Below are 57,671 nucleotides of genomic sequence, written 5' to 3' on the forward strand. Positions count from 1 at the left end.
CTGCAAAGTTGCAAAATCAAGTCCGTTTCATCTCAAGAAACCACGTAATTGACTATATTTCAATAATTTCAAAGAACTATTTATCAACTTTTACGGGACAGTAGTGTATATGTTTATTAGGTTATACCTAATATGTATTTCTATTACGTTAATTTATCACTATATCAAATTGGTCAAATGGTTTATTTCTCCATGCAAATTGGCTTGTTGTGGGTGATAATGCAAATAGTGGGGAAAATGTACGTACTGAAATCGTTTTTCCGTCTGGTTTAAATTCAAGGATACGTAGCCAGCAATCTCCTCCATTCCCGTGCCATTGACCGTCAGCAGTTTGTGCATTGAACATCATTTGAATGATTGATTTTCCATTTTGATTGTTATCCATGCGTAGACTAACTTGTTCGTCATAGTCTGTAATATGGCATTCATGTCCACATATAACCAATCTGATGTTAGTTGAAGGATAAACAAGTTTCTGCCAGACTGCTTCTGGATAATTCGCCGGGCGCATAGGATAATAATCTTCACTGATGAACCGTTCGCCTTTGTAATCTAAAAATGAGTGTGTCAATAAAATGACTTTATGTTTTTCATATTGCGGGCTATTTACGATTTTTTTTGCCCATGCAATAGCTTCGTCTCGTGGTGAAAACTCCAATGAAATGATCAATAATTTTCCCCACGTATCTGTTGTGAGCTCATACGCAGCATTTTCTAATGTAGGAATTCCCTTGTAATTGTTTCCTATGGCTACAAGTGTTTTTTTCCAACAACTGTTTCTTTCAGCGGGAAAATATTCGTGAAAGTATGTACGACGGACTTCTGATGATTTGTAACCATAATCGTGATTACCGGTACAAAGGATATAAGGAATCTTATTGTCTAACCGGCAGAAAGCGTTTGAAACGGCTTGCCATTGTTCTTGGCTGGTTTGATCGCCATTTACATAATCCGGCACTGCGATATCATTTTGTTCCACTAAATCGCCGGTACATAGTACGCCTTGAATATTTAGCGTATCCAGGTTATTGGCGATCCAGGCAGTTTGCAATTCAAACAAAGGTTGGTTTGCGGCAAACTTGATATAACTTTGTGGGTCTGGTATTACAATCATGGAAAAAGATTTTTTATCCTCCAATTTGGCATTGACCGGGTATATCTGTGAAAAAGCTGTGTATGCATGTATAATAATGGTACATGTTAGCAGAAATCTTCTGTATTTTATGATAGAATGCTTAAATGACATAAGATATTATTTGTAAATCCAACGGTTTAAATGATTATTCTCGGTTTGAATTACGATTTTATAAAATTTGGAAGGCGGAATTTGTTGATGTTTTATATTGTATTGTTCTTGTTTAGCTGGTACAGTTGCTATTTTAATCCAATTATCTTTCCCGCCATTTTTGTATTGATTGTCGGTAGCTATGTAAATATTTACTTGTGCTTTGGCATTTAAACATTTCCAAGACAAAATAATATCGTTATCATGTGGTAATGTTTTCATTTGTGAAATGTCTATAGGGCCAATAAATGGAATTCCGTCTTGTTCCCATAAAACGTCTCGAGGTACTTCAAAGTCCATAAAACGGCAAATGGAGGGTGTTATATCAGTAATAGAAAGTACTCCCTTGCGGAAATGCTCGTTTACTTGCTGATTGGTAGCAATCCAAGTGGTCCTCTCTCGTTCAGATTGTCCTCCATGGCCATATCCACTTTCAGTTCTTCCATGGTCTGTAGTAACTACTACCATCCATTCTTCATCGAAGTATTTTTCTCTGTATTGGACTGCCTGCCAAATTCTTTCGATTTGTAAGTCTGCTTTTTGTGTGTATTCATCGAAGAATGAACCATTTCCTTCTATATGTCCGGCATCATCCGTATACCACAGATACACCCAGCTTAAATCTGGGGCATCGTTTCGTATTCCTTGGGCAGCTTGTTTACTGACATGTTCGTCAATATCGAAAATGTGTAGTTCTTTGTCTTTTTGAGGAAAGCGTAATGTATCTAAATCAAAACCATCACATACATAATCAATTTTTAAATGTCCAGTTTCTTTCTTTCCTTCTCCCAACAGTTTAAAAGTTGTCAGGACTGCAGAATGATCAGATGCCCAAATGTCATCAATCTCAGGCGCAGTCTGTATTATCTTTGAATGAATTGCCTTAATATTTTTCGCCTTGTAATAAATGAAATCAATACGGCTGAAATCTAGTTGCCCATATATACCGGCAAAAGTTCCTTCTGGCCGTTTTAGTTCGTCGGGGTGTGTTTCTCGAAAGCTATCTTTATATCCTCTCTCTAGTAGAAATCTGGATGTTGGGAATGCTACAGGACCATAGCCTCCATGTAAATGTGCTGTTCTTGAGGTCCAATCTAAATGGCTACAAGAATTAAAGTCACCGCCTAAGATTACAGGTATGTCTTGTTCTTTTAAAATGGGAGCTAAATCTTCATCGAGCATGCGTCGGGTATCAGCCATAGGACGGATGGAATCTTCTGCAATCCATACTTTGGGGTTATGACTATTGTCTGGGAAACTGCCAGTATAGTCTGGGTTATATGAGTAACGTACCCAACAGTCGTCTACCAATAAAGAACGATTTTTAGTGAGGTGTACTATAGCTGGATTAGAACAAAAAGTATTACCAGTCTTTTGCTTTTCTAGAGGGTATCGACTGAATAATGCTAAATTGTCTTGAGATGACGGGGTTTGTAAGTGATATTGTAGGGATTTTGCAATCTCTTCTTGAAAACCGTATCCTTCTTGCATAGTTACAATGTCAGCTTTTGTAACTTTGATTAATTCGATAATACGTCTATGACCTTGGATAGGAACATGACGGCCACCGTGCCAGATATTCCATTGTAATATTCTAAATACGTCGGGATTATTTGATGAATTTTTTGTAATATGCTGGAATATATATGGCTCTTTTTTTGTAGGAATAATGTTCTTACCAGATAATAAAATAGAAGGTATTGTAACGCGTATTCGGTTATTTAATCGGGCATTATTTTTGATGTCTGCTGTTACCAATATATAATTAGCACCATCCTTTAGTTTTATCTGTTTCTCCGTGGATAGGTTTATATCAATTTGTTTTTTGGGGGTAGATGTATACAATAAATCTCGTTGTGAACTTCGAGCAGTCTGTCCGGCATAATATACATGGATGGAGGATAAATCAGACAGTCGGTCCGTGTCTGATAGGTCTAATGAAATTTTTTCTAATAGAAGAGGTTCTTCCTTCCCTTGTACTATAATACGTAGTTTCATCAATTGATGTCCTAAGCTTCCACGATCTGCATCCCATTCATTTTCAATGCTAATTGCATTGAAAAGTTGTTGCTTGAAGATATTGTTTGCAAATTTATCATTGTTGTTTGGAATCGTGTATGCCAGTTCTTCTTTTCCTGCATAATCTATCCTCCCATTTCTCAAGTGATAAGAATGGTAACCACTTCCTGTCCAATTTAAGGCTGTATCGTCTATTCCTGCATCAAAGTTATAATACGCCACTAAATTATTGAAAGCAGTATGCGACGGAGTTAAAGGTTTATTCATCCATTGTTGCAATGTGTTTTCTGATAAAGCAGCACTCCATATGCGTACTTCGTCTATTTCACCACCGAAAACTTCGTCTTTCGATTCACAAACTCCGATAGCCCCTGGAATAATGGTGACAACTGTATCCTTTTGGGCTTCTAATTTCCCGTCTAGATATAAGGATGTATACATTCCGTCGCAAGTTAGAGCTACATGATGCCATTGACCATCTAACCATGTCGTTACTCCGATTGCAGCTCGTGTGCTGTATAATTTCCCATGTTTGACCACTAATGGGAAATTGTCGGCTTGTCGGTAAGTGCTATATTCACCCCCTCCAAAAATGACTTCTGTCTCCTTCCATGAGGTATCATCGCCTTTGATCCAGGCTTCCAATGTCCATGGTGCATTTAGAAAACCGATACCAGTTCGTACATTATTGTCTTTACCGTCTAAATGAAGTGCTAAATTTTGGCTGTTTATAGTGAGAATTCCCAATAAGGAAATACACAAAGCTAAATATATTTTGTTTTTCATATTGTTTTGCAGTAGTGAGTGGTAAAAGATTTCATTGGAAAATAAAGGATGTGTCTAAATGTAGAATGTTGATTCTAAAAAATTGACACATCCTCGTAAAATTAGTGGGTGATGGGAATAGTCTTTATTTTAGAAGCCACATTATATTGTTGACATCATCTACACCATTCCACTGACGTTGTAAGGCTATTTTCAGCTGTTCCTTATTGTAATTGTTTTCAGAATCGGGATATAACCAACGCATGGGAATTTTATCATTTTGCGTATTCAAGTTCGTATCCGGATTGATGGGAAAGGCTGGATAACCTGTACGACGAAAATCATAATAGGCGTCATAAGACATGTGGAAATATCCTGCTAGATAAGTCTGCATCCATATTTGATGTAGGCGGTCAGTTATCGTTCCAGCTTCATTATAAGCTGTTTTCTCACCATGTAGATACATATCTATATCTGCATCTGTAATTTCAACTCCATTGTTATATTGTGAGGGAACGGTTGTTCGTACAAAATCAAAAGAGGCTCTGACTCCTTCATCATAATATTGTTTTGCTGATCCCTGAATCCATCCTCTTTCCGCTGCTTCAGCTAATAGGAAATTCATGTCTGCATAGCCTAAGCGGATGCTAGGTACCCCTGTGTAAGATAGACGGTATACGTCGTTGGGGCGAGAATGCATCCGAGCTGAAATCTTAGCCATTTCTATGTCATACTTTCCTGCAACATCTACACTTCTGTAGGCATCCCAATCACTAGGTTGGAGTAAAGTTTCTCCTTCTGGCAGATATGTTGGATCAGTCAGAGCCTGTGCAGGGGCTAAGTAATAAAAGAGACGTTTGTCTTTATATTCTTTCATTGGGTCGACAATCATGTTTGTCGCTGCGAATGTTTCTATACTTCGAGTGTATTCTTTGTGATAAGGATTTCTATTTGTCTCTAAATCCGAATATACAACTTGCAGATTGTCGTCATTACCAGAAAATAGGACACCTCCGTTTACTATTTGTGCAAATTGTTCTTTTATATTTAATTCAGGAGTATCGTCTGCTCGTTTCTGTAGCGACATTAAAACCTTTAAACGCAGAACATTAGTGGCTTTTCTCCATTTTAAAGGATCTCCATTGTAGAAGGGATCTCCATCAAATGCTTTGGTTGCTTTGCTAAAATGTTCTTCTGCCAAAGCTAAATCTGATAAGATGCCTTTGAAGACGTCTTTTTGTTCATCATACTTAGGATAAACATATTCTTCTATATTAAGTGCTTCTGAGTAAGGTATGTCTCCTGTATCCATTGTTGCACGCCAAAAATACCATCCTTTCATAAAGTAATATAATCCAGTATAACCATCTTTGTCTGCTTCGGTTGAGAGTTCTACCATTTTTTGTGCACTGGTTAATTTAAGTACACCTGAAAAATCTGCCTTACCAAAACGATTATATTGTTCATCATCCATTTGTTCTCCCCAAAACATCCGTTTGACTAAAAATTCATTTTTCCAATAATAGGAAGATTTAACCATATCCAATATAATGTCGGTAGCCAACATCGATGATTGTACTTTAGTTGTTGAATCAGGATTCGTATTTAAATCGTCAAATGAGGAAGTACATCCAGCTATCCATAGTGTTCCTGATAAAATGCAGGTAGAAACTATGTTGTTTAATGAAATTTTCATATGTCTGAGTTATTAGAAGTTTGCTTTGATATTAAAACCAATGTAACGTTGGGAAGGAGAGTTTAAGTTTTCATAACCAGAGCTGTCTCCTCCTTTGTCTGGATCTGCATATTTATATTCTTTAGCCCATAAGAACAGATTTTGGCCGGTCACACTGACTGAAGCAGATTTTAGTTTCATGTAGCTACACCATGATTGTGGTAAATCGTACGTAATGGATAGATTGCGTAATTTGAAAAATGTTTCATCTAGTACGTTCTGGGCACTAGGACGATTGTTAGAATCATGATATTTGCTGATATAGGTTTCATAAGATACGACGATATCGTTGGGGGCAAATACACGGGTATCTTCAATGACGTTGCCGTCTGGATCGTAAGTTACACTTCCTTCGATAACCTTGACTCCTTGGCCAATATATGTTTTGTTGCCGTTAACGACTTCTTCGTATCTCCATTTAGTATCAGTATCTTTACCGGCTCCAGTGTTCATTAGCATTTGGTGAGTCCGAGAGTATGAAATACCTCCTACACGTCCGTCAATTGTACAAGATAATGTTATGTTTTTATATTTAAGCGTATTGGTAATACCCCAAACTAAATCAGGTGTTAATTTTCCTACTTTTGTTGTAAAATCTTGACGTATGGGAAGACCTGCTCCGTTATGTACAATGTTGCCTTCAGGGTCTCTCTCCCAATCATAGATGGCAAACCAGTCCCATGTGGCACCTTTTTTTACCCAAGGTTTCTTGGTTGAGTATTCAGGATCGATACTTTGGTAGGTGTATTGATCGTGTGCCCAGTTTGTTAAGATATCCCAGGTGAAATTTCTTGTTTTTATGGGGGTGCCTCCAACGCTAATTTCAAAACCTGAACGTAAACGAGTTTCTTTGAAATTGGTTTGTATAGCACTATAACCAGTCATAGGACTAACTCCACCGCTGATGATAAAGTCTGATTCAGCCTTTCTGTAATAAGCAAAATCTGCATATAACCTGTTCTTGAAAAAGTTGGTTGCAAATCCTGTTTCCCATACTTCGGCTTTTTTAGGACGAACTTGTCCTCCTATCAGGGTGCTGGGGTACGAAGCTGAGGTCATACCACTCCACACGTTGGTCTCAACAGAATATACATTATTATTTGCATAGATTGCAGCATCAGATTTGGTTACAGTCCAAGATCCACGAACTTTTAAGAAATCCCACCATGAGGGTAGATTGATGATTTCTGAAAGTACAATGCTGCCTGATACAGATGGATAGAAGTAAGAGCGCTCGTCAGAACGGAGAGTGGAAGACCAATCATTACGCCCTGTTACATCTATGAAATAGGTGCTATCCCATGATAAAGAAAGTTTTCCATACAGACTATTTACACGTTTTTGCTGTAGAGAACTACGACTATCAACCGGATCAACCGATGCTTTCAAGGAATAATATCCAGGTATTGATAGGCCACCGGCTGTAGTACTTCTCATTTGGTCATATCTATAGTAATAAATGTTACCTCCCAATAAACCATCAATTGTGAATTTACCCCATGATTTATTAGCTAATAACATGGCATCAGTATTCAAACTGAGTTCCGTGGTACGACTTAGGCCATAAAATCCATTTTTATCCCACGCATGGTTGGCACTTTTTGCATTTCTCCATTCATTGCGCTGTGTAGACATGTCTAATCCTCCACGTATCATGGCTTTTAGCCAAGGAGTTATTTCATAACTACCTGTGACGGCTGCATTCATTAAATCTGTATCATAAGCATCAACTACTTCTTGCGATTTAAACCATGGGTTGTCATACCAACTATTGTCGTACCAGTTTTGTTGAACGTCTTCTTTGCCTTCTACCCAATAATTCCTAAAATCTCTAATGTCATACTCTGAGCTACCCCAGATTACTAAATCATAAATATAGCTTCCACTATAACCGGAACCATTGTTGTTTGATGCTTTATGTTTGTTGTAGGTTGCTGATGCTTCAAGTTTAAATTTTTTCCAAGACATTTCGCCACCTACTGTGAAATTGGCTTTATTCAAATCTTGATTTGGATATTGTCCTCGATTATAGATTTGTGTCATTGATGCACGGAAGGAACCATATTTCCCTTTTTGTGAAACGCTCACATTGTTGTTGGTTACAAAACTGAATTGAAGGAAATTCTTATAATTATCTTTCCCTTTTGAAACAAGTTCTTGTTCTTCCCATTCATAAGTATAAGGATTGTATAAAATGGCGGTACGTCCAATATCTAATTTATCGCCCCATACATAGTCAATTCCATATTTCCCACTTTGTCCTCGGCTGTAAGAAGATTGTGTTTCAGGGAAAGCTAAGTAGCCAGAGAAGAACATAGTATTACTATTTATACTTATGTTCAATCCTTCAGCATCGGTTCCTTTTTTAGTCGTAATCATGATAGCACCAGAGGAACCTCTGGCACCATATAGTGCCGAAGCTGTTGCTCCTTTTAAAACATCAATGGATTCGATATCATCTGGAGCAATATCGTCTAAGCCGATATTATCGTATGGAATACCATCAACGATGACAATCGGAGTTTCACCTCGCAGTAATATTTTGGCATTTTCATTGAATTCCGTACTGTTCTGAATATTCAAACCTGCAATTTTTCCAGTTAATGAAGAGGCTATGTCGACCCCTTTGGTAGTAGTCAATTTGTCTCCATTTACTTTCTGTACTGCATATCCCAAGGCTTTTTCTTCGCGTTTGATACCTAATGCGGTAACTACGACTTCGTCTAGCATCTCATTATCTTCTTTCAATGTGATAGTTAGTGTTTTGCCAGGGATAGCTTTAATAGTTTCTGTTTTATACCCAACAAATGAGACTTCTATAGATGCGTTAGCTTTTACTCCAATAGAAAATAGTCCGTTGATATCAGTAATAGCTCCATTGTTCGTTCCTGTTTCTTTTACAGTGGCTCCAATAATCGGCTCTCCTTTTATATCAATAACTTTTCCTTTTACGGTATTGTTTTGCTGTTGTGTACGTTGGATTGATGTTTCTATTTCTGTTGATAGGATAATCTTTTTGTCAAGCACGGTGTAGTGTACTCCTGTTCCTTCAAATACTTCATTCAGAATAGTGAATATATCACTGTTTTGTGCAGTTATGGATACACGGCGGTCTAAATCGACATGTGAGTTGTTGTAGAAGAAATCAAAATCTGATGCATTCTCTATTTGTTGGAGAATGTTGGCTACGGTTTCTTCTTCTACATTCAAGGATAGCCGGGCGTTTTGTGCGTAGCTTTCTACGGCTTGCAACATGCTAATGGAGCAGAAGAGATAAAAAATAAACAGTTTCATAACTAAAGGAATTTTTTTCGTGAAGGTCCATAACGACCTTCCGATTTCCATGTTTTGGAAATTTCGGTTGTTTTTCATAACTTTGTAGGGCATTTAGTGAAAAAATAAAGTTCGTGTCTCATGGACTTTTCCATACGGAAAAATGTTGGCGCATTTTTCCGTATGTTTTTTGTTGTTACGGGGCTCTGTCTTTCATGGTCATGGTCTTTTTGTTAATGTATTAGTTTTTTAGTCACAAATGGAAATCTATATTAATAAATCTCTATCCTCATCTTCTCTTGGTGTACATCCGGATCATTTAAATATCGCCAGCGGATACGGGAAGAAATCTCAAAATATTTCAGGATTTTCTCCAGTCGTTGGGTTGTGAAGGTTCCTGTAAAACGGTTGGCGTTCAGTTTCGTGTTTTTCACTATAAAATCTACATTGAAGCGCTTGCCTAGCATGTGGAGAGCTTCGGGCAGAGGTGTGTTTTCGAAAATGATTTTTCCTTCGGTCCAAGACAGCTCGGAAAGGCCGGAAGTGAGGTGGCGTGACAGACGTTGGTTGGTTGTATCGTATATCAGCTTCTGACCGGGATCTAACATGGTCCGTTTAGTGATGGTACCTTCTTTATAAAGGAAACCTACTTTGCCTTCGGTCAGCGTGGTTGTAATGTTGGGATCGTCGGGATAGGCTTCTATATTGAAGTGGGTGCCATATACTTCGACGGCTGATTGGCTGGGAGTGTGAACTACAAAGCGATGTTGGGTATTGGGGGCTACTTCAAAATAGGCTTCACCAACCAAATAAACCGAACGCGTATCACCTGTAAAACTGGATGGGTAAGTCAATGTAGAACCTGAGTTTAGACATACGTAAGTGCCATCGGGTAAGTGCAGACGGGTAGTCATGCCGGGATTCGTACGTATTTCCAATGTCTCGGCTACAGGAGAGACGGATTGCATACGGCTTTGTTGCCAAATCAAAAGCCCAATCAAAGGAAGGATGAGGATAGCGGCAGCACGCTGTCCCCATTCCCACCAACTGATTGATTTCTTTTGTGCAATCTTTCTACCTTTTACCTTCTTCAATGCCTTTTCTGTATCAATCTCTTTGCTGACTTGATGTACATCTACGGCCAGCAGTAGGGAATAGATACGGCGAGCCATACGACGGTTCTCTTCGGACGAAGCAATCCAGGCTTTGACTTCATCGTACGCCGTTCCTTCGAGTTTGCCTTCGTAATACTCGATCAATCGTTGCTCTATGTTGGTCTGTTGTTCGTTCATAGATGACTCGTTTGTAAAAGAGACAGGTGGGAACAGAGAGTTCCTAAACTCTTTTTCTGATTTTATTATTCATTAACATTTGGCGAGCTTTGGATTTTCTTGCTTTTCCTTATTGAAGCGAAAAATATACTTCTGAGATAACAGTCTTTTTCATTAGAAAAACTATTTTTGCACATTGAATTGAATGAGAGCAAAGCTATGACATGGAAACGCTGCATGTAGATAATCTTTTGTTGAGCAGGCTTCGAAATGGGGAGGCAAAAGCTTTTGATGCGCTTTTTCGGAAATATTATCCATTGTTGTGCGCATATGGGAAGCGGTTTGTCAGTACCGAAAATGCGGAAGAAATTGCTCAGGATGCTTTGTTGTGGCTTTGGGAGCACCGGGAAGAAGAAATCGTCCAGACTTCTTTAGCGAAATATTTGTTGAAAGTGGTTTATCGTAAAGCGTTGAATCGGATCGAGCAGGAACAAGTAAAACTGCAAGCGGACACACGTTTTTATCAGGATATAATAGAAAATGTCTTGGAAGAAAGTGATTTGTGTACGATAAACAGCTTGAGCAGGAAATTGAATGAAGCCATATCCCATCTGCCGGAAACGTATCGAGAGGCGTTCGTTATGCACCGTTTTAAGGATATGACCTATAAAGAAATTGCAGAACGTTTGGATGTATCGGTTAAAACGGTGGATTATCGAATCCAACAGGCTTTGAAGCAGCTTGCTGTAGAATTGAAAGATTATTTGCCTCTACTAATCTTCCTTTTACGCTAAATGCGATTTTATAGTTTGGGAGGATATCACTATATTTGTACAACGAAACTCACACATGATTACGAGCACTATGAAACTACGATTGTCGATTGTTTTCTTTCTTTTATATATCATTGTTCTGACTGCTTTTTCACAGTCGGACGAACGTTTTTTCAGTAAATACAATTATCATTATATAACAGAGAGTGAGGGAGTTCCTCATAGTTTTATAGATGATATTCTCTGTGATTCAGAAGGATTTATATGGATGGCTACTCATAATGGTATCGGTAGATATGACGGTTACCAGGTCATGAGCATTAATACACAGACGCAGCCGTTAAAGTTGAAAAATGATTTTTTGCATGTACTTTGTGAGGATAATTTTCGTCGGTTGTGGATCGGATCTGAGGGAGGACTTGAAGCCATTGATTTGAACACCTATGCCGTTATTGATTTTTATTCTTTATCGAATGATACATTGCAACCATTGGCAGATGGATATATTCATTCTCTTTATAAGGATAAAGCTGGGAATTTATGGGTCTCTTGTAGTAATAGTTTGTGGTGTATAGAGTGGGATGAAACAGGAGGTATCGGTAATTACTATTGTTTGAAAGAATCTTGCTCTTCCCCCGTTAAAGCCGTGATGGATGTTGGAGATCGTATTTGTGCAGGATTGGATAATCAGGTATATGTACTTGAAAAGAAACCTGGACATCTGTTGGAGAAAAAGCCTTTATCGAATGATTTGGTACCTTTTAGCGAAGACTGGAGAATTTCTTGTATGCTTGAGGAGGGTGGTTTCTTGTGGATTGGAACAAATAGGGGTTTATTTAAATATAATGAGTCGACCCATCAAATGCAGCGATATCGTTATTCAACTCATCGTCCAGGCATGTTGAGTCAGGCATATATAACGGATATCAAAATGACGGAGCAGGGGCATATTGTTGTATCCACATTGAATGGAATAAATGTTTATCATCGTGAAACGGATACTTTCTCTTTTATTCGGCAGAACCGGACTCAAGGAAATGGAACTATTAATTGTAATGCGATAGATTGCATTTATACGTCGGGTGAAACGATTTGGCTGGGTACAGAAACGGGAGGGATTAATCTGCTTTCTCCCAAACGTCTTCAGACGGAATTATGGTGTCCGGATCAGGACGCGTCTGCCGTTGGAGAAAATTTCCCGGTTAATGCTATACGTGAAGATCGAGACGGAAATTTATGGATTTGTATGTTGGAGAAAGGTCTGGCTCGTTGGAACCCGGAAACTGGAACATGCGAGCGTTATGTGTTTGCACCGAACGATCCAAGCTCACTCACTAATAATACAATAAATGGTCTTTTGATTGATTCGGATCATCATTTGTGGGCATACACATGGGGAGTCGGGATCAATGAGTTGGATTTGAATGTGGCAGGAAATCGACGTTTCCGACGTTATACTCGTGAGGAATTTGCGACTTTGAAGGGGGATTTTATCAGTAGTGCATGTGAAGATGTTATCAATGAAGGGATATGGTTTGGCTCTACACGTGGTGTGTTGTTTTATGATAAACATTCGAAAACGTTTGAACGGGTCCTTTTTGATGGTATCGACAATGAGTTTGAGATGATACCGACACTTTGTGTCGATAAAAAGAAACGTTTATGGATAGGGACGACTCGTGGGTTGTTGATGTTGGATTTATTTGTGTATGCCAAGTCACATAAAAACGTTAGATATACCTACTTCAAATATAAATTGGACGAGCCGAAATCAATGAGGTTGGAGAAAATCAATAGTATTTTAGAGGATAAGGATGGAACCTTGTGGCTAGGCGGTAATGGAAGTGGGTTGTATAAGGTTTCGGAGGATGAAAGAGGGCATTTCGAGTTTACGAATTATACGGTTCGGAATGGATTGCCAGACAATACTATTATTGGTATGACGCAGGACGGACAAGGTAATCTGTGGATTATGACTCACGAGGGAATTTGTAAGTTGGACAGAATGACGATGTCGTTTACGAATTATACAGCAGGTGACGGTTTGCCGTTTACACAATATTCTTGGAATGGTATTCATTATTCGTCCAAATATGACCGGATCTATGTTGCGACTAATATGGGGGTATTGATTATCAGACCTGAAGAACTCGCCTCATTTTATGCAGATCGTGTCGTTAAATTGACTTCTTTAACGGTGGCTGGTAATCTGATTTATCCTTCAAGTGGTGACTATCTGGATCGTAGTATTACACAAACTTCATTGATTACCTTGCATGAGAGAGAAAGTCGTTTTTCAATAGGGGTGACAACGGGGGATTATGCATGTAGCAATCGCATTCGTTTTTCGTATCGGATGAAGGGGTATGAAAGGGAGTGGAATGAAACAAGGCCGGGAGATTGTGTCATCAGATATACAGCTGTGCCTCCTGGCGATTATGTTCTGCAGGTTTGTGCTACCAATGAGATGGGGCAGTGGTCGGAGCATGTGACTGAGGTCGAAGTACACATTATTCCTTATTTTTATAAAACGATCTGGTTTTATTTAATCCTGTTACTGGCATTGGGGGCATTGATTTGGGCATTTTATCATAGAAAGATGAAGCGTTATCGTCAGCAACGGGCTGAATTGGAGCAGAAGGTGGAAGAACGTACCCAGGAATTGGCTGTGCAAAATAAACAACTGGAAGTGATGGCTGAACAGGTAAAAGAGGCTACGGAAGAGAAAATAACGTTCTTTACGAACATTACTCATGAGTTCAGGACACCTGTGACATTGATTCATGGCCCCATTGAACATGCTTTAAAAGTCGTTGAAGATGAGGAGGTGAAAGCTCAATTGCAGATAGCAGAACGCAATTCAGGTTATTTGCTTTCATTGGTGAATGAGCTGATGGACTTTCGGAAGTTGGATATGAACAAAGTGATTTTAGATCGGAAGGCTTGTAATTTTGTTGACTTCGTTTCAGAATTGTTGTTACCGTTTAAGGTGTTTGCGCGGGAGCGTGGCATTGAGATTTGTCTATATACTCATATCGATCATCCTTGTGTAATGATAGATGTGGCTTATATGCGTAAGGCTTTGGTCAATTTGGTAGCGAATGCCATTAAGTTCACACCGGATAATGGACGTATTGATGTGTTTGTTGCTGCCATTCCGAAAGGTGGAGAAAAGGGGCCACAACTTTATATTAATGTCTGTGATACAGGATATGGGATAGTTGAAGCGGATCTGGATAAAATCTTTGATCGTTTCTTTCAGTCTAAGACTGGCGATAAACATCCGATTTTCGGGCAAAGTGGTACAGGCATAGGACTCTTTTTATGTAAGCGTATCATTGAACTACATGGTGGCGTCATTTTTGCTCGTAATAATCAGGGACGTGGAGCGTCTTTTCGGATATTGCTTCCTTTGTTACAGGCTGAGCATGAGATTTCTTCTACTAATGTTGATACTGTTATTGGGTCACAAACAACACAGGAAGACTTGGTTGGGGAAGATACTCATAAAGAAACGATTCTTGTTGTAGAAGACAATCAGGATATGCGTGCCTATGTTTGTTCTTTGTTGTCGAAGGATTATCGTTTTCTTGAGGCGGAGAATGGGGAAGAAGCACTTCGGATTGTACAAAAGCATTCGGTCGATTTGATTGTAAGCGATCTGATGATGCCTGTTATGGATGGCATGGAACTTTCACGGCGTATAAAGGATAATTTGCTTACATCGCATATTCCATTTTTGATGCTTACGGCTATTTCTTCAGATGTACAAGAGAAGAAAAGTTTTGAGATTGGAGTTGACGAATATATTTGTAAGCCTTTTGATGAAGAGGTCTTTTTGTTGCGCATTCGAAACATTCTTAATCTTAGGAATAGTTACAAGAAAAAATTTTCAGCCAGTGGTAATGTAAGCGAATTGCATATAAAGGAAGAATCCAGAGATCAGCAGTTTGTTAATAAAGCTATTGAGTTAATGGGAAAGAATTATGCGGATTCAGAGTATAATTTGGAATGTTTTGTACGTGATATGGGATACAGCAAAACTTTGGTAAATAGTAAAATGCATGCACTGGTGGGACAGCCTATCGGACAATTTATGAAGAATTATCGATTGAATGTAGCTCGGCGAATGATTCAAGAAGGAAAAGGCGATATTAATGTTTCCGAAGTTGCTTATGCTGTAGGATTTAATGATCCTAAGTATTTCACTAAATGTTTTAAAGAGTTTTTCGGTTATTTGCCCAGTAGCGGATTTAAGAAGGACTAAGGAGGCCATTTGTCTTTTCAGGTTGCAGACTGGACTATATTCTTCCTAAACTTTTCTATTTTCCACTTATAGCTAGATGAAAGTCTCTATATTTGTTGCATAAATAGAAATAGTATCATGAAGAACAAAATCAGTTTACTTATCCTGTTAATATCCGTGTGGAGTGTTCAATTGTTTGCAAATCCTATTGATGGGTTGCTTGAAAGGATAGATAAGGGAGCGTCGCACAAGTTTGTCATTGAATTGAAGAAAGGTGACAAAGATTTTTTTGAATTAGACCAGAAGGGTAAGAAGGTTGTGGTACGTGGTAATACTTATGTTAATATTGCTACGGGACTCAACTGGTATCTGAAATATTATGCTGGCATTCATCTTACCTGGAACGGTATGCAGGCTAAGTTGCCTGATGTGCTGCCACCTGTTGAAGAAAAACTGCGCAAGGAGACGGATTTGAGTTTGCGTTACGATTTCAATTATTGTACCTATTCTTATTCCATGGCTTTCTGGGATTGGGAACGCTGGGAGAAAGAAATCGACTGGATGGCTCTGCATGGTATCAACTTGCCTTTAGCGGCTGTCGGTATGGAGTGCGTGTGGCGTAACATGCTTCTGAAGTTGGGTTATAGCAGCGATGAGGTGAATCGCTTCATTGCCGGTCCGGCTTTTCTGGCTTGGTGGGCCATGAATAATTTGGAAGGTTGGGGAGGCCCCAATCCCGATAGTTGGTACACCCAACAGGAGGCCTTGCAAAAGAAAATCCTGAAACGAATGAAAGAATACGGCATTAAGCCTGTTTTCCCTGGTTATAGCGGTATGGTACCTCACGATGCCGATGAAAAGATGGGGCTTGATATTGAGAAACCGGAATTGTGGAATGGATTCGTTCGCCCAGCTTTCCTACAACCTACCGATCCTCGTTATAGCGAAATAGCTTCTCTTTATTATAGTGAGCAGCAGAAACTTTTCGGCAAGGCTGACTATTATTCCATGGACCCTTTCCATGAATTGGAGAACGCTCACGAAGTGGATTTCGATGCGGCAGGAAAGGCTGTAATGGCCGAAATGAAGAAAGTGAATCCAAAGGCTGTTTGGGTGGTACAGGGATGGACGGAAAATCCTCGTCCGGAAATGATTAAGAACCTGAACAATGGTGATTTGCTTATCTTGGACCTCTTCAGTGAATGTCGTCCGATGTGGGGTATTCCTTCCATCTGGAAACGTGACAACGGATATGAACAGCACGACTGGTTGTTCTGCATGCTCGAGAACTTTGGTGGCAATGTAGGCCTGCACGGGCGTATGGATCAGTTGCTCAATAACTTCTATCTGACTAAGAATAATCCGTTGGCAGCCCATCTGAAGGGTATTGGCTTGACGATGGAAGGTTCGGAAAATAATCCAGTGATGTTTGAACTGATGTGTGAGTTGCCTTGGCGACCCCAGAAGTTTACCAAAGAAGAATGGCTGAAGGATTATGTCTATGCTCGTTATGGTGTACGCGATGCCAAGATTGAGCAGGCTTGGATGATTTTGGCTAATTCGATCTATAACTGTCCTTTCGGTAACAATCAACAGGGACCTCATGAGTCCATCTTCTGCGGACGTCCCACGCTGAACAACTTCCAGGCCAGCAGTTGGTCGAAGATGCAAAATTATTATGACCCCACCGTGACGGCCGAAGCAGCTGCCCTGATGGTGGAAGTGGCCGACAAGTATCGTGGCAATAATAATTTTGAATATGACTTGGTCGATATGGTACGTCAGGCCATATCCGATGAGGCTCGTATTGTCTATAACCGTACGGTGGCCGATTTCAAGAGCTTCGACAAGCGAAGTTTTGCCCGCGACTCCAAACGTTTTCTCGACCTGTTGCTGATGCAGGACAGCTTATTGGGTACGCGTAGTGAATTCCGTGTAGGCCGCTGGATTCAGCAGGCCCGCAAATTGGGTACTACACCCGAAGAGAAAGACCTTTATGAATGGAATGCTCGTGTGCAGATTACTACTTGGGGCAACCGTACCTGTGCCGACGATGGTGGCTTGCGCGATTATGCCCATAAGGAGTGGAACGGTATCCTGCGTGACTTCTACTATATGCGTTGGGCTGCCTATTGGAAGACTTTGCAGGACCAACTGGATGGCAAACCTGAAGTGAAATTGGATTATTATGCCATGGAGGAACCTTGGACATTGGCTAAAAATCCCTACACAGCCGAGGCCGAAGGAGATTGCATTGAGTTGGCCAAGAAAGCCATCAAACTGGTACAGAATGATTAATATGTAAAGGGAATAGTCATGACGGAGGTTTTACCGAAGAAAAGATTGCTGTCACTCGATGTGCTACGAGGGATTACCGTGGCTGGAATGATTGTGGTGAATAATGCGGGAGGACGCCTGTCGTACGACTCGTTGCGCCATTCGGCATGGAATGGTATGACACCCTGTGACTTGGTATTTCCTTTCTTCCTGTTCATCATGGGAATATCGACCTACATTGCTCTCCGTAAATTCCGTTTTGAGCCGTCGGGGGCTGTCGTGTGGAAGATACTGAAGCGCACTTTACTCATCCTGTTGATTGGTATTGCCATCCATTGGTTCGACCATATCTGTGAGGGCGATTTTCTGCCTTTTGCCTATTTGAGATTGACAGGCGTATTACAGCGTATTGCCCTTTGCTATTGTGCCGCTTCTTTTTTGGCTTTGTATGTCCCCCATAAATGGATGGGGTGGATAGCGGGAATACTGTTGGTAGGATATGGTATCTTTTTGTTGATGGCTAATGGGTATGTGCCTGACGAAACCAACTTGCTTTCCGTGATTGACCGTGCTGTGTTGGGCGTCGGCCATCTGTATCAGAAGAGCCCTATTGACCCTGAAGGGCTGTTCAGTACTCTGCCCTCCATAGCTCATACCTTGATAGGCTTTTGTTGTGGGCGTTTAATCATGGAGGCCGATACACTAGAAAAGAAAATTGTCAGACTTTTTGTAGTGGGTTTCTTGATGATGTCTGTCGGTTTCCTGTTGACCGAGGCTTTTCCGCTTAACAAGCGTATCTGGTCGCCTACATTTGCCTTGACTACTTGCGGCTTGGCGGCTATGTTCCAGGCTATGTTAATGTACTTTATTGACTATAAAGATAAACGGCGTTGGTGTCGTTTTTTTGAATTGTTCGGTGTTAACCCATTGTTTTTGTATGTGCTGAGTGAAGTCCTTGCTATTGTGATTGGCGTTACAGGTGTCAAGCCGCCAGTTTATGATATGATACATTCGTTGGTGGCCAATCCTTATTTGGCTTCTGCTGTCTATTCGTTGTTGTTCATGTTGCTGATGGCAGCAGCGGGTTATCCGTTGTATAAGAAGAAAATATATATAAAGTTATGAGAATGTCTGTGATTGCAGCAATAGGGTTGTTCGTGTTCTGTCTGTGCTTCCATGCTGGTTGTACTGATGTTCCTGTTGGAACATCGTATCTGTCATACGTGGATACACGAGTGGGAACAGCTGCCAGTACAACAAGGACAGCTGGTATGTTCGGCAAGAATACCGAAGAATACGGACAGACTTTACCTGCTGTTCTCGAGCCTAACGGCATGAATTTTTGGATACCTCAGACCCGCGATTCCGAAAAGAAGTGTATCGCTCCCTATTATTATCGTGACAGTCTTTTTCAGGGGTTTCGCAATTCTCATTGGATTGTGGGTGGTTGTACGCAGGACTATGGTTCTATGACGTTGATGCCGTTATATGGCACTTTGCGTTGTCAGGCTGAGGCTCGTGCTACACGTTTTTCCCATGCTGATGAAGTGGCTACGCCTGCCTATTATGCTGTCACTTTGCCTGATGAAGATATTCAAGCTGAATTGACGGCCCGTTCGCGTACAGCCATTTTTCGTTTTACCTATCAGAAGGCAGGTAAAGCCTATCTGGTGGTCACTCCTAACAGTGATGAAGGTCTAGGTTCCGTGCATATCGATACGGTGAACGGTCGTATTTATGGTTGTAACCCCGTGCATCGCATTTATCAAGGTTGGGGAGAACCGGCTGGATTCAGTGGTCATTTTGTGGTCGAACTTCAGAAAAAGATAAGCGGTTATGGAACCTTTGCGACAGATTCATTGTTTGATGCTTCTTTGGAATTGAATGGGCGTCAGGGAGTGGGAGCTTATTTGGCTTTCGAGGTGAAAGCAGGAGAAGAGGTGTTGGTGAAGGCTGCTTCGTCTTTTGTGGACGAGAACGGTGCGGAACAGAATTTGCAGGCAGAAATACCCCATTGGAACTTTGAACAGGTGCGCTGTGAATTGACGGATATTTGGGAGCAGCGTTTTAATCTCGTTCAGGTGGAGACTGATAACGAAGAAGCATTGGCCAAGTTCTACGGAGCCTTTTATCGGGCTAGCTTCCTGCCACGTACGTTTAACGATGTGGACGGTCGCTATCCAGCTTTCGCAACCGGAACTCCAATAATGCAGGCAAAAAAGGGACAGACTTATTACGATGACTACAGCCTGTGGGATACGTATCGGGCCTTGCATCCACTGGTCAATCTGATTACTCCTCAAAAGGGAGGTGAGATGATGCAATCGTTGGTCTGCAAGTATGAGCAAGGTGGCTGGATGCCCATTTTCCCCTGTTGGAACAGTTATACATCAGCCATGATTGGTGACCATGTGGCGTCGGTAGTAGCCGACGCATGGAGCAAGGGGATACGGAACTTTGATATCAATAAAGCATACGAGGGACTACGGAAGAATGCATTTGAATGTCCTGCCTTTTTGGAAGAATATCGTAATGGGATGGGACGGCGTGCGCTCGACTCTTATTTAAAGTTTGGCTATATTCCTTTGGAAGACAGTGTGCCTGATGCGTTCCATACCTGCGAGCAGGTATCGCGCACCTTGGAGTATGCTTATGATGATTTTGCGTTGGCACAAATTGCTGCTGCTTTAGGGAAGGAGGATGACTATAATGCTTTGGTGGAGCGTGCCCGTAATTATCGTCACGTCATTGATCCCCGTACCGGTTATGTCCAAGGACGCCGGGCTGACGGTACTTTCCTGGATGAGAACAATGCATTCCGTTTTACACGCTTTATTACCGAAGGTGCTCCTTGTCATTATACGTGGTATGTGCCTCAAGACCCATACGGCCTAATGGAAAAAATGGGAGGCAAGGATTGTTATGTTGCCAAGCTTGATTCAATGTTTTCTGAGGGCCGTTATTGGCATGGTAATGAACCTTGCCATCAGGTAGCTTTCATGTTTAACTATGCTGGGCAACCATGGAAAACGCAACGGGTTATCCGCCATATTATGGATACGGAATATCATAATACCCCTGGTGGATTGGCCGGAAACGATGATGCAGGACAAATGTCGGCTTGGTATATGTTTGCAGCTATGGGTTTCTATCCTGTTTGTCCGGGTACGCCCTATTATATGTTGGCGAGTCCTTCTTTTCCGTCCGTTACGCTCTGTCCGGAAAGAGGCCGGCCGTTTACTATTCAGGCTAGAGGGACTTCGGAGCAGAATATTTATATCCAGCGTGCTACATTGAACGGACAGCCTTATCTCAAAAACTACCTGGATCATGCCGACATTGTGAAAGGTGGCACGTTGGAACTGGAGATGGGGCCTGAACCCAATCGGGAGTGGGGTAGTTTGCCGAAGGATTGTCCACCAGAAGTAATAAGAAGGTAATTGAAGATTGATCATTAATCATTATTATAGATATGAGAATTAAATACATCTTTTTCGTTTTCTGTTGTTTGTTGCTAGCTGCCTGCGGTGGACAAAAGCAGACAGGTAACGTATTCAATATTATGGACTTTGGTGCAGCTGGCGATGGGAAGACTGATGATGCGATTGCTATTCAAGCTGCTATTGACGCCTGTGCACAGGCTGGTGGCGGACAGGTGCTAGTGCCTGCTGGGCATACTTTCTTGTGTAGCCCCTTCAAACTGGCATCGTTTGTGGAACTGCACTTGGAAGCCAATTCACGCCTGTTGGCCAACCCCGATGAGTCTGTCTATACAGAAAGTGCTTTTCGCGAGAACCGTGGAGAAGGTATGATGTGGATTAGTGGAAAGAATCTGGAGCAGGTTTCTATTACTGGGATGGGAACCATCGACGGTAATGGTGTAGCTTTTATGGGTAAGGAATTGGAAGATTCGTATGAACTGAAGCCGGTGACAGACTTCGATCCACGTCCTCATGTGTTGACGCTGGAAGCCATCGACCGACTGGTTATCCGTGATATTACTCTTTGCAACAGTCCCTATTGGACTGTGCATCTTATCGGATGTAAGGATGCAGTGATAGAGGGTATTAGTATCCGTAATAACCTGAAGATACGTAACGGTGACGGTATTGATGTGGATCACTCGCGGCATGTCCGCATAGCCAACTGCTACATCGAGTCGGGCGACGATTGTATCTGCCTGAAAAACCGTCGTGAGTTTGAGGAATACGGCTCTTGTGAAGATGTAGTGGTGACCAACTGTACGATGGTTTCCCGCTCTTGTGCCATCAAGATCGGTTCTGAGAATATGGATGTTATCAATAATGTTTTATTTAATAATTGCATCATTCGTGATAGTAACCGTGGCATTGGCATTCAGAATCGTGATGAAGGTACTGTAACGAATGTTGTGTTTGACAATATGATTGTAGATTGTCGTCTATGGTCAGATGTGTGGTGGGGAAAGGCTGAGCCAATTTATGTTACTTCTTATCCTCGTGCCGTGGGTAATCATAAGGATGCGGGCTGGCGTTTTCCAAAAGGAGCTACTGAAGGACGGTGTGGTGAAGTGAGCCGTATCTGGTTTTCCAATGTGAAGTGCATCAGTGAAAATGGTGTGTTTGTCGGTGGTGATGTGCCCGGTAAGGTGAACCATATTTATTTTGACGATATTGATATTCAATTGTTAAAACGAACGGATTATCCGGGAGGTGTATACGACAAACGACCTTGTGTGGGTGAAGGTTTTGTGAACGACAAGGTTTATGGCTTTTATATTGATACGGTCAGTGATATTTATATCAATAATCCTCGCCTGAAGTGGGGAGACACCCGTCCTGTGGCGGCTTCCGGGGAGCTGCTGAAGCAGAAGGCTTCGACAAACGTCGTTGTGGCCCGATAAAATATACTTTAATTTCTGATATGTTATGAACAGAATAGTTGTCTTACTATATGTATGCGTGTGTGCAGTGGGGATGGCCACTGCACAACTAAAGCCCACCAACGAAGAACTGGGGAGTATTTATTTTGCCTATCCGACACCGGCTGTTGTTCAGACTCCGCCTCCTGCTGGTTTTGAGGCATTTTACATCTCGCACTACGGGCGACATGGTTCCCGTTGGCGTACCGATGATGTGCATTACAAGCGTGTGGTCGATGTGTTCGATTCACTGGCTACCGTGCATGCACTTACGACGTTGGGCGAAGATGTACGTGGCCGTTTGCATCGCGTGTGGGAAGATGCTCGTGGACGTAGCGGCAATATTACGCCGTTAGGCGAACGTCAGCATCACGATATTGCTTACCGTATGTTTACATCATTTCCGTCGGTATTTGCCGACAGTGCAGTGGTCGATGCCCGCTCGTCCACGTCGTTGCGTTGCGCTATGAGTATGAGCTATTTCACCGAGGCCTTGAAGGAGCAGAATCCCCGCTTGTGTGTCAGTCGCAGGGCTTATCAGTGCTACATGGATTACATCGCCCATACATCGTCCGAGGCCGAGGCTTTCTGTTCCGATACGGCGGCGTGGCGTGCCGACTTCCGCCGCTTTGAACGAGAGCAGATACAACCGGAACGTTTCGTGAAGGCTCTGGTCACTTCGCCCGTCCGCATGTCCTATGAGCAGGAACGGAAGCTGATGGAAGATATTTATTGGATTGCCATCGACATGCAGAACTGCGACCATTTGAAGGGTGTCGCTTTCTTTGACCTTTTTACCTACGACGAGCTAATGGCCCTTTGGAAAGTGGTAAACGCCCGTATGTACGTGTGCAATGCCGCCGCTCCGCTCAATGGAGGGCTGATGCCTCGCCAAGCTATTGCCTTGTTACGTAACATTGTGGAGAGTGCCGACAAGGCCATTGCCACCGGGCAGCCTTGCGCCGACCTTCGCTTTGGGCATGATACTCACCTTATTCGTTTACTTGCTCTGATGGGTGTAGAAGGATGCAACGGGCGTGAAGCAGATATTGAGAAATTCCACTTGGTTTGGCAGGACTATCGTGTTTCACCGATGGCAGCTAACCTGCAACTTATTTTCTTTCGCAATGCAGCAGGCGATGTGCTTGTGAAGCTGCTCCATAATGAACATGAAGTGCACCTGCCTCTTGTTGCTGTTGAAGGACCTTATTATAATTGGAATGAATTACGCCGTTACTTTATAGGATTGCTGGACAACGTTGACTGATATTTTTAGGCACGGATTGTATGGAAATCACAGAATAAAAGACATCTGTGAGGATCTGTACAATCCGTGCCTAAGATTTATTTGTTGATTTCCACCCGCCAGTTTATTTCAAGCGGATTGTTCTGCATACTCCATACGAGGGGAAGGGAGGGATTGTCGAGTATCCACATTTCGCTGCCTTCCAGTGTGTCACGTACGTGCAGCAGGGCAAAGCCTGCGGCGTGCTCATCACTATCCATTAGTTCGTATTCCGTATGATTGTAGGCGAAGCGTTGTCGTGCTTTGAGGTTGCGGTAGGCTTCCTGCGAAAGGATGTAGGCGGTCTCTTGCTCGGACAGGGTGACATGCCTGCCGTCTTCCGGCATCAGGAAGCTGAGGACAGAACCTTTTTTCACGGCCTGCGGTGTCAGGGTATAGGAACCTTTTTGCCATTTCAGATTGCGCAGGATGCGCCAGTTCAGGACGAAGGCATCATGTTGAGGTGTAAAGGTCATTTCGTACTTGCGTGTCTGTCCGTGCAGCTTGAAGACGAAGAGCAGGGTGTCGGGCAGGGCATTCTGTGCGGCTCCTCCCATGGCAGAGCCCAGCAGGAGCAAAATCATTATTATTTTCTGTTTCATATCTCTTGTCTGATTTTATTTTTCGGGTTTAAACATTTCCTTTCCCCATTCAGAGGGCTTCTGTCCCATTTTCAGTACCAGTGTGCCACCTTCCGTCAAGTCCTTATGGCGTAGGGTGGAGTATGGGTAGTCCTGTCCGTTCAGTGTCACGCTTTGAATGTAGCGGTTCTTCTCCGATAGGCCTTCGGCTACGATGCGAAAATCGTGTCCGTCCTCTAGATGTAAGGTGGTGGTGTGCAGTAGTGGGGTGTTGATTAGGTAATAATCCTGTCCTGCATTTGGGTATAGTCCCATCATGTGGAAGGCTAGCCATGACGACATGGCTCCCGAGTCGTCGTTGCCCGGCAATCCGACAGGGCCGTCATTGTAGCTTTCGGCCAGGATCGTGTGGATACGGTCGCTGCTCTTCCATGGTTTGCTCAGCCAGTGGTAGAGGCAGGGAGTCAGGAACGAAGGTTCATTGTTCACGTTATAGTAGTTGCGTATGAAGAACGTGTCCAGCCGTTGTTCGAAAGCCTGCGGTCCGCCGCATTTCTCAATCAGCCCCGGTACGTCGTGCGGAATGCTCAGCGAGTATTCCCAGGAAGAGGCTTCGTAGAAGAACATGCTCCACCAAGGGGTGTACCAAGGACCTTCGAAGGTCATGGGGGTATAGGCGTATTTCGGCTGCATCACACGACTGTGGCCGTAAGGCAGACTGTCCAGCCATTGACCTTGTGCGTCGCGTGGCATGATGAAGCCCTGTGCCCCACTATGGCGGTAGTCGTCGCGCCACAGATTCTTCCAATTGCCACTCTGTTTCAGGTAGTGCCGGTAAAGTTCTTCTTTACCCAGCCCTTTTGCTACGAGGGCGATAGCATAGTCGCAGTAGCTGTATTCCACGGTTCGGTTGCCTGCGCGGTCGATACCCCAGGGTACGTAACCCAGTTCTAGATATTCGCGTAGGCCGCCACGTCCTTCGGCTTCGTGGTTACTGCCCGGATCTACGGTGGCATCCTTCAGCATAGCTTGTAGTGCCAATTCATAGTCAATACCTTTCAGCCCCTTTACAAAAGCGTCGGCGATGACAATCTCGGCATTTGAGCCTCCTTGTGTTCGTCCGTTGCAGTTGCCGCTGCGAGCGTCGGGCATATAACCGTCTCGTTTGTATATGTTTATCAGTGAGCGTACGATGTCTGCTTCACGTTTGGGGGCTATAAGTGTGATAAGTGGCGATGAAGTACGGTAGGTGTCCCAGATAGCATAGAAGTCATCGTAATAGGGCTCTGGATCACTCCATAACGGGTTTTCGCCTGTGCGGTCTACGGGCATCAGCATGGTGTGGTACAGGCCGGTGTAGAACATTCGTTTGTGGGCTTCGGAGGCTTTTTCGTCAATTTCAATTTTAGAGAAGAGAGCTTCCCATTTTCCCAACAATTCGTTGTGTACTTTCTCGAACGACCAGTGTGTAATTTCGTTGTGTGCGTTGGCTTTGGCTCGTAGACAGCTCAGGAAAGAGATGCCCACCTTGAGTTGCAGTGTGTTGCTGCCTTCGCGGAATCGGAGCAGGGCGCCGGTCTTCTGGTGAGAGTCATATTGGGAACGATCGGCAGTGATGCTGTCACCTTTCCATGTGGCTGTTTCGCTGAAGGGCTGGTCTGTTTCGGCATAGAAATAGACGGTATATGCCCGGCCGTTGTTCCAGCCTCCACGGATGCGTGTGTAGCCGCATACTTCGTGGTCGGAGAGAATTTGTATTTCCGAACCAACGAACTGTTGTGCCTCTCGTGCATCAGGTACAGGGCTTTCTCCCAGAAAGAAACCGGCATCAATAGCCAGTGACTTGTCTGTTTGCGGATAAGTGAAACGGTAGAACGAAGCCCGTTCAGCTGTGGTTATCTCTGTACGGATACCGCTTTGCTTAAAGCGGGTATCATAGTATCCTAATCTGATATTTTCGTATTCGCGGTAGTCTATGTGCTGTGTACGGTCCAGTGCGCCGCAGAAGGGAGCGACCAAAATATTGCCGTACTTAGGGCCACCTCCTGTTCCACTGACGTGTACTTGAGCAAAACCATCCACTCGTACTGGCATGGGTAGCCATCCGCTGTTGGGTGAAGGAGTGCAGTCGGGCGATGGTTTTACCATGCCGAAGGGACATGATGGTCCGATGAATACGCGTCCCAGTCCTTCGGAGCCGATGCGTGGGTCTACATAGCGAGATAAGGGGAATTCCTTCTCATAGTTTTTACTTTCTATTCCTTGAATCGGTAGATTCAAGCTGATACAGCATCCTAAAAGAAGTGTTTTTAAAATATTTCTTTTCATATCAGATAATAGTTATGTCTGTTGTATGTAATACTATGGCAAAGATAGTAAAAAGATAAAAGCCTTGCATTGACATCCGCAGAATGGCATTACTGCGGATGCAATACAAGGCCCCATTTTTAAAACTCTAAATAAAACAATCGCTTGCTTTTACCTTAAAAATGGATATCTGTTATCAATAACCCGGATTCTGTTCCCAGTTGGTGTTGGCGTTTAATACGTCGCGAGCCAATGGCAACAGACGATATTGGGGATTTGAAGCATTAGAATTGAAATCATTTTTAAAGCCCCAGTCGCGTTCGAAGTCTCCAAAACGAATCAAGTCGTTACGGCGCCAGTGCTCGTCGAGGAATTCGCGACCACGCTCGTCCAAAATGTCTTGCAATGAGGGATTGCTTTCAATAAGTGGAGCGTTGACATATGCACGAATCTCGTTGAACAAGCTCATTGGAGTGTCGCCTAATGTAGCTGAACCACCACGGGTAATAGCCTCACACTTCATCAGGATAACGTCTGCATAACGGAAGATAGGCACATCGTTATCTTGGTTACGGCTATACACGTTGTAATCATTGATGTCAGGGAAGAATTTGATAGAGCGATAACCTTGTGTCCAACCTGTTATGTCTGCACCGCAGTTAAGGTCTGCATTAGGAACAATAGGAGGATTGGCTGTGGGGTCATTCTTTAATGTAATAGATTTCGTGAAAGTAATATCTTCATCCTTATAGGTGTTTCGTACATTGGTTGGCATACCAGTTGTATTGTCATACTGATAAACATCAAAAGTAGCCATTCCAATGTTTTCGCCTGTACTACCAGCAATTACATCGTTACGACGGTCACCAGGTAAACAGAACAGTTCAACGAACTCTGGAGTCAGGGTCATATTACCACCTACAGAGTTTGTCATTTCAATACTATAGAAACCATTGCTGTTCTGACCACGGCGCCAAGTACGGAAGCGTGCGTAAGTCATACCTTGTGCCGTAACGGCATCGTAAGGCATAGCATAGATAAAGTCCTTGATTTGCGAGCCGTTGGTATACATGAATTTATCCTTGTAGTCGTCGCTCAAATCAAATTTCCCAGATTCGATAATTCGGTCACAAGCGGCAATACAATCAGTCAGCTTTTCATTTGCTGCATTGGCGTCCCAGCTTGCACTGGTAACATCTTTGGTATAAACATTCCAGTTAATATAGAGTTTTGCTAACAAAGCATCAACCATCCAGCAAGTAGGAGTACCGTAAGTGTCTTCAGAAACATCACTTGGACAATTGTCACGAACAGCCAATAATTCAGATTCAATCCAACGAGCTACATCAGCACGGGGAGAACGGTCAATAGCAGCATTACTGTTGTCAAGCACTTTATAGTCAATGATAGGTGTATCACCCCAGTTATCCATCAGAAGAAAAGTATAGAAAGCGCGTGCAGCACGGATAGGAGCGGTGATTGATACATTTTCTTCCTCTTCCCCTAAGTCCATTAATAGTTGGTTGCAGTTAACAATACCGGCCTGTATGTCGTTAAAAACGGCTAATTGGCTATTGCTGGCATCAGCATCAACCATGTGAAGAGAAATATTTGACATATCACGTCCGTTCAGATAATCACCATCGAAGCTGACTGCGGTATATTCATCAGAGTTGCACGAAATGAGCTCATCGTAACGGCGTCCAAGGGCTCCACGGAAAGCATAATATGCGTTGTTGATGCGTGCACTCAATGCTATTTCAGAGTCTGGATACTCGGTATATTGTGACTTAATGTCTACATCCAAGTCGGTACAGCCGACTGTCGTTAGCGCCAATAAGGCTGCAGAAATAAAATATCTTGTTTTCATATCTTTATGTCTCTTATGTTAAGGGTTAGAAATTTACATTGACACCCACCATAAATGTACGTGTACGTGGATACGTCGTGTTGCGCCAGTCCAAACCCGGGGTCAAACCGCCTAAATACACTTCGGGGTCTAAACCTTTGTAGCTGGTGATGGTGAATACGTTATTGCAGGTGGCGTAGAGGCGCAGATTATTAATCCAGTTGCCTATTTTACCAAAGTTGTAACCCAAAGTTAATGTTGACAAACGGAGATAAGAACCGTTCTCCAGATATCGGTCAGAAGGACGTTGTGCATTAGAGTCGTTGAACTTTTGTTCCGTTGCAATTTCACTTAACGCATTTTTTCCAGCAGCGATCAGACCTACATTGTTATAGTAGTTACGTGTAGCATTATAAATCTTGTTACCTGCTACTCCCTGGAAGAAGGCTGTCAGTGTCCAGTTTTTCCATGTCAGGTCGTTGTTCCATCCGTAAGTCAATTTCGGTTGGGCAGAACCTGTCTTACGACGGTCTTCATCTGTCGGTGCATCTGTGGTTCCTATCAGGTTACCATCAGCATCATAGTCGTTGAAGACAGATACGCCGTTTTCATTGTAACCAGCCCATTCGTAAGTATAGAACTGTCCGATAGGGCAACCCTCCATGATACGTTGAACATTTGTTCCTGAGAAACCGCCAACATCAGGATCAGCCATGTCGATATAAGGTACAGAATAAGTGGCGTTAGTCAGTTTTTCAACTACATTTTTGTTGTGAGACAAGTTAACAGAGGTGCTCCATGTAAAGTTGCGGGTCTGTACTGGAATGGCATTGATGGTAATTTCGATACCTTTGTTGCTGATATCACCCACATTGGCTGTCATTGTTCCAAACGGATAACGGTTGGTAGAAACCGGATAGTCATAAATCAAATCACTAGTACGCTTGTCGTAATATTCGATGGTACCGGTTAAACGATTGTTGAAGAAACCGAAATCCAAGCCGATGTTGAACATACTTGTGCTTTCCCATTTCAGGTCGGGATTAGCATTACGTGTAGCACCTAACGTACGATATTCAGAAGTTGTACCGTCAGGATTTACATAGGTGAACCATCCTGTTGCACCATAGAGCGGACGGGATATGAAAGCATCGAATCCCAAGGAGTTACCGCTGACACCATAACCAATACGTAGTTTCAAATCATCAAAAATATTTTGGTTTTTCATAAATTCTTCTTCAGTGATGCGCCATGCAGCAGATACAGAGGGGAAAGTTGCCCAGCGATTGTTGGCACCGAAAGCAGAAGAACCATCACGGCGAACGGTTGCCTGCAATAGATATTTACTGTTGAAGCTATAGTTGACACGACCATAGAATGAAATCATACGTAACGTAGATAGTGTGTTACTAATGATGTCGCTGATATCCATGTTGTTAGCCATTCCCATATTGTAGTATCCCAAGTCATCATTGTAGAAGTTGTAGACTCTCAGTCCGAAACCGTCGTTGTTGTCGGCTTGTTCCCAAGAATAACCCAGCATGACACCAACCTTGTGTGCATCAGCAAAAGTGTGATCCCAGTTGATGTAAGTTTCCATTTGTTTACGCATATTTTCTACAGTGCTACGGTCGGCTTGACCATGCTTGGAAGCTACTGAAGGCAGCTGAGTTTGTGTCGTATTATAGATGCTATAGATATACTGTTGGTTTTGGTAAGACAGGTTTAAGTTCCAGTCCAAACCATCAATGATGTGCAATGTAGCTTGTGCTGTACCTTGCAAAAGCTTTTCTTTTGTATCGTAACGGTCTTCGTTAACCATTGACAAAGGGTTGTAGTTCTGAGAGATCTGTAAGTTGCTATACCAAGTTCCGTCGGCATTTTTTACAGGGACCAGGGGACTATAGTAGTACATAGCATCCAACACACTACGACCCTGTATATCAGTAGGACCGGTAGAGCTGTTGCGAACACTGGCATTCAAGTTGAGGGCGAGTTCCAAACGGTCGTTTAGAGCTTTGGTCTTTACGTAAGAACGTGCATTCAGACGGTCCATATCAGTGCCCTTTACTACACCTTCACGCTCCATGAAGTTGATAGAAGCACTGTAAGATGTCTTCTTGTTGCCACCATTGATAGATACATTGTGGTTGTGGCTAAAACCTGTGCGGAGGACTTCGTCTTGCCAGTTAGTATTGGCGGGATTGTTGACATCACAATAGGGCGAAAGGTCAATATTGTTGGCATCGGCATAAGCAAGCAGTTCACTGGCGCTCATCATATCCAGCGTTTTCATAGTGTTGTCCCATGCTACGTAACCACTATAGCTTACGTTGGTACGGCCGTCCTGATTGCCTTTTTTGGTAGTGATGATGATTACACCGTTGGCAGCCTTTGAACCGTAGATAGCTGTTGCGGAAGCGTCTCGCAATACGTCAATACTTTCAATGTCCTCAGGAGATACCAGTGAAATGCTTACGCCCGGTACACCGTCAATTACATAATAGGGCTCCATAGCTTCGCCGGTGCGCAGTGAAGATGCACCACGCAGAGAGATTGAAGCAGATCCATTCGGATCACTGGTATTGGCAATAGTCAAACCTGGAACTTTACCTTGCAGCATCTGCGCTGGAGTAGTAATGACACCGATGTTCATGTCTTCAGCCTTTACCGTAGTAATTGAACTGGTTACATCTTTGCGAGTCATGCTACCGTAGCCGATGACTACTACTTCATCCAAAGCCTGAAGATCTTCTTGGAGGGCTACGTCTATGACGTTTTGGTTGACAACCACTTCGCGGGTAGTGAAACCGATGTAGGAAAATGTTAGTGTTTTACCCTTATTCACATTAATGACATATTTTCCATCCACATCTGTGATACTTCCGTTGGTTGTCCCTTTTTCAAGGACGTTTACGCCAGGAAGCGGCATACCGGTTCTGTCTGTTACTTTACCGGTTACTCTGTTTTGTGCAAATGCTAAGGTACTGCTTAGCAGGAACATGACAAAGACTACGCTTTGTATCAATGTCCACCTCTTTTTTAATTGTACATTCAGCATAAAATTAGATTTTTAGTTTGGTGAATTATTATTTGTCTGTACACTATATTTATAATGTTTTTAATGTTAGATTTTCGGTGCAAAGGTACTTGGCATGTGTTACATTAGTGTGACAGAAAGGTTACAAGTATTTTGTAATCTTTTGATAGTCAGATTGTTATATGGAAATGGACATCCCTCATTGCAATCTTCTTCAGACGGAATGATTTGCAAGGAGATTGGCAGATATGGATATTCGTCAGTATGATCGAATATTCTCTTGCGGGTGTAGTTGTTCATACTTGTTTTCATAGACTTTTCAGGTTTTTGGCAAAACTATACTCTTTGTGAATATTGTGGGGGGAATTTTGTACAAAACAGGTGGAATATAGTAAATATCTTTTTCTCCCAGGAGAACGTGAAAATATTAATTGTCTGAAATACACTTATTTGGCGTGAAACTAATTTGAGAAGGTGGAAAAAACATGTTTCATGGCTGTGAAGCTTTATCTTTCACCGTAATTTCCTTATTCGAGGCAGATTATGTGTAATGTGAAAGCGTGAAGTCATTTAGAAGCTATTTTGCGTTTTATTATGTTAGGTGACGGAAGAGTTCATAACGCCTGCCGAATAAATTGATGTTTGGTGATTGTAAACATGAACTTGGTGAACGTAAACATGGACTTGGTGGTCGTAAAGAGGCACTTAACGTCGTTTGTATTATAAATGTCCTTCGTCGTTAAAGCTGAAATAATGTCCATCGGTTATGATGAGGTGGTCGATGAGTCGGATGTTCATAGTTTGTGCGGCACGTTGTACGACTTGTGTCAAGCGAAGGTCGTCATTGCTTGGGCGTACGTTCCCTGAGGGATGATTGTGTATCAGTGCTATTTGTGTAGCTCGTTGGATGAGTGCTTCGCGTAAAATGGCACGGACATCGGCTGTGGTTTGGTCGATACCTCCGCGACTGATACGGACTTTGTCGATAACTTTGCCTGCTTGATTGAGTAACAATACCCAGAATTCTTCAGTCGGTAGGTCGCAAAGCAGGGGATGGAACAAATTATAAATGTCTGTTGAAGCTTTGATACAGAGATGCTCTCCCTGTGCTTGCAGGTTGCGGCGCTTCCCTAGTTCGAGAGCGGCCATAACGGTGATACTTTTGGCCGGCCCCATGCCTTTGAAGCGGGCAAAGTCGCGTACTTCCCATTTGGCCAGCTGGTTCAGGTTGTTGTCGCAAGCCGAAAGGATACGTTGCATCAGGTTTACGGCACTTTCGTCCGTATTGCCGGAGCCGATCAGAATGCCTAGCAGTTCGGCGTCGGTCAGAGCTTCGGCTCCTTTTTGCATCATCTTTTCGCGAGGACGGTCGGATTCAGCCAGTTGTTTGATGGTGAGTTTGTTCATGGTAATTGCTTTCATTTATAAAAGTTCTTTTTGAAAGCTTCAAATTCTCCTTTTTGGTAAATACAACGGTTCCACCATGCACGCCAAAATCCTGTACCATAGCCGATGAGCTGAATGTAGGCGGCAGCAATGGAGTATAAACCTATACGAATGTTCCCGTTTTGGATAGTGGAGTCGATGCAAACGAGGAGTGCATAGGCCAAAAGGGGCAGCAAAGCATAGGGACAGAATATCGCACAGATGAGCAATAGAACGGTACCTAATGTAAAAAGGGCCGGAAGCAGATGTACTAGCTTCAGTGATTCTGGATATTTTTTATAGAGATTGATGCGGGCGATACCTGAATTATGTACCTGTTTGAAGAATTTTTTCAGGTCGGTACGGCGCTTGTGGTATACCCATGCACTTGGAAAGAGACGGCAGCGATAGCCTGCTTTGAAAATACGGATACTGAAATCAATATCTTCGCCAAAACGCATCTTTGAGAAACCTCCCAAAGTCTGATAGACACTGCGTCGCACGCCCATGTTGAAACTGCGGGGATAGAACTTGTCCATTTTCTTCTTGCCTCCTCGGATGCCGCCAGTGGTGAAGAATGAAGTCATCGAATAATTGATGGCTTTTTGAATGTCTGTAAAAGAGGCGTGGGCGCGGTCGGGGCCTCCAAAAGCATCGGCGGGAGAAGATTGCAATTCTTTTTCAACAGCCTCGAAGTAGCCCGGCGGCAGGATACAGTCAGAATCCAATATGATGAGATATTCGCCATGGCTTCGTTCAGCGCCGTAATTACGGGTTTGTCCAGGACCGGAGTTCGGTTTGTTGTAATAGTGGATGTCCAATCGGTCACTATATTTCTCCACGACTTCTTGGCAGGGAATGGACGATCCGTCTTCTACCACTACCACTTCAAAGTCTTTACAAGTTTGTAGGGTGAGGCTTTCTAGCAGTTCGTTCACTTCGTCAGGACGATTATAAACGGGGATGATAACCGAATATTTCATATTGAATAATGATGTTTCTTTGGCAAAGATAACTTTTTCCTTTGGATAAGTATGGGCGCTTGCAAATAAATCTTTATTTTTGTGTATTTCGTTTTAGACACACTGATTAAATGGCTGAATTATCACATGGAAAACTGGAAAGCGATGGCAGAACGTCCTTTTGTTTGGGGATCATTTGTGTGGAATATGTTTGATTTCGGAGCTGCTCATCGTACGGAAGGTGATCGTCCGGGTGTAAACGATAAGGGATTGGTAACTCGCGATCGTAAAATTCGTAAGGATGCCTTCTATTTATAGAAAGCTAATATAGGGTGACTTGGAATGTACGTTGAATACATTGATATATTTGTAGATATGAAAAAGAAACTTTCTGTTATCGTTTGTTTGTGTGGATTTGTCTTGCCTTTGCTGGCGCAGTTTTCATTGCTTCCGACGCCGGCTCACATGCAGGGAGGGAAAGGCGTTTTTATTGTTGGGCAGAATGTCAGAGTTTGTGGTAATGGAGGCTATGCAGACAATTTGTCAAAGGCTTTGGCGGATACGTTGAATCGTCTTTTGGATGTTTCTGCACCCTCTTCTGGTATGATTGTGTTGGAGCAGGATGAGAAGGCGGGGATGCCAGATGAGGCTTATACATTGGTTGTCACTCCTGAGCAAGTGACGCTCCGTTCGTCTTCTGAGTCTGGGCTATATTATGCTAAAGAGGCTTTTGTTCAGCTGGTACGTATGGGAAAGGGACGTGTTCATGCTTGTCGGATCGAAGATGCTCCCCGTTATGGATGGCGTGGGTTTATGTTGGATGAAAGCCGTCACTTTTTTGGCAAGGAGAAGGTCAAGCAGTATTTGGACATCATGGCGTCGCTTCGTATGAACGTATTCCATTGGCATCTGACTGATGAACCCGGATGGCGCATCGAAATCAAACGTTATCCTAAACTAACTACTGAAGGAGCTGTTGGCAATTGGCATGATCCCAAAGCTCCTGCTGCTTATTATACGCAGGAGGATATTCGAGAAATTGTAGCCTATGCGGCCGAACGTCACATTATGATTATTCCTGAATTTGATATGCCAGGGCATGCAACGGCGGTATGTCGTTCTTATCCAGAAATATCGGGTGGTGGTGAAGGAAAGTGGAAGCATTTTACTTTCCATCCGTGTAAGGAAGAAACCTTTGAGTTTATCAGTAACGTATTGGATGAGTTGATTGCTTTGTTCCCTTCACCTTATATACATATTGGAGGAGATGAAGTGCATTTCGGCAATCAAAGCTGGTATACAGATCCGGAAATCCAGCAGTTTATTAAAGATAAGGAGTTGGCTAATGAAGTGGAGCTGGAGCATTATTTCATTCGTCGGGTAGCCGATATGGTCGCTTCCAAAGGGAAAACGATGATTGGTTGGGATGAGATTGTAGATGCAGGAGTTTCGCCTGAAAAGTCGTTGGTTATGTGGTGGCGACATGACCGAAAATATCAGTTGCTTAAGGCTTTGGAGAATGGCTATCGGGTGATTTTGACTCCGCGTCGGCCATTGTATGCTGATTTTGTTCAGTATGGTACTCATAAAGTGGGGCGTATGTGGGGTGGCTATAATCCGATAGAGGATATTTGTCGCTTCCCTGAACCGCTTATGAACCTGTTTCAGGGGTATGAGGAGCAAATATTAGGCCTTCAGTTTAATCTTTGGTCGGAGCGTGTCGCTGATGCCAAGAGGTTGGATTTTATGACTTTTCCTCGTCTGATAGCTGTGGCAGAGTCTGCTTGGACGCCAATTCATGCAAAAGATTGTAGCCTCTTTATGCAAAAGCTGCCATATTATCTTCAGTTGCTGGATGCAAAGGGCATTTATTATTTTAATCCTTTTAATCCGGATGCTACGCCTGAACCAGATTCGCCAGACAAGGATGATCCCTTGAAAAATGGCTAAATGGAAGCTGAATAGAATTGGGGAAATAAAAAATTCCCGCATCTTTTGTTGAAAGAATGCGGGAACAATATATAAGGTTCGTTTATCCTTATGCTTTTACACGTCCTACGTATGAACCGTCACGTGTATCGATTTCAATCATTTCGCCTTCGTTGATGAACAGAGGAACGCGGACGGTTGCACCTGATTCAACAGTAGCGGGTTTCAGTGTATTGGTAGCAGTATCGCCCTTCAGACCCGGTTCAGTGTAAGTGACTTTCATCTGAACTTTGATAGGCATGTCAGCATAAAGTACAGTTTCTGTTGAAGCGTCGGATACTACATCTACAACTTGGCCTTCGAGCAGGAAGTCTACGCCGTTGATGAGGTCGTGGGCGATAGGAATTTGGTCGAAAGTTTCCTGGTTCATGAACATGTAGTCGTCACCTTCCTGATAGAGGTATTGGTAAGGGCGGCGTTCAACGCGTACGTCTTCCAACTTTTCACCGATATTGAAGCGGCGCTCCAGTACGTAGCCGTTTACAACGTCTTTCAGCTTGGTACGCATGAAGGTGTTGCCTTTTCCGGGTTTTACATGCAGGAAGTCGATGCAGAAATACAGCTTGCCGTCCATGCGGATGCAAGTTCCGATTTTAATGTCTTGGGCATTAATCATAATTATCTTCTTGTTTTTATGTTATTAATGTATTCTTTCTCATGCGAAATGCGGTGCAAAATTAATGGAAATCGGTAAAAAACACAAAACTTTTGAGAGAAAATGAGTTATCTCTTGGTTTATTTGAAAAAACTCCCTATTTTTGCAGCCCGAATTCGTGAGAATAATAACGTAAAACAAGATACAGCAATGAAAAGAACATTCCAACCCTCTAACAGAAAGAGAAAAAACAAACATGGTTTCCGTGAGAGAATGGCTACAGCCAATGGCCGCAGAGTATTGGCAGCACGTCGCGCTAAAGGTCGCAAAAAACTGACTGTTTCCGACGAATACAACGGAGTAAAAGCCTAATCTCTTTTCTCTTGTAGAAAATAAGAGAGCCGCAAAAGACAGGAAGTCTGGTCTTTTGCGGCTTTTCTTTTGAAAAGTGTTTTTTTATCTTGAAAGAGCGGGAGCGCGTTGGAAAACTTTGTTTTCATTTGTCTCTCCATTTGCCTTTCACTATCTTTCAATAAGATAGGATGCGGTTCGGCAATACAAAAATAAGCAAGCTTCTTTTTGCATTGCACTCACCTTTCACTATCTTTGCCAAAAAATAGAGGACAATACAGTCTTTCATATAAATGTATGTTTTATGACGATTAAAGAATTCTTTTCCTTTCGGAAAAACGGCCTTTTCTGGGGGAACATCATAGCAATGGTTGTGGTGCTGGCAGGAGTGATATTCGGAGTACTGGCAGCATTGGATGCATATACTCGTCACGGTGAGGCAGTAGTGGTGCCTGATGTGAAAGGACTTAGTCTGGCGGAAGCACAAACTATGTTTGCCGACAGGGGATTGAATTGCGTAGTAGCCGATTCAAGCTATGTAAAAAACTTACCAGCTGGATGTATACTCGATTATAGTCCGACTGCGGGACAACGTGTAAAGGAAGGACGCATGGTGTATTTGACTATTAATGCACTGGATATCCCGTTGCAGGAGGTGCCCGATGTGGCTGACAACAGTTCTGTGCGTCAGGCTGAAGCTCGTTTATTGGCTGCCGGTTTCCGCCTTACCAACAATGACTCTATCCCTGGTGAAAAAGATTGGGTATATGCGGTGAAGTACAGAGGAAACTCTTTAGAAATAGGCGCTAAGGTGCCGATGGGCGCTATTTTGACATTGGTTATCGGTAATGGGGAAGAAGCACCAGCCGATTCTTTGCAAGTCGATTCGTTGGACGTGCCACAAGTACAGGGAGAAGTGTTGGAAGAAGAAGACTGGTTTTGACACGGACTATGAGAGAAGAAGATATAGATATTGACATAGACGACCTGGAGAACGAATGCCCTGACGACGTGGAGCCGGTGGGCGACGAGACCCAGCTCTACGAACATTTCCGCGTGGTGGTGGACAAGGGGCAGGAGATGATGCGTGTGGACAAATATCTCTTCGACCGCATCACCAACTCCTCGCGCAACCGCATCCAGAAGGCGGCCGATGCGGGCTTTGTCATGGCCAACGGCAAGCCCGTGAAGAGCAGCTACAAGGTGAAGCCGTTCGACGTCATTACCGTGATGATGGACCGTCCCCGCTACGACAACGAAGTGGTGCCCGAAGACATCCCGCTGAACGTGGTCTATGAGGACGACTACGTGATGGTGGTCAACAAGCCCGCCGGACTGGTGGTACATCCAGGTCACGGCAACTGGCATGGTACGCTGGTGAACGCCATCGCCTGGCATCTGAAGGACACCAAGGGTTACGATGCCAACGACCCGCACTTGGGCTTGGTGCACCGCATCGACAAGGATACCTCCGGCCTGTTGGTCATTGCCAAGACGGCTGATGCCAAGACCAACCTGGGCTGGCAGTTCTTCCACAAGACTACCAAACGCCGCTACCAGGCCTTGGTATGGGGCAACGTGGAGCAGGATGAGGGTACGGTTGTGGGTAACATCGGCCGCAACCCCAAGGACCGCCTCCAGATGGCTGTCCTGCCCGAGGGCGAAGGCAAGCATGCCGTGACCCACTACCGCGTGCTGGAGCGCTTCGGCTACGTCACGCTCGTCGAGTGTATCCTCGAGACGGGGCGTACGCACCAGATACGTGTGCACATGAAGCACATCGGCCACGTGCTCTTCAACGACGAACGCTACGGCGGCCACGAAATCCTGAAAGGTACACATTTTGCCAAATACAAACAATTTGTAAACAACTGCTTTGACATCTGCCCGCGCCAGGCGCTCCACGCCATGACGCTGGGCTTTGTCCATCCCGTCACTGGCGAGGAAATGTACTTCACTTCCGAACTGCCCGACGACATGACGAACCTCATCGGCAAATGGAGAAGCTACATCAGTAACAGAGAATTAGAATGAAACGTACGATTGCTATTGTGGCCGGAGGAGATACCTCCGAGTATGAAGTTTCCCTGCGCAGCGCACAAGGAATCTACTCCTTCATCGACAAGGAGAAGTACACATTATATATAGTGGGCATGCACGGCCTCGACTGGCACGTGCGGCTCGACGACGGACGTACGCTGCCCGTAGACCGCAACGACTTCAGCTTCCAGCTGGACGGGCAGAAGGTGAAGTTCGACTTCGCCTACATCACCATCCACGGTACGCCGGGCGAGGACGGACGCCTGCAGGGCTACTTCGACATGCTCCGCATCCCGTACTCCTGCTGTGGCGTGCTGGCGGCGGCGCTTACGTATGACAAGTTTGCCTGCAACCAGTATCTGCATGCCTATGGCGTGCGCATTGCTGAGTCGCTCCTTTTGCGTCAGGGACAGACCATTACCGATGACGAAGTGGTGGAGAAGATCGGCCTGCCCTGCTTCATCAAGCCCAGCCTGGGAGGCTCCAGCTTTGGTGTGACCAAGGTAAAGACACGCGAACAGATACAACCCGCCATTGCCAAGGCCTTCGACGAAGCGCAAGAGGTGGTGGTGGAAGCCTTTATGGACGGCACCGAGTTGACCTGCGGTTGCTATAAGACGCGCGACAAGTCGGTGGTCTTCCCCATTACAGAGGTGGTGAGCCACAACGAATACTTCGACTACAAGGCCAAGTACAATGGCGAGTCCGACGAAATCACTCCAGCCCGTATCTCCGACGAGCTGGCCGACCGGGTGAAGAAGCTCACTTCGGCCATCTACGACATTCTGGGAGCACAGGGTATTATCCGTGTAGACTATATTGTGACTGAGGGTGATAAAATCAACCTGCTCGAGGTGAACACCACGCCGGGCATGACGGCCACCAGCTTCATCCCTCAGCAGGTGCGTGCCGCCGGCTTGGACATCAAGGACGTGATGACAGACATTATAGAAAACAAGTTTTAACCTTCCTTACTATGTACGACGAATTTGACGAAATCCGCCCTTATCACGACGAGGAACTTCCCGAAGTGTATGAGGAACTGATAGCCGATCCAGCTTTCAGGCAAGTGGCTTCCGCGGCCTTTCCCAGTGTGCCTTTTGAAATGCTTGCTGCCAAAATGCGCAGTTGCAAGACCAAGTTGGAGTTCCAAAAAACTTTTGGATATGCCATAATGAAAGACATTATGCAGAAGGCCTCAGATGGTGTGACGTTGGATAATGACTCTTTGGCTGACAAAACGAAATCGTACACTTACATTTCCAATCATCGAGATATTATTCTCGATTCGGGCTTTTTGTCTGTTATGTTGGTAGATCAGGGAGGTGACACAGTAGAAATAGCCATTGGGGATAATCTGCTCATTTATCCGTGGATAAAAAGACTGGTACGTATCAACAAGTCGTTCATCGTACAACGTGGCTTGCCCATGCGGCAGATGCTTGAGTCATCAGCTCGCATGTCACGCTACATGCACTACACCATTTCGCAGAAGAAGCAGTCTATCTGGATAGCCCAGCGTGAGGGACGCGCCAAAGACTCAGACGACCGCACGCAGGATAGTGTACTCAAGATGCTGGCTATCGGCGGCGAGGGCGATGTGTTGGATCGCCTGATGGAGATGAACATCGCGCCTCTTTCTATTTCTTACGAGTTTGATCCTTGCGATTTCCTCAAGGCATGGGAGTTTCAGCTGAAGCGCGACCATCCTGATTACAAGAAGTCGACGGCCGATGACCTGAAGAATATGCAGACAGGCTTGTTCGGCTATAAGGGACGGGTACACTTCCACATTGCTTCTTGTATCAACGATCTCTTGGCTGGCCTGGATCGCAAGATGCCTCGTCAGGAGCTTTTCTCTACTGTTTCGGCGATGATAGACAGAGAAATTCATCGCGGTTATCGTTTGTATCCGTGTAACTATGTGGCTGCTGACCTTTTGGCAGGTACCAATGTCTATGCCGGGCATTATACGACCGATGACAAGCAGAAGTTTGAAAGCTATCTGGCCAGCCAATTGTCACGTATCACGTTGGAAAATAAGGATGAAGCCTTTCTGCGTACCAAGATGCTCGAGATGTATGCCAATCCGCTGAAGAATCATCTGAAGGCAATGGAAGTATGAAGAGGAAAGTAATGGCGGCTTATTGGTGTGGTTGTCTGTGGGGCGTGTTATGTCTGTTGCTGACAGCTTGCGGGGAGTATAGCTATCATTATCCGTCTGTCAAACTAGAATTCCTTACTGCCTATTCGGGGGGCGACGGAACGTTGGAGCGGGTGTTGACGGATGGTGGTGAGGAATATGCGGTGCTGGTTGATGACTCCCATTCGCATATCCGTCCCGACTCTTTGGTGCGTATTGTCAGCAATTATGAATTGGTGCACAAGGAAGGAGGTGAGGGAGTGCACCTATATGCCGTGTCGGCAGCCGTTGCTCCGATACCTTTGCCTGCCGATAAATTTCCCGAAGGTGTGAAGACTGACCCAGTGGATGTGCTGAGTGTGTGGATGGGACGTAATTATCTGAACCTGATGCTTACGGTCAAGGCACAGCATGGGAAACATAAGTTTCATTATGTGGAAGATCGGGTGGATGTTGATGCAGAAGCGCGCCGTTCGTCAGTAGAATTGACGTTGTATCATGATGATGGAGGCGACACTCAGGCTTATAGCCAGCGTGCCTATTGTTCGATACCCTTATTGCAGTATGCCGATGAAGGAGTTGATACGGTAGAGGTGAGCTTGCATGTGCATACTTATTCGGGTGAAGTGAAGACATATACCTTTGAGTACCGGCCTTTGATAGCCGAATAACTTTTAATTGAATTTGGTTATGAAAACGTTGTTTGCATCATTTTGTTTGTTATTTTCTTTTTTCTCTTCTTGTCAGCAGAAAGGTGGCAATTTTGAAACGTTGTCTGTGGAAGACTTTGTTAATGTAATCAATGATCCGGAAGTTCAACGTTTAGATGTACGTACAGTAGCGGAATATTCAGAAGGTCATATTCCTGGTAGCATGAACGTTAATGTACTTGATGAATCTTTTGCTGCTGTTGCAGATTCCGTATTGCAACTTTCGAGACCGGTTGCTCTCTATTGTCGTAGCGGTAAACGAAGTAAAAAAGCAGCTCACATATTGTCTGAAAAGGGTTTTAAGGTTTATGAACTGGAGACTGGTTTTAACGGTTGGGTGGAAGCCGGACAACAGGTAGAAAAGTAAATTTGAAAATAAAGCAGTTGAAAGTCGGCTTTTAGCAGGATTTGTAATTAGTCGCTTGTTCATTTCATCTTTTTTTTGTATCTTGACGCAGAATTTTTCTGCTATTAGGTTTATTATTAATTCTGTAAGATTATTGAACATGCGAATTTTTTCTGATTTCAGGTTAGGAAGCTTGGCTTTAGTAGGATTATTGTTAGCTTCTTGTGCAGGTAAAGCCCCCGTGGTTGCCGATTATGAGGTGGTTCCCATTCCTTTGGAAATTAAAACAGTTCAAGAAGCCTCCTTTGTTATGAAGGATGGCACAACAATCTATTATACGGTTGGCAACGAGAAAATGCGCCGGAATGCCGAGTTTTTGGCATCATACGTAGAAAGTCAGACGGGGATTAGATTAAATGTAAAGGAAGGTGGTGAAGGACAGAAAGGCATCCTTTTGCAATTGGGCTTGGAAAAAGAGAATCCGGAAGCTTATTCCTTGGAAGTGAAACAGGGGCAAGTTGTGATTACAGCACCAACTGAGGCTGGTGTATTCTATGGTATTCAGACATTGCGTAAGTCAATTGGCATAGCTGAGGGCGGGAGTATAGAATTACCTGCGGTAAGTATTACTGATGAACCTCGCTTTGGTTATCGAGGTATGATGTTGGATGTGAGCCGTCATTTCTTTTCTGTGGACGATGTGAAATGCTATATTGACATGCTGGCACTTCATAATATCAATCGTTTGCATTGGCATTTGTCTGACGACCAGGGTTGGCGAATAGAAATCAAGAAATATCCGAAACTGACCGAGATCGCTTCGCAACGTAAAGAAACGGTTATCGGGCGCAATAGTGGTAAGTATGACGGACAGCCTTATGGTGGATTCTATACCCAGGAACAGGCAAAGGAAATAATCGCTTATGCTGCTGAACGTTATATTACGGTGATACCTGAAATAGATCTGCCCGGGCACATGCAGGCTGCTCTGACTGCTTATCCTGAGCTGGGATGTACGGGTGGTCCGTACGAAGTATGGACGCAGTGGGGTGTTTCAGATAATGTGCTGTGTGCGGGCAATGATAAGACAATCGAATTTGTCAAGGACGTATTGGCTGAAATCGTGGAAATATTCCCATCAGAATATATTCATGTGGGAGGCGACGAGTGTCCCAAAACGGTGTGGGCAAAGTGTCCGAAGTGTCAGGCACGTATCAAGGCTTTGGGTTTAAAGAGCGATAGTAAACACACTAAAGAAGAACGTTTGCAGAGTTTTGTTATTCATGAAGCCGAAGCGTTCCTTGCAACGAAAGGCCGGAAGATGATTGGTTGGGATGAAACCTTGGAAGGTGGACTTGCTCCGGGAGCTACTGTTATGTCATGGCGTGGTGAAGGCGGAGGTATCGAAGCAGCCAAACAAGGGCATGATGTAGTTATGACTCCGAATACATATCTCTATTTCGATTATTATCAGTCGAAAGATACAGATACCGAACCATTGGCTATTGGAGGATATTTGCCTATGGAACGGGTGTATAGTTACGAACCTATGCCTAAGGCTTTGTCGCCCGAAGAACAGAAATATATTATTGGTGTACAGGCCAATTTGTGGACAGAGTATATCCCTGACCTGAAACAAATACAGTATATGGTTTTGCCTCGTATGGCAGCTTTGTGTGAAGTACAATGGAGTCAGCCCGATAAGAAAGATTATGAATCATTCCTGAAGCGGGTGAGCCGTCTGGTGGATATCTATCAAAAGAATGGATGGAATTATGCAACGCATATATTTGATGTACGGCTTGACTTGAGGCCAAATACAGAAACTGGTACGCTTGATGTTGTAGCTCAAACCATTGATGGTGCTCCTATTTACTATACGTTGGATGGTAGTGAACCAACTTCTTCATCACAGGAATATACAGGAGTGCTTAAAATAGATAAGCCCTGTACGCTTCGTACTGTTGCGATTCGTTCTTCTGGAAAATCGAAAGTAACAACCGATGAAATCACTTTCAGTAAGTCGTCTATGAAGCCGATAACCATGTTGCAACCCATCAACAAACAATATGAATTTACTGGAGCTACGGTATTGGTTGATGGCATGACGGGTAACATGAATTACAAAACCGGGCGTTGGATTGCTTTCTATAAGAATGACATGGAGGCTGTCATTGACTTGAAAGAACCGATGGAAATTTCGTCGATGACATTACATACTTGTGTAGAAAAGGGCGATTGGATCTTTGATACCCGCGGTATTACGGTATCTGTTTCGGATGACAACCAGACGTTTAAGGAAGTGGCTTCGGAATCCTATCCTGCGATGAAGTCTGATGATCCCAATCAGATTTATACCCATAAGCTGGAATTTGCATCTGTAAAGACGCGTTATGTCAAAGTAAAAGCTCTGTCTGAACACGAAATTCCGTCATGGCATGGTGGCAAGGGTAATCCAGGTTTTTTGTTTGTAGATGAGATAGTTTTAGAGTAAGCATATATCCTCCTATATATAAAAGAAGGGGCGGCCTTGACGGGCTGTCCCTTCTTTTATATTTGTATGGTTTTGAGTTTTATCTAATATTAGATATAATCTTCGCCCATCTTGATTTGTGCATCGTTCACGTATTTACGGATGGCATGCTCTTCGTCCTTTTTACAGATGAGTAGGACGTTGTCCGATTCTGCAATCAAGTAACCTTCCAATCCCTCCACTACCGCTAATTTGTTTTCGGGCAGGGCAATGATATTATCTTGGCTGTTGTAGAGTAGGGAGTTGCATTTCAGAGTTACATTTCGATGTTCGTCTTTGGGGGAGAGATCATAAAGGGATCCCCATGTTCCGAGATCCGACCAACCAAAGTCGCCTAATGATACGTAGACATTATCGGCTTTCTCCATGATGCCGAAATCAATGGATACGTTGGGGCAGGCTGGGAAATTCTCATCAATGAATTTTTTCTCCTCCGGCGTGCCGTAGACGTCTTTACCTGGTTCCAGTTTGGAAGCCAATTCGGGCAGCAAGTCTTCTCCTGCTTTGATGATGGAATTCACGTTCCACATGAACAAGCCGGAGTTCCAATAGAATTCTCCGCTTTCCACAAATACTTTGGCCAGTTCCAGTTCGGGCTTTTCGGTGAATGTCTTCACTTTATAGAAGTTTTCCCCGGCTGCTTCGGCTATCTGGATGTATCCGTAGCCTGTTTCTGGTCGGTTGGGTTTAATTCCGAGAGTCAGGAGTTTGTTTTCTCCGGCTACGAAATCCAAGCCTTTCTCGATGGCAGTCAGGAATTCACTTTCCTTCAAGATCAGGTGGTCCGATGGTGCCACAACGATGTTGGCATTGGGATTGATGGCCCGTATGTGGTAGGAAGCCCATGCGATGCAGGGTGCTGTATTCCTGCGTGCAGGTTCCAAAAGGATTTGCTCGGCTTTCAGTTCGGGAAGTTGTTGCTGGACAAGGTCGGCATAGAGGGCGTTGGTAACAACGAAGATGTTCTCCGTCGGTATAATTTTTTTAAAGCGGTCGAAAGTTTGCTGCAGCAGCGAACGTCCGGTGCCGAAGAAATCGAGGAACTGTTTGGGCAGTGTTTTGCGGCTGAACGGCCAAAAGCGACTGCCAATTCCTCCTCCCATGATAACGCAGAAATTGTCTTTGTTTATTGCCATGATTGTTCTCATTAATTTTTTTGCTAAAGTACATTATATTTTTAAGAATAGGTAATGTTTGTCGGAGGTTTTCTGTTTTTTTCTTCTTTTTTTCGATAAAGTATTGCGAGTTCAAAAAAAAGCTGTATCTTTGCACCGCAATTGAGAAATCAATGTGATGCCCAGATGGCGGAATCGGTAGACGCGCTGGTCTCAAACACCAGTGGATTCACTTCCATCCCGGTTCGACCCCGGGTCTGGGTACAGAATAAAAGGCTAAGTATTGAATTATCAATTACTTAGCCTTTTTACTTGTCTGATTTTTCCCCGCATTTTCCCCACAGGCGAAAAAATATAGTAGTAAGTCATTATTTTCTTTGGCTACGCAATACAAATACATTACCTTTGAAAAGAAATAAATCCAATTAAATAAACGTCAATGGAACAAGGTGTTTGGCAAGAGATTGAACAGTTATACCAGAAGTTTCAGCAACTTGGTATTAGTGAAGCGGTGGACTATGAAAAGTACTACCTCTATTCTCTTATTACCCATTCTACAGCAATTGAGGGTTCTACACTCACCGAAGTGGAGGCACAAATGCTTTTCGATGAGGGATTGACAGCTAAAGGGAAACCTTTGGTATATCATTTGATGAATGAGGACTTAAAGAAAGCTTATGAGTTTGCCAAAGAGGAAGCCAAATGTAAGAAGCCAATTAATTCAGCGTTTTTGCAAAAGCTGAATTCGACATTGATGCGTACGACAGGCAGTATTTATAACGTTATGGGAGGCTCTTTTGATTCTTCCAAAGGTGAATTTCGCTTGTGTGGCGTGACGGCTGGTATTGGTGGACGTTCTTATATGAATTATCAGAAAGTCCCTGCCAAAATAGATGAATTTTGCACCTTATTACAGGAAAAGCAAAAGACAGTGGGAACATTTCGGGAACAATACGAATTAAGTTTCAATGCCCATCTTAACTTAGTGACCATTCATCCGTGGGTAGATGGTAACGGAAGGACTGCCCGCTTGCTGATGAATTACATTCAGTTTTGCTACAACCTTTTTCCTACTAAGATATTCAAGGAAGATAGAGAGGAGTATATTTCTGCCTTACGTCAATCACAGGAAGAAGAAACAAATCTGCCTTTCTTGGGCTTTATGGCTGTTCAATTAAAGAAATCGCTCTCTTTGGAAATTGAACGATTTAAGACCTCTCAAAAGAAAATTTTTAGTTTTATGTTTTAGTTGTGATCGTATTGTTTTTTAATATAAAAAGCTCCACCATTCAATAGCGAATCGTGGAACTTTTTAGGTCTAAGTCGTATTCTTATTAATATCCTGGATTTTGTGTCATTGACGGGTTAACAATTATTTCTTGTTGCGGTATTGGTAATAGCAGTCTGTATTCTTCAATTCCATATACCTCTTTTGCAAAATTGTTTCTTTTCATGAATGCGAAGTTTGTGTTGGTATAAAGCATCAACTGTAGTCTTGCATCTTTTATCTTCTCCAAAGTATTTTCACCTGTTACGCTAATATGTTTAGCTGTGATTACTTTTTGCAACTGTGATTCGGCTTCCAATGTCCTACCATTTTTATAAAGGCTTTCAGCATAAGACAAAACTACATCAGTATAAGTCATTATGGGAACTAATGGAGGGGTGCCAATCGAAATATTTCCACGTGATTGAGGTTCATTATGAGCTGCAAATATGGTTTCTTTGCTGCTTCCATTATTAAATAAATTCGTAATGGTTTCCTTGTTGTTATAATTGGAAGCATCCAGCTCATAGAAGCCATTGCTGATAACTTCTCCCAAGAGCTTTTCTGCTTGGTTGTATTCACCTTGATACATACAAATATTAGCAAGCAATATTCTTGCTACATCTTTTGACAAGAAGAAAAAATCATTGGCATCATTACTAAGCGATTCATTCTTTTTCTCTTCAAGATTATCTATGGCTTTTTCCAAATTGGCTTTTAAGTCCGAGAAAATATCATGTATTGGAGTTCTGCTGATATTATATGCGTTATTTATATCAAGCACGTAATTTATATAAGGAACGTCTTTCCAAGCCACTGCCATATAGTAATAATGCATTGCGCTGAATACATTAAGATAGTCTTGATAAACACCGAGCTGTTCAGCTTCCTTTTCTTTAAATAGCATAATCATCCTATTGGCACTATAAAAATTACTCCAAATGTTTTTTACATTATCACAACTGGGGTAAACGTATTGACTTACCAAATCCGCTTCTTTATTATAGTGGTAGTATTGCTCAATAAGATTAAAATCAGAAAGTCCGCGAGCAATGGGTAATGCAAAGCCTGCGACAACCTGCTCTCCTGTCCGTCCTAATTTCGGTATTGAAGTGTTTCCATTTCCTTCTTGGATTACTTTTACTTCACCTACCACATTGCCAAGACAATCATATATGGTTACAGAAGTCGATTTATCCGCTCTTGAATTTAGTCGGGAAACTTTAATTGTCAACTTGTTTTCGTTAATGCTTTTTTCTATAGAAATACCATCATTTTCTATGTGTTCATAGATTTCATTGAAAACGTTATCTTCTGTAATGTTGTCTATTGGTCCGTCATCGTCTTTATCAACTAACGGCGTTAGATATACCGGAATGGGGGAAGATATGTTGATTGTATAGGTTCCTCCTTCATTGGGTACGTTAAGTTCCGATGTCTCCAATTTGACTTCTTGTCCATCTTGCAATGTTTCATTTCCTGCAAGTCCGTCATCATCCCAATCTATGAAGTGTCCTAATTCTTTTACTTCAATTTTTAATCCAAGGTCGTCATAGCGGTCTATGATATTTTCTCTTACAGAAGAAAGTTGATTGCTCAATGACTTTTTGTCTTCACTGATTTGTTGTAATGTGCTGCTTCCAAACTTTCCATTTTCGCCAAATTCCCTGCATAATTTTGCCAAATATTCTGTCAGGGCAGCTTCGCTTCTATCTACAAGTAGCAGAGAAGATATGGCAATCAAAGCAGCAGACTCATCTGTTCCTCCAGCAATGGAAAATGTGGACGCATCTTTTTCTGCATATTTTTGAAGTCCGAAAGCGGTAAACAATTCTTTTTGTGCTTGCTTATTGGCTTCTCCGAATTTTACCCCTTCCGCAATGAGTTTCTGTATTCTTTGATACTTCAAATGTGTAAGCAGGTTTACGTTTACTGTAGTTTCATCAGATAAATCTACCAAGGCACGAAGATTTAATGTGCCTGATGATAACTCACCTTCTACCTCGTTAAAGAAATAACCATTAGCCGTTAATTCCGCATAGGGTGCTTCAAACAACTTGGAGCCAAAAGAAAAATTGCCTAAATCGTCTTGAATGGTAGCTGAATACAAGCTTCCAAGTACTTGTAAATTTCCGTCCATCGGTTGAATGGTAATAGTAGAACCGCTGACAAATGGACCTTTTTCTACTTTGCCTAATACATTATACGTCTTAGGCTCGAAATCATTTCCCATGCCGCTGTCATCGCTACAAGATGAGAGTGAAAATGCGATTGCGGCAAATAAATAGATGCATTGCTTAATGTTCATATGAACTATGTTTATTGGTTAATTGTCATTCCTAACGCACGAAGCGTGAACCACAAATCGTTCACCTGTGTCGGAGGTCCTAGGAAAACCCATACAAACAGATATAACAATAGCAGCCCACGCTATAGCGTGAGAACCACTATGCCATCATCGTTTGTATGTCTTAAGAAATTTCCTAGGTTTCCGACACCACGACTAGCATAACGCTTCTTCTAATTCTAACATGTCTTGGAAAGAGTTTCCTCTAACCATTGGCAAAGATACACAATTTAATTGATAATCGGGAATCTAGAGTCGCAAACTATCAAGTTACATCTTAATTCCTCTACTTTTCTTTTCTTCTTGTTGCGGTACTCTTGTTCCATATCTAAGCCTGTGCCATTGTTCCCTGAACCACTCGGCAATCGGCTTCCTGTTTATTGTCAGGCTCAGTCTGCTTTCATCGTCAGGGTCATTCTCCACCCTAAAAACATCATCCTTTACGTCAAAGTTTCGTCTGTGCTGCTCGGAATAGATTTTACCGCTGCATTTTAAGGATTCTTTCTTGACCAAAAGACTTTCGGTCATTTCTTTAGAGAACCCCAGCATGGCACAGAACTTTTCTATGCGAAGCATTTCCCTGAACATCGGGAACCACCTGAAAGCCTTGTCTATGATTCTGGCGAGTCGTGACAGCTCCTTTTCCTTCATGTCAAGTTCCTGTCTGTGCATTTCCTTGAGATTGTGGATTTGCGTATCATGCTGTTTCTGCATCTGCTGTATTTGGCTCTGCAATTTTTCAATACTGGTGTCCCGTTTTGAAACCTCGTCTTGCAGTTTTTCGTTGGCTTTTCCACAGGACAACGACATGAAATACCGTTATCTGCTGATGCAGGGGCAAGCGGACGCCAATACCCTTGAAAGACTGGAGAATAAGTTCAAGTGGCAGCGGGACGAGCGTTTTATCCGCAACCTGACGGATTCGGTACTAGATTTTGAGGAACGTTGCCGCAGGCAGGCGGAAGCCTTGGAACGGGCAAAGCTGCTTAATGAGCAGGCTGAGCAGTTGAAAAAGGAAGCTGATAGGTTAGGAAATCAGTAAATAGCAAAAAGCCGAGGTGAAGGATAAGTCCCATAACTTCGGCTTTTGAGTTTAATAGTTATACGTAATTCAAACAGACTATTTTTTTTAGACAAGCCTTGACCATCGTCAAGGTTTATATGATATTTTTCACGAAAAAAGAAAAGTGAAATCTTATTGTTAAGATTTTATTTTATATTTGCGCCGCTTAAAAGGAAAACAAATATATGTAGAACAAAAAACTACTTTTTATGGCAAACCTATCAAAAGAAGGCAATATTCAACATAAACTTGGATTTGCCGGGTTACTCATCACATTGGGTATTGTTTTTGGTGACATTGGAACATCGCCACTCTATGTTATGAAAGCCATCATTCATACTGGAGAAGCTCTTGATGAAAATTATGTTTTAGGCGCATTGTCTTGTATCATATGGACGCTTACTCTTCAGACTACGGTGAAATATGTGCTGGTGGCTCTCCGTGCCGACAATAACGGGGAGGGTGGCATACTTGCGCTTTATGCCCTTTTACGCCGCCACAGAAGAAGGTGGATTTACATCATTGCCATTATCGGTGCGAGCACTTTGCTTGCTGATGGTATTATCACTCCAGCCATTACGGTCACAACTGCCATAGAAGGACTTGAAAGTATCAGTCCGCATCTGCCTGTGATTCCTATTACACTGACCATTATTACCATTATATTTTTCGTTCAGCGTTTTGGTACAGAAAATATAGGACGGTCATTTGGCATATTTATGCTACTTTGGTTCCTGCTTCTTGGAATCGCCGGAGCTATCAGTCTGACTTCCTATCCTCAAGTATTCAAGGCATTCAATCCTTACTATGCCATACGGTTATTAGTGGAATCCCCCCACTGGTTTCTGATATTGGGTGCCGTTTTCTTGTGTACCACTGGTGCAGAAGCCTTATACTCTGATTTAGGGCACTGTGGCAGACGAAATATTACGGTCAGTTGGATATTTGTAAAGGTGATGCTTATTCTAAATTATTTGGGGCAAGGAGCGTGGGTATTGCATCATCCGGAAAGTGCAGAAGGTACAGTGAACCCATTTTATTCAATCATGCCACAAGAAATACTGTTGTTTTCCATAGCAATGGCTACCGGGGCAGCTATTGTTGCGAGCCAAGCTCTAATAAGCGGTTCATTTTCCATATTGAGTGAAGCTATGAACTTGAATTTCTGGCCTCGTATGCGTATTAAGCACCCTACCAACGTAAAAGGTCAGTCATTTATTCCAATGGTAAACCTTGTAATGTATATTGGAGTAATATTTACTATATTGTTGTTTCGAGATTCCACCCACATGGAAGCCGCTTATGGACTTGCCATAACTATTACAATGTTGATGACAACATTGTTGTTGGGATTCTATTTGCATATGCATAACATTCCACGCATTCTATCAATACTGTTTGTCGGCGGATATTGTGTTATTGAAGGTATTTTCCTTGCTGCAAACCTGTCCAAATTTATGGTCGGAGGTTGGTTTACGCTGTTAATAGGTGGATTATTATGTTTTATCATGTTTGTATGGGTAAGTGCCAACAAAATTCGTCGAAAACATATGTCTTCCAAACGGTTAAGTGAATACTACAACATTATTTCTGATATTAAGGCGGACGAAAGCATATCCAAATATGCTTCTAATCTTGTCTATGTGAATCATGCAGACAAAGAAGGTTGTGTGGACGATAAATTGTTGTATTCCATAATTAATAAGCAGCCTAAACGGGCAGATCATTATTGGCTTATTAACCTTGAATTTGTGGATACACCAGACACACTTGAATATAATTGTTCCACATTAATAAAAGGGACATTGTTTAGTATAACCATGCGTATAGGTTTTCGTATAGAACCGCGCGTGAGCCTTTATTTACGACAAGTAGTTGATGACCTTGTTGCGGATGGTGAAGTAGAACTAACAAGCTCTTATCCTTCATTGCATAAGAATGGCATACCGGGTGATTTTCGCTTTATTATTATCCACCGGATATATTATCCTGAAGATTCCCGTAACCGCCGACAAAATTTGCTGATGAGCCTTTATGCCTTAATTAGAAAGATAGGCATTGGAGAACCGAGTGCGTTGGGGCTTGACACATCGGTTGTTGTTGTCGAGCGTGTACCGTTAATTATAGCTAATAGGGCAAAACATATTCGTCGTATAGAGCGGATTAAGCCTGAAAAATGCGATAATGATGCTAATATAGTCTTGGAAGAACAGAATGTATCATAAGTGACTTGCTATAATTATCGTCTGCATTTACGGTTTAGTTCTGTCTTTTGTATATACATCCAAACTAACCTAAACCTATTCTTGTTGGCAGTAATAAACGTGCTGGCGAAAAGAGAAAGAATGGCTTTTCCAATGGTGTAAAGATATGAAAAAGGAACAATTAAAATACCATTTGATTACTCCTTTCTTCTAGATTTGAGCGATTCAACAATTACAATTTGAATCCTCTGCTTTTCCTTTCTTCCTGTTGTGGTTGTCTTGTGCCATATCTGAGCCTGTGCCATTGTTCTCTGAACCAGTCGGCAATCGGCTTCCTGATTATTGTCAGGTTCAGTCAGCTTTCATCGTTAGGGTCATTTCCACCATTAGAATATAATCCTTGGCATTAAAGTTTTACCTATGCTGCTCCGAATAGATTTTACCGCTACATTTCAAAGCTTCTTTTTTGACTATAAGGCTTTCAGTCATTTTTTAGTGCCCCCCAGCATGGCACAGAACTTTTCCATGCGTAGCATTTCCTTGAGATTATGGATTTGTGTATCATGCTGTTTTTGCATCTGTATCATATCGATGATATTTCCGTTCGACTATTTTATTTTTAAAGCTGCTTTTCTTATTGTATAAAAGATGTTCGAATGAACTTTCACTGTAAGATGTTGGTATTTATATGGTTACGGTGAAACAAAGATCTGACTTAAGGAGATGGTGAAAGCAGTAAGTTTCACACTCCGTCCGTAAATCTCTTCTTGTGCCTTCACCGTGAACCTTGTATGTTTCATCGTATCGCATTTGTTTTCAATGCATTGTGGCGATGTGAAAGCGTGAGGGCTTCAAGGGAGAAATGTTTTTTTAAGGTGATTTCTCGCCGTAAACACCTACTTGAACACGCTAAACATCTACTTTACGGATGTAAAGAGGGACTTTATGTTTTTTATTTCTTACTTTTGTTTCCGACTTATCCGAATCGCACGATATGCTGAAAAGACTTTTCGATTTTGATCCGAGGACGATGACTGTCCGCAGGGAGGTGGTAGCCGGTTTGACCACTTTCCTGACCATGGCCTATATCCTGGCCGTCAATCCCAATGTGTTGAGTTCGACGGGCATGGACCGTGACGCGCTGTTCACGACGACGGTCATTGCCTCCGTATTTGCGACATTGGTTATGGCTTTTTATGCCAAACTGCCCTTTGCGCTGGCGCCGGGCATGGGGCTGAACGCTTTCTTTGCCTATACGGTTTGCCTGACGATGGGTTATCCCTGGCAATTTGCACTGACGGCTGTGCTGATTGAGGGAATTCTTTTCATCTTGCTGACAGCCACGGGCATTCGGGAGAGAATTGTCAATGCCCTGCCCGAGGTAATTCGCAAAGCGATAGCTCCGGGCATCGGCTTGTTCATTGCATTTATCGGTTTGCAACAGTCTGGCATCATCGTACGAAGTGAAGCTACGTTGGTGACTTTAGGCGATGTCACCAGCCCGCAGGTGGTGCTCACGTTGGTCGGTTTGCTCCTGACTTCTGTGTTGCTGGTACGCAAGGTTGCGGGGGCATTGCTCATTGGCATTTTGGTAACTACGCTCCTGGGCATACCGTTCGGAGTGACTCACTGGCAAGGTTTGTGCAGCCTGCCGCCATCGCCTGCTCCCATCGTGCTCCAGTTTGATTTTGAACACATCTGGAGCCTGGACATGCTGGTGGTGGTTTTCACGTTCTTGTTTATTGACCTTTTTGATACCATCGGTACACTGGTGGGCATGTCCGTGAAGGCGGGTATGGTGGACAGACAGGGGAAAATCCGTCGGCTGAACCGGGCTTTTATGGCCGATGCGCTGGGAACGACGTTCGGGGCCCTTATGGGGACGAGCACTGTCACCACTGTGGTCGAGAATGCGGCCGGTGTGAACGAAGGCGGGCGCAGTGGTCTCACGGCTTTTGTGACGGCGATGGGTCTAGTGCTTGCCTTGTTCTTTGCGCCGTTCTTCCTGTCGGTGCCGACGGCGGCTACGGCTCCGGTCCTGATATTGGTGGGGCTGATGATGCTTTCCACACTGAAAGAGATTGATTTCTCCGACTATTCCCGCTCCATCTCCGCTTTCCTTTGTCTGATTATGATGCCGCTGGCCTATAGCATTTCCGAGGGTATTTCCATCGGCATGATCAGCTATGTGTTGGTGAATCTGTTGTCCGGCCACCGCAAGCGGCTCACGGTTACAATGTACATCCTGACGGTATTCTTTCTGCTAAAGTATCTTATCGGATGAGGAAAAGGCTGTTTCAGGCAGGTTAACGCAGTGCTTTCTTGCCTTGCCATGCAGTGCTTCCTGAGGTCGTCATGCAGCACTTCCTCACCCCCTGACGAAGCACTGTGTGGAGGGTTCATGCAGCACTTCGTCAGGGCGGGTGCAAAATACTGCTGCCGGTTGATGGATTTCTGCCGGATTACTTTATCTTTGCAGGTATAAAACTGTCTGGAACATGAACCGTATCTCTATCTTGTGTAAGCGTCCTTTCGTGCGTCTGGCCCGTTTCCGCCATCGGTGCGGTTACGGAGTGCACTCACCTTTTGCTTTCCATCTGATAACGGGGGTCATCTACGAGACTGCACCTTATTATAAGTATGCTTCCCTGCTGGAAGGGGAGAAGTGGCAGGCAACGCAGCACCCCAGGAGCTGGAGGGAAGAACCCTTGCGGGTGAAGCGGCTTCTGTTCCGTCTGGTTAACTATGCGCGGCCGGAAACGATTGTCGATGCGGGACCTCTGTCCGCTTCGGGGCTCTATCTGAAGGCGGGTAGGGAAGGGGCGGCTTATACGGCAGCTGCGGAGTTGGACGAACTGTTCCTGGAGGCGGGCGTTCCTGTCGATTTTCTTTATCTGCACGACTGGCGGCGTCCCGACTTTGTGGAGGAAGTGTTCCGTCTGTGCGTGGGGCGGGCTCGTGGCTGCTCGGTATTTGTCATCGAAGGCATCCGCTACACGTCGGCCATGCGCAGGCTGTGGGACGCCATGAGGCAGGACGAACGCTGCGGCATCACGTTCGACCTCTACGACTTGGGCATCATCTTTTTCGACCGGACGAAGATAAAACAACATTATCTGGTAAACTTTTGAAGCCTTCGGGCTGTTAATGCTTAAAACATATACTGATATGAAGAAAAGTCTGATATACACACGTACGGGTGACAGCGGCAAGACGTCGCTCGTGGGAGGGATGCGTGTTCCCAAAACACATGTCCGTTTGGAAGCGTATGGCACGGTGGACGAGCTGAATTCTTTTCTGGGGCTGCTGGTTTCCCGTTTGTCCAACGATGAAGATAAGGCTTTTGTGCAATGGGTGCAGAACAGTCTGTTTGTCGTAGGCAGTTATCTGGCTACCGATAGTGAAAAAACAGAACTCCGTGCAGCCAGTATCGTTACCCCCGAACAGGTGGAAAAGGTGGAGGCGGAGATCGACCGTCTGGACAGCCTGCTCCCGCCGTTGAAGGCATTTGTGCTGCCGGGAGGTGATGAGGTAGCAGCGCTTTGTCACGTCTGCCGTACGGTCTGTCGACGTGCTGAGCGTCGTATTTTGGCGTTGGCGGAAGAGGTACATGTGGCGGACGAATTGTTGGCTTATGTGAACCGTTTGTCCGACTATCTGTTCGTTCTTTCCCGAAAAATCAACCTGGATAATAAAAAAGACGAAATATTTTGGCAGAATAGTTGCAAGTGAAATAAAATGTTATACTTTTGCCGAAAATATTGAGAAAAGAATATTGTACACAAACTTAAAGGCTTAGAAACTATGTATTGGACATTGGAATTGGCATCGAAGCTGGAAGATGCCCCTTGGCCGGCAACTAAGGATGAACTGATTGATTATGCTATGCGTTCGGGTGCTCCGCTTGAAGTGATTGAAAATTTGCAGGAGATGGAAGATGAAGGCGAGATATATGAAAGCATTGAAGATATCTGGCCTGATTATCCAAGCAAGGAAGATTTCTTCTTTAACGAAGAGGAGTATTGATTACGCATATCTGAAGCAACAGCATTGCAGCAAATTAAATTAGAAATAAGGAAAGGTGGTTCTGAAGGTCGGAGTTTACGGCCTGCTGACCACCTTTCTCTTTTTTTGTTACATCGTATTTCAGGAATATCATGATTGCACGAAATATGAACGGATGCCGCCTGCCGGTATTGGACGGCCATGGCTCACCCTTTGAGTGTCGGGATGAGGTAAGCAGGCTTCTGAATGAAGTATACGGGTATCGGCAGTTCCGTGATCTGGAGATATACAAGGACTTGTTCGGCGGGAAGGATAAAGTCGTTCTGTCGCAGGGACACTTAGTCGAACACGTCATTCGGGAAGCCGAAAAGGCTAAAGACGATCGTGAACGGCCGGACAATGTCCTGCTGACGGCTCCGACAGGGTCGGGCAAGTCGTTGCTTTTTCAGCTGCCCGGCATTTATCTGGGGCAGGCATACGGACTGCTTACGCTCATCGTTTCCCCTCTGAAGGCTCTGATTGTCGATCAGGTAGAGGGATTGCAGGATCTGGGTTACGAGCGTGTGGCATACGCTTCGTCCGACTTGTCGCCCGAACAGAAAGCTGAGGTATATCGCCGGGTGCGCGAGGGTGAGGTGGACCTGTTCTATCTCTCGCCCGAGTTGTTGCTGTCCTACGACATCCATCACTTTGTGGGCGACCGTCGTATTGGGCTTGTCGTAGTCGATGAGGCTCATACGGTGACTACCTGGGGCAAGGAATTTCGTGTAGACTATTGGTTCCTGGGGCGTTATCTTTCCGGCTTGAAACAGACATTGGGCTATGACTTCCCGCTGTTTGCCCTGACGGCTACGGCAGTATGGAATCCGTCGGGCGACAACGATATGGTTTTCGAGACGGTCCGTTCGTTGCAGATGGAACCCTGTGTGCTCTATATTGGTACGGTGAAGCGTCGGAATATTGGTTTTGA

At 43.6% G+C, this 57,671-nt stretch carries 38 protein-coding genes, 1 tRNA gene and 3 pseudogenes (1 of these 42 running past the window's edge); 26 read left to right on the forward strand and 16 right to left on the reverse strand.

The annotated features are described in order from the left end of the window. Positions 1 to 148: 148 nt before the first annotated feature. The 5 genes from HF894_RS07195 to HF894_RS07215 all read right to left on the reverse strand — a co-directional run bounded on the left by HF894_RS07195 (position 149) and on the right by HF894_RS07215 (position 10,369). Positions 149 to 1,225: a metallophosphoesterase gene (locus HF894_RS07195; protein ID WP_394369829.1), complete on the reverse strand. Its 1,077-nt coding sequence runs from the start codon at positions 1,223 to 1,225 to the stop codon at positions 149 to 151. A 27-nt stretch (positions 1,226 to 1,252) separates the two neighbouring features. Further along, on the reverse strand, positions 1,253 to 4,090 hold the full coding sequence (locus tag HF894_RS07200; RefSeq protein ID WP_204971509.1) for a LamG-like jellyroll fold domain-containing protein: 2,838 nt from the start codon (positions 4,088 to 4,090) through the stop codon (positions 1,253 to 1,255). 124 nt (positions 4,091 to 4,214) lie between these two features. Beyond that, positions 4,215 to 5,765: a SusD/RagB family nutrient-binding outer membrane lipoprotein gene (locus HF894_RS07205; RefSeq protein WP_204971510.1), complete on the reverse strand. Its 1,551-nt coding sequence runs from the start codon at positions 5,763 to 5,765 to the stop codon at positions 4,215 to 4,217. 12 nt (positions 5,766 to 5,777) lie between these two features. After that, positions 5,778 to 9,098 (reverse strand): SusC/RagA family TonB-linked outer membrane protein, encoded by a 3,321-nt coding sequence (locus HF894_RS07210; RefSeq protein WP_204971511.1) that lies wholly within the window; start codon positions 9,096 to 9,098, stop codon positions 5,778 to 5,780. 251 nt (positions 9,099 to 9,349) lie between these two features. Beyond that, entirely contained in the window at positions 9,350 to 10,369 is a 1,020-nt protein-coding gene (locus HF894_RS07215; RefSeq protein WP_204971512.1) for a FecR family protein, read from the reverse strand. A 203-nt stretch (positions 10,370 to 10,572) separates the two neighbouring features. Here HF894_RS07215 and HF894_RS07220 point away from each other — a divergent pair, with 203 nt between their 5' ends. From HF894_RS07220 to HF894_RS07250, 7 genes are all read left to right on the forward strand, one after another. Further along, positions 10,573 to 11,142 carry an RNA polymerase sigma-70 factor gene (locus HF894_RS07220; RefSeq protein WP_204971513.1) on the forward strand — a complete coding sequence of 190 codons (570 nt, stop codon included), beginning with the start codon at positions 10,573 to 10,575 and terminating at the stop codon, positions 11,140 to 11,142. A gap of 70 nt (positions 11,143 to 11,212) precedes the next feature. Continuing rightward, on the forward strand, positions 11,213 to 15,388 hold the full coding sequence (locus HF894_RS07225; RefSeq protein ID WP_204971514.1) for a two-component regulator propeller domain-containing protein: 4,176 nt from the start codon (positions 11,213 to 11,215) through the stop codon (positions 15,386 to 15,388). 117 nt (positions 15,389 to 15,505) lie between these two features. Continuing rightward, positions 15,506 to 17,665 carry an alpha-N-acetylglucosaminidase gene (locus tag HF894_RS07230; RefSeq protein WP_204971515.1) on the forward strand — a complete coding sequence of 720 codons (2,160 nt, stop codon included), beginning with the start codon at positions 15,506 to 15,508 and terminating at the stop codon, positions 17,663 to 17,665. A gap of 18 nt (positions 17,666 to 17,683) precedes the next feature. After that, a complete protein-coding gene (locus HF894_RS07235) occupies positions 17,684 to 18,769 on the forward strand; it encodes an acyltransferase family protein (protein ID WP_204971516.1) in 1,086 nt (361 codons plus the stop codon). 2 nt (positions 18,770 to 18,771) lie between these two features. Continuing rightward, positions 18,772 to 21,084, forward strand: coding sequence for a GH92 family glycosyl hydrolase (locus tag HF894_RS07240; protein WP_204971561.1), 2,313 nt, complete (start codon positions 18,772 to 18,774; stop codon positions 21,082 to 21,084). 32 nt (positions 21,085 to 21,116) lie between these two features. Then, positions 21,117 to 22,526 (forward strand): glycoside hydrolase family 28 protein, encoded by a 1,410-nt coding sequence (locus tag HF894_RS07245; RefSeq protein ID WP_204971517.1) that lies wholly within the window; start codon positions 21,117 to 21,119, stop codon positions 22,524 to 22,526. Positions 22,527 to 22,551: 25 nt separating this feature from the next. After that, a complete protein-coding gene (locus tag HF894_RS07250; RefSeq protein ID WP_204971518.1) occupies positions 22,552 to 23,811 on the forward strand; it encodes a histidine-type phosphatase in 1,260 nt (419 codons plus the stop codon). Positions 23,812 to 23,888: 77 nt separating this feature from the next. Here the strand turns inward: HF894_RS07250 and HF894_RS07255 are convergent, their stop codons facing one another. From HF894_RS07255 to HF894_RS07280, 6 genes are all read right to left on the reverse strand, one after another. Next, complete coding sequence (locus HF894_RS07255; RefSeq protein ID WP_204971519.1) at positions 23,889 to 24,431, reverse strand: hypothetical protein; 543 nt, start codon at positions 24,429 to 24,431, stop codon at positions 23,889 to 23,891. 15 nt (positions 24,432 to 24,446) lie between these two features. After that, complete coding sequence (locus tag HF894_RS07260) at positions 24,447 to 26,738, reverse strand: GH92 family glycosyl hydrolase (protein WP_204971520.1); 2,292 nt, start codon at positions 26,736 to 26,738, stop codon at positions 24,447 to 24,449. Positions 26,739 to 26,913: 175 nt separating this feature from the next. Further along, positions 26,914 to 28,587, reverse strand: a complete 1,674-nt coding sequence (locus HF894_RS07265) for a RagB/SusD family nutrient uptake outer membrane protein (RefSeq protein WP_204971521.1) — start codon at positions 28,585 to 28,587, stop codon at positions 26,914 to 26,916. Positions 28,588 to 28,612: 25 nt separating this feature from the next. Next, a complete protein-coding gene (locus HF894_RS07270) occupies positions 28,613 to 31,627 on the reverse strand; it encodes a SusC/RagA family TonB-linked outer membrane protein (protein ID WP_204971522.1) in 3,015 nt (1,004 codons plus the stop codon). 699 nt (positions 31,628 to 32,326) lie between these two features. Beyond that, entirely contained in the window at positions 32,327 to 33,013 is a 687-nt protein-coding gene (gene radC, locus HF894_RS07275) for a RadC family protein (RefSeq protein WP_204971562.1), read from the reverse strand. Between the two features lie 11 nt (positions 33,014 to 33,024). Next, on the reverse strand, positions 33,025 to 34,014 hold the full coding sequence (locus tag HF894_RS07280; RefSeq protein WP_204971523.1) for a glycosyltransferase: 990 nt from the start codon (positions 34,012 to 34,014) through the stop codon (positions 33,025 to 33,027). 144 nt (positions 34,015 to 34,158) lie between these two features. Between HF894_RS07280 and HF894_RS07285 the strand changes: the two genes are divergently transcribed. Both HF894_RS07285 and HF894_RS07290 read left to right on the forward strand, forming a co-directional pair. After that, complete coding sequence (locus HF894_RS07285) at positions 34,159 to 34,311, forward strand: hypothetical protein (RefSeq protein ID WP_204968620.1); 153 nt, start codon at positions 34,159 to 34,161, stop codon at positions 34,309 to 34,311. A 57-nt stretch (positions 34,312 to 34,368) separates the two neighbouring features. Next, positions 34,369 to 35,943, forward strand: a complete 1,575-nt coding sequence (locus tag HF894_RS07290) for a beta-N-acetylhexosaminidase (RefSeq protein WP_204971524.1) — start codon at positions 34,369 to 34,371, stop codon at positions 35,941 to 35,943. 88 nt (positions 35,944 to 36,031) lie between these two features. Here the strand turns inward: HF894_RS07290 and efp are convergent, their stop codons facing one another. Next, positions 36,032 to 36,598 carry an elongation factor P gene (gene efp / locus HF894_RS07295; protein WP_021846607.1) on the reverse strand — a complete coding sequence of 189 codons (567 nt, stop codon included), beginning with the start codon at positions 36,596 to 36,598 and terminating at the stop codon, positions 36,032 to 36,034. Positions 36,599 to 36,787: 189 nt separating this feature from the next. On the opposite strand from efp, the gene rpmH reads away from it, so the two are divergent. The 8 genes from rpmH to HF894_RS07335 all read left to right on the forward strand — a co-directional run bounded on the left by rpmH (position 36,788) and on the right by HF894_RS07335 (position 44,661). Further along, entirely contained in the window at positions 36,788 to 36,949 is a 162-nt protein-coding gene (gene rpmH / locus HF894_RS07300; RefSeq protein ID WP_004292199.1) for a 50S ribosomal protein L34, read from the forward strand. Between the two features lie 283 nt (positions 36,950 to 37,232). After that, the gene (locus HF894_RS07305) at positions 37,233 to 37,871 is read left to right on the forward strand and encodes a PASTA domain-containing protein (protein ID WP_021846604.1); all 639 of its coding nucleotides are present in this window, start codon (positions 37,233 to 37,235) and stop codon (positions 37,869 to 37,871) included. 8 nt (positions 37,872 to 37,879) lie between these two features. Next, entirely contained in the window at positions 37,880 to 38,962 is a 1,083-nt protein-coding gene (locus HF894_RS07310) for an RluA family pseudouridine synthase (RefSeq protein WP_204971525.1), read from the forward strand. Further along, entirely contained in the window at positions 38,959 to 39,933 is a 975-nt protein-coding gene (locus HF894_RS07315; protein ID WP_075318020.1) for a D-alanine--D-alanine ligase, read from the forward strand. Before HF894_RS07310 ends, HF894_RS07315 begins: the two co-directional genes overlap by 4 nt. Positions 39,934 to 39,944: 11 nt before the next feature. Then, the gene (locus HF894_RS07320) at positions 39,945 to 41,093 is read left to right on the forward strand and encodes an acyltransferase (RefSeq protein WP_204971526.1); all 1,149 of its coding nucleotides are present in this window, start codon (positions 39,945 to 39,947) and stop codon (positions 41,091 to 41,093) included. Continuing rightward, entirely contained in the window at positions 41,090 to 41,782 is a 693-nt protein-coding gene (locus tag HF894_RS07325; protein WP_204971527.1) for a NigD1/NigD2 family lipoprotein, read from the forward strand. The genes HF894_RS07320 and HF894_RS07325 overlap by 4 nt, the downstream gene beginning before the upstream one ends. Before the next feature lie 19 nt (positions 41,783 to 41,801). Continuing rightward, on the forward strand, positions 41,802 to 42,188 hold the full coding sequence (locus HF894_RS07330) for a rhodanese-like domain-containing protein (RefSeq protein WP_204968575.1): 387 nt from the start codon (positions 41,802 to 41,804) through the stop codon (positions 42,186 to 42,188). 139 nt (positions 42,189 to 42,327) lie between these two features. Continuing rightward, positions 42,328 to 44,661: a glycoside hydrolase family 20 protein gene (locus HF894_RS07335; protein ID WP_204971528.1), complete on the forward strand. Its 2,334-nt coding sequence runs from the start codon at positions 42,328 to 42,330 to the stop codon at positions 44,659 to 44,661. A gap of 89 nt (positions 44,662 to 44,750) precedes the next feature. On the opposite strand, the gene HF894_RS07340 is transcribed toward HF894_RS07335, so the two are convergent. Then, positions 44,751 to 45,836 carry a mannose-1-phosphate guanylyltransferase gene (locus HF894_RS07340; RefSeq protein WP_021846597.1) on the reverse strand — a complete coding sequence of 362 codons (1,086 nt, stop codon included), beginning with the start codon at positions 45,834 to 45,836 and terminating at the stop codon, positions 44,751 to 44,753. 159 nt (positions 45,837 to 45,995) lie between these two features. Here HF894_RS07340 and HF894_RS07345 point away from each other — a divergent pair. Together HF894_RS07345 and HF894_RS07350 are read left to right on the forward strand one after the other, a co-directional pair. After that, positions 45,996 to 46,079, forward strand: a tRNA-Leu gene (locus HF894_RS07345). Positions 46,080 to 46,254: 175 nt separating this feature from the next. Further along, complete coding sequence (locus tag HF894_RS07350) at positions 46,255 to 47,064, forward strand: Fic family protein (protein ID WP_204968577.1); 810 nt, start codon at positions 46,255 to 46,257, stop codon at positions 47,062 to 47,064. 85 nt (positions 47,065 to 47,149) lie between these two features. Here HF894_RS07350 and HF894_RS07355 read toward each other — a convergent pair whose 3' ends face one another. Both HF894_RS07355 and HF894_RS07360 read right to left on the reverse strand, forming a co-directional pair. Next, the gene (locus tag HF894_RS07355) at positions 47,150 to 49,390 is read right to left on the reverse strand and encodes a RagB/SusD family nutrient uptake outer membrane protein (RefSeq protein ID WP_204968578.1); all 2,241 of its coding nucleotides are present in this window, start codon (positions 49,388 to 49,390) and stop codon (positions 47,150 to 47,152) included. A gap of 309 nt (positions 49,391 to 49,699) precedes the next feature. Beyond that, a pseudogene (locus tag HF894_RS07360) lies at positions 49,700 to 50,221 on the reverse strand (mobilization protein); the annotation flags it as partial. Positions 50,222 to 50,225: 4 nt separating this feature from the next. Between HF894_RS07360 and HF894_RS07365 the strand changes: the two are divergent. Together HF894_RS07365 and HF894_RS07370 are read left to right on the forward strand one after the other, a co-directional pair. Beyond that, a pseudogene (locus tag HF894_RS07365) lies at positions 50,226 to 50,471 on the forward strand (hypothetical protein); the annotation flags it as partial. Positions 50,472 to 50,701: 230 nt separating this feature from the next. Continuing rightward, positions 50,702 to 52,717, forward strand: a complete 2,016-nt coding sequence (locus HF894_RS07370) for a KUP/HAK/KT family potassium transporter (RefSeq protein ID WP_018710110.1) — start codon at positions 50,702 to 50,704, stop codon at positions 52,715 to 52,717. Between the two features lie 211 nt (positions 52,718 to 52,928). Here the strand turns inward: HF894_RS07370 and HF894_RS07375 are convergent. Further along, positions 52,929 to 53,277, reverse strand: a pseudogene (locus tag HF894_RS07375) (mobilization protein); the annotation flags it as partial. A 413-nt stretch (positions 53,278 to 53,690) separates the two neighbouring features. Here HF894_RS07375 and HF894_RS07380 point away from each other — a divergent pair. From HF894_RS07380 to HF894_RS07400, 5 genes are all read left to right on the forward strand, one after another. Next, positions 53,691 to 54,980, forward strand: a complete 1,290-nt coding sequence (locus HF894_RS07380) for an NCS2 family permease (RefSeq protein WP_204971529.1) — start codon at positions 53,691 to 53,693, stop codon at positions 54,978 to 54,980. Between the two features lie 214 nt (positions 54,981 to 55,194). After that, the gene (locus tag HF894_RS07385) at positions 55,195 to 55,827 is read left to right on the forward strand and encodes a hypothetical protein (RefSeq protein ID WP_204971530.1); all 633 of its coding nucleotides are present in this window, start codon (positions 55,195 to 55,197) and stop codon (positions 55,825 to 55,827) included. Positions 55,828 to 55,864: 37 nt separating this feature from the next. Further along, positions 55,865 to 56,428 (forward strand): cob(I)yrinic acid a,c-diamide adenosyltransferase, encoded by a 564-nt coding sequence (locus HF894_RS07390; protein WP_204971531.1) that lies wholly within the window; start codon positions 55,865 to 55,867, stop codon positions 56,426 to 56,428. A gap of 72 nt (positions 56,429 to 56,500) precedes the next feature. Further along, positions 56,501 to 56,722, forward strand: coding sequence for a DUF2795 domain-containing protein (locus tag HF894_RS07395; protein ID WP_002558131.1), 222 nt, complete (start codon positions 56,501 to 56,503; stop codon positions 56,720 to 56,722). A gap of 131 nt (positions 56,723 to 56,853) precedes the next feature. Continuing rightward, positions 56,854 to 57,671, forward strand: the 5' end (the start) of a protein-coding gene (locus HF894_RS07400) for a DEAD/DEAH box helicase (protein WP_204971532.1). The gene runs 1,612 nt beyond the window's last position; 818 of the gene's 2,430 nt are visible here — the first part of the coding sequence; its start codon is at positions 56,854 to 56,856; the stop codon falls past the right edge of the window.

It is taken from the genome of Caecibacteroides pullorum (genome assembly GCF_019239235.1).
In the GTDB taxonomy this organism is placed as follows: domain Bacteria; phylum Bacteroidota; class Bacteroidia; order Bacteroidales; family Bacteroidaceae; genus Bacteroides; species Bacteroides pullorum.

Bases quoted from the DNA above. Each gene is read 5' to 3' on its own strand.
- HF894_RS07385 (WP_204971530.1), top strand. From the start codon at position 55,195: ATGAACCGTATCTCTATCTTGTGTAAGCGTCCTTTCGTGCGTCTGGCC.
- HF894_RS07395 (WP_002558131.1), top strand. From the start codon at position 56,501: ATGTATTGGACATTGGAATTGGCATCGAAGCTGGAAGATGCCCCTTGG.
- rpmH (WP_004292199.1), top strand. From the start codon at position 36,788: ATGAAAAGAACATTCCAACCCTCTAACAGAAAGAGAAAAAACAAACAT.
- HF894_RS07280 (WP_204971523.1), bottom strand. From the start codon at position 34,014: ATGAAATATTCGGTTATCATCCCCGTTTATAATCGTCCTGACGAAGTG.
- HF894_RS07255 (WP_204971519.1), bottom strand. From the start codon at position 24,431: ATGAAACAGAAAATAATAATGATTTTGCTCCTGCTGGGCTCTGCCATG.
- HF894_RS07210 (WP_204971511.1), bottom strand. From the start codon at position 9,098: ATGAAACTGTTTATTTTTTATCTCTTCTGCTCCATTAGCATGTTGCAA.
- HF894_RS07335 (WP_204971528.1), top strand. From the start codon at position 42,328: ATGCGAATTTTTTCTGATTTCAGGTTAGGAAGCTTGGCTTTAGTAGGA.
- HF894_RS07330 (WP_204968575.1), top strand. From the start codon at position 41,802: ATGAAAACGTTGTTTGCATCATTTTGTTTGTTATTTTCTTTTTTCTCT.
- HF894_RS07205 (WP_204971510.1), bottom strand. From the start codon at position 5,765: ATGAAAATTTCATTAAACAACATAGTTTCTACCTGCATTTTATCAGGA.
- HF894_RS07290 (WP_204971524.1), top strand. From the start codon at position 34,369: ATGAAAAAGAAACTTTCTGTTATCGTTTGTTTGTGTGGATTTGTCTTG.
- HF894_RS07340 (WP_021846597.1), bottom strand. From the start codon at position 45,836: ATGGCAATAAACAAAGACAATTTCTGCGTTATCATGGGAGGAGGAATT.
- HF894_RS07320 (WP_204971526.1), top strand. From the start codon at position 39,945: ATGTACGACGAATTTGACGAAATCCGCCCTTATCACGACGAGGAACTT.
- HF894_RS07220 (WP_204971513.1), top strand. From the start codon at position 10,573: ATGGAAACGCTGCATGTAGATAATCTTTTGTTGAGCAGGCTTCGAAAT.
- HF894_RS07265 (WP_204971521.1), bottom strand. From the start codon at position 28,587: ATGAAAACAAGATATTTTATTTCTGCAGCCTTATTGGCGCTAACGACA.
- HF894_RS07370 (WP_018710110.1), top strand. From the start codon at position 50,702: ATGGCAAACCTATCAAAAGAAGGCAATATTCAACATAAACTTGGATTT.
- HF894_RS07270 (WP_204971522.1), bottom strand. From the start codon at position 31,627: ATGCTGAATGTACAATTAAAAAAGAGGTGGACATTGATACAAAGCGTA.
- HF894_RS07260 (WP_204971520.1), bottom strand. From the start codon at position 26,738: ATGAAAAGAAATATTTTAAAAACACTTCTTTTAGGATGCTGTATCAGC.
- HF894_RS07250 (WP_204971518.1), top strand. From the start codon at position 22,552: ATGAACAGAATAGTTGTCTTACTATATGTATGCGTGTGTGCAGTGGGG.
- HF894_RS07240 (WP_204971561.1), top strand. From the start codon at position 18,772: ATGTCTGTGATTGCAGCAATAGGGTTGTTCGTGTTCTGTCTGTGCTTC.
- HF894_RS07200 (WP_204971509.1), bottom strand. From the start codon at position 4,090: ATGAAAAACAAAATATATTTAGCTTTGTGTATTTCCTTATTGGGAATT.
- HF894_RS07310 (WP_204971525.1), top strand. From the start codon at position 37,880: ATGAGAGAAGAAGATATAGATATTGACATAGACGACCTGGAGAACGAA.
- HF894_RS07235 (WP_204971516.1), top strand. From the start codon at position 17,684: ATGACGGAGGTTTTACCGAAGAAAAGATTGCTGTCACTCGATGTGCTA.
- HF894_RS07285 (WP_204968620.1), top strand. From the start codon at position 34,159: ATGGCAGAACGTCCTTTTGTTTGGGGATCATTTGTGTGGAATATGTTT.
- efp (WP_021846607.1), bottom strand. From the start codon at position 36,598: ATGATTAATGCCCAAGACATTAAAATCGGAACTTGCATCCGCATGGAC.
- radC (WP_204971562.1), bottom strand. From the start codon at position 33,013: ATGAACAAACTCACCATCAAACAACTGGCTGAATCCGACCGTCCTCGC.
- HF894_RS07380 (WP_204971529.1), top strand. From the start codon at position 53,691: ATGCTGAAAAGACTTTTCGATTTTGATCCGAGGACGATGACTGTCCGC.
- HF894_RS07315 (WP_075318020.1), top strand. From the start codon at position 38,959: ATGAAACGTACGATTGCTATTGTGGCCGGAGGAGATACCTCCGAGTAT.
- HF894_RS07215 (WP_204971512.1), bottom strand. From the start codon at position 10,369: ATGAACGAACAACAGACCAACATAGAGCAACGATTGATCGAGTATTAC.
- HF894_RS07305 (WP_021846604.1), top strand. From the start codon at position 37,233: ATGACGATTAAAGAATTCTTTTCCTTTCGGAAAAACGGCCTTTTCTGG.
- HF894_RS07355 (WP_204968578.1), bottom strand. From the start codon at position 49,390: ATGAACATTAAGCAATGCATCTATTTATTTGCCGCAATCGCATTTTCA.
- HF894_RS07390 (WP_204971531.1), top strand. From the start codon at position 55,865: ATGAAGAAAAGTCTGATATACACACGTACGGGTGACAGCGGCAAGACG.
- HF894_RS07245 (WP_204971517.1), top strand. From the start codon at position 21,117: ATGAGAATTAAATACATCTTTTTCGTTTTCTGTTGTTTGTTGCTAGCT.
- HF894_RS07225 (WP_204971514.1), top strand. From the start codon at position 11,213: ATGAAACTACGATTGTCGATTGTTTTCTTTCTTTTATATATCATTGTT.
- HF894_RS07230 (WP_204971515.1), top strand. From the start codon at position 15,506: ATGAAGAACAAAATCAGTTTACTTATCCTGTTAATATCCGTGTGGAGT.
- HF894_RS07350 (WP_204968577.1), top strand. From the start codon at position 46,255: ATGGAACAAGGTGTTTGGCAAGAGATTGAACAGTTATACCAGAAGTTT.
- HF894_RS07325 (WP_204971527.1), top strand. From the start codon at position 41,090: ATGAAGAGGAAAGTAATGGCGGCTTATTGGTGTGGTTGTCTGTGGGGC.